The sequence below is a fragment of the Raoultibacter timonensis genome, assembly GCF_900240215.1.
Lineage (GTDB): Bacteria > Actinomycetota > Coriobacteriia > Coriobacteriales > Eggerthellaceae > Raoultibacter > Raoultibacter timonensis.
This window is the reverse complement of sequence record NZ_LT964681.1, coordinates 622,612-665,854: the sequence shown is the minus strand read 5'-3', so window position 1 is coordinate 665,854 and position 43,243 is coordinate 622,612. Positions and strand designations below refer to the sequence as shown.

General features: G+C 59.2%; 36 protein-coding genes. 12 read left to right on the top strand and 24 right to left on the bottom strand.

Going from position 1 to position 43,243, the window contains the following annotated elements:
* The 6 genes from trhA to C1722_RS14885 form a co-directional block, all read left to right on the top strand.
* On the top strand, positions 1–260 hold a 260-nt coding region (gene trhA / locus C1722_RS14910), incomplete at its 5' end, for a PAQR family membrane homeostasis protein TrhA (RefSeq protein ID WP_180995291.1).
* Between the two features lie 26 nt (positions 261–286).
* Positions 287–1,315, top strand: a complete 1,029-nt coding sequence (locus C1722_RS14905; protein WP_244902600.1) for a hemolysin family protein — start codon at positions 287–289, stop codon at positions 1,313–1,315.
* A gap of 215 nt (positions 1,316–1,530) precedes the next feature.
* The gene (locus C1722_RS14900) at positions 1,531–2,724 is read left to right on the top strand and encodes a DMT family transporter (protein WP_102380132.1); all 1,194 of its coding nucleotides are present in this window, start codon (positions 1,531–1,533) and stop codon (positions 2,722–2,724) included.
* 2 nt (positions 2,725–2,726) lie between these two features.
* Positions 2,727–3,500: a creatininase gene (locus C1722_RS14895; protein WP_102380131.1), complete on the top strand. Its 774-nt coding sequence runs from the start codon at positions 2,727–2,729 to the stop codon at positions 3,498–3,500.
* Positions 3,487–5,115, top strand: a complete 1,629-nt coding sequence (locus tag C1722_RS14890; protein ID WP_102380130.1) for a BCCT family transporter — start codon at positions 3,487–3,489, stop codon at positions 5,113–5,115. The genes C1722_RS14895 and C1722_RS14890 overlap by 14 nt, the downstream gene beginning before the upstream one ends.
* Before the next feature lie 336 nt (positions 5,116–5,451).
* A complete protein-coding gene (locus tag C1722_RS14885) occupies positions 5,452–6,045 on the top strand; it encodes a helix-turn-helix transcriptional regulator (protein ID WP_180995290.1) in 594 nt (197 codons plus the stop codon).
* Positions 6,046–6,172: 127 nt separating this feature from the next.
* On the opposite strand, the gene gad is transcribed toward C1722_RS14885, so the two are convergent.
* The 10 genes from gad to C1722_RS14825 all read right to left on the bottom strand — a co-directional run bounded on the left by gad (position 6,173) and on the right by C1722_RS14825 (position 19,163).
* A complete protein-coding gene (gad, locus tag C1722_RS14880) occupies positions 6,173–7,654 on the bottom strand; it encodes a glutamate decarboxylase (RefSeq protein ID WP_102380128.1) in 1,482 nt (493 codons plus the stop codon).
* Positions 7,655–7,689: 35 nt separating this feature from the next.
* Entirely contained in the window at positions 7,690–9,225 is a 1,536-nt protein-coding gene (locus C1722_RS14875) for an amino acid permease (protein WP_180995289.1), read from the bottom strand.
* Positions 9,226–9,501: 276 nt separating this feature from the next.
* Complete coding sequence (locus C1722_RS14865; RefSeq protein ID WP_102380126.1) at positions 9,502–10,437, bottom strand: M15 family metallopeptidase; 936 nt, start codon at positions 10,435–10,437, stop codon at positions 9,502–9,504.
* Between the two features lie 81 nt (positions 10,438–10,518).
* A complete protein-coding gene (locus C1722_RS14860) occupies positions 10,519–11,394 on the bottom strand; it encodes a hypothetical protein (protein WP_102380125.1) in 876 nt (291 codons plus the stop codon).
* Between the two features lie 4 nt (positions 11,395–11,398).
* A complete protein-coding gene (locus C1722_RS14855) occupies positions 11,399–12,808 on the bottom strand; it encodes a sensor histidine kinase (protein ID WP_102380124.1) in 1,410 nt (469 codons plus the stop codon).
* Positions 12,809–12,827: 19 nt separating this feature from the next.
* The gene (locus C1722_RS14850) at positions 12,828–13,484 is read right to left on the bottom strand and encodes a response regulator transcription factor (RefSeq protein WP_102380123.1); all 657 of its coding nucleotides are present in this window, start codon (positions 13,482–13,484) and stop codon (positions 12,828–12,830) included.
* Positions 13,485–13,656: 172 nt separating this feature from the next.
* Positions 13,657–14,250 (bottom strand): TetR/AcrR family transcriptional regulator, encoded by a 594-nt coding sequence (locus C1722_RS14845; protein WP_102380122.1) that lies wholly within the window; start codon positions 14,248–14,250, stop codon positions 13,657–13,659.
* Between the two features lie 188 nt (positions 14,251–14,438).
* Positions 14,439–15,788: an MFS transporter gene (locus C1722_RS14840; RefSeq protein WP_102380121.1), complete on the bottom strand. Its 1,350-nt coding sequence runs from the start codon at positions 15,786–15,788 to the stop codon at positions 14,439–14,441.
* Between the two features lie 190 nt (positions 15,789–15,978).
* Entirely contained in the window at positions 15,979–17,754 is a 1,776-nt protein-coding gene (locus tag C1722_RS17495) for a DMT family transporter (RefSeq protein WP_244387100.1), read from the bottom strand.
* Positions 17,755–18,014: 260 nt separating this feature from the next.
* Positions 18,015–19,163 (bottom strand): serine/threonine protein kinase, encoded by a 1,149-nt coding sequence (locus C1722_RS14825; RefSeq protein ID WP_102380120.1) that lies wholly within the window; start codon positions 19,161–19,163, stop codon positions 18,015–18,017.
* 355 nt (positions 19,164–19,518) lie between these two features.
* On the opposite strand from C1722_RS14825, the gene C1722_RS14820 reads away from it, so the two are divergent.
* Positions 19,519–20,130, top strand: a complete 612-nt coding sequence (locus C1722_RS14820; protein WP_244387086.1) for a TetR/AcrR family transcriptional regulator — start codon at positions 19,519–19,521, stop codon at positions 20,128–20,130.
* Positions 20,131–20,240: 110 nt separating this feature from the next.
* Here the strand turns inward: C1722_RS14820 and C1722_RS14815 are convergent, their stop codons facing one another.
* From C1722_RS14815 to C1722_RS14805, 3 genes are all read right to left on the bottom strand, one after another.
* Positions 20,241–20,807: a helix-turn-helix domain-containing protein gene (locus C1722_RS14815; RefSeq protein WP_102380118.1), complete on the bottom strand. Its 567-nt coding sequence runs from the start codon at positions 20,805–20,807 to the stop codon at positions 20,241–20,243.
* Between the two features lie 199 nt (positions 20,808–21,006).
* Entirely contained in the window at positions 21,007–21,207 is a 201-nt protein-coding gene (locus tag C1722_RS14810; RefSeq protein ID WP_102380117.1) for a DUF6440 family protein, read from the bottom strand.
* 230 nt (positions 21,208–21,437) lie between these two features.
* Positions 21,438–22,688, bottom strand: coding sequence for an Nramp family divalent metal transporter (locus tag C1722_RS14805; protein WP_102380116.1), 1,251 nt, complete (start codon positions 22,686–22,688; stop codon positions 21,438–21,440).
* Positions 22,689–23,006: 318 nt separating this feature from the next.
* On the opposite strand from C1722_RS14805, the gene recQ reads away from it, so the two are divergent.
* Positions 23,007–24,875 carry a DNA helicase RecQ gene (gene recQ, locus C1722_RS14800; protein ID WP_102380425.1) on the top strand — a complete coding sequence of 623 codons (1,869 nt, stop codon included), beginning with the start codon at positions 23,007–23,009 and terminating at the stop codon, positions 24,873–24,875.
* A 99-nt stretch (positions 24,876–24,974) separates the two neighbouring features.
* Here recQ and C1722_RS14795 read toward each other — a convergent pair whose 3' ends face one another.
* From C1722_RS14795 to C1722_RS14765, 7 genes are all read right to left on the bottom strand, one after another.
* Positions 24,975–25,733, bottom strand: a complete 759-nt coding sequence (locus C1722_RS14795; RefSeq protein ID WP_102380115.1) for a LamB/YcsF family protein — start codon at positions 25,731–25,733, stop codon at positions 24,975–24,977.
* Between the two features lie 71 nt (positions 25,734–25,804).
* Positions 25,805–26,638 (bottom strand): putative hydro-lyase, encoded by an 834-nt coding sequence (locus C1722_RS14790; RefSeq protein WP_102380114.1) that lies wholly within the window; start codon positions 26,636–26,638, stop codon positions 25,805–25,807.
* A 59-nt stretch (positions 26,639–26,697) separates the two neighbouring features.
* Entirely contained in the window at positions 26,698–28,047 is a 1,350-nt protein-coding gene (gene accC, locus C1722_RS14785) for an acetyl-CoA carboxylase biotin carboxylase subunit (RefSeq protein WP_102380113.1), read from the bottom strand.
* 22 nt (positions 28,048–28,069) lie between these two features.
* On the bottom strand, positions 28,070–28,543 hold the full coding sequence (gene accB, locus C1722_RS14780) for an acetyl-CoA carboxylase biotin carboxyl carrier protein (protein WP_102380112.1): 474 nt from the start codon (positions 28,541–28,543) through the stop codon (positions 28,070–28,072).
* Between the two features lie 38 nt (positions 28,544–28,581).
* On the bottom strand, positions 28,582–29,649 hold the full coding sequence (locus C1722_RS14775; protein WP_102380111.1) for a 5-oxoprolinase subunit C family protein: 1,068 nt from the start codon (positions 29,647–29,649) through the stop codon (positions 28,582–28,584).
* A gap of 1 nt (position 29,650) precedes the next feature.
* Positions 29,651–30,379 (bottom strand): 5-oxoprolinase subunit PxpB, encoded by a 729-nt coding sequence (gene pxpB / locus C1722_RS14770; RefSeq protein ID WP_102380110.1) that lies wholly within the window; start codon positions 30,377–30,379, stop codon positions 29,651–29,653.
* A gap of 204 nt (positions 30,380–30,583) precedes the next feature.
* Entirely contained in the window at positions 30,584–32,047 is a 1,464-nt protein-coding gene (locus tag C1722_RS14765; RefSeq protein ID WP_102380109.1) for a response regulator transcription factor, read from the bottom strand.
* Positions 32,048–32,259: 212 nt separating this feature from the next.
* On the opposite strand from C1722_RS14765, the gene C1722_RS14760 reads away from it, so the two are divergent.
* Positions 32,260–33,933: an FAD-dependent oxidoreductase gene (locus C1722_RS14760; protein ID WP_102380108.1), complete on the top strand. Its 1,674-nt coding sequence runs from the start codon at positions 32,260–32,262 to the stop codon at positions 33,931–33,933.
* 82 nt (positions 33,934–34,015) lie between these two features.
* On the opposite strand, the gene C1722_RS14755 is transcribed toward C1722_RS14760, so the two are convergent.
* A complete protein-coding gene (locus tag C1722_RS14755) occupies positions 34,016–35,431 on the bottom strand; it encodes a response regulator transcription factor (protein WP_180995288.1) in 1,416 nt (471 codons plus the stop codon).
* A 268-nt stretch (positions 35,432–35,699) separates the two neighbouring features.
* On the opposite strand from C1722_RS14755, the gene C1722_RS14750 reads away from it, so the two are divergent.
* Positions 35,700–37,382, top strand: a complete 1,683-nt coding sequence (locus C1722_RS14750) for an FAD-dependent oxidoreductase (RefSeq protein ID WP_102380106.1) — start codon at positions 35,700–35,702, stop codon at positions 37,380–37,382.
* 197 nt (positions 37,383–37,579) lie between these two features.
* Positions 37,580–38,293 carry a sulfite exporter TauE/SafE family protein gene (locus C1722_RS14745; RefSeq protein ID WP_102380105.1) on the top strand — a complete coding sequence of 238 codons (714 nt, stop codon included), beginning with the start codon at positions 37,580–37,582 and terminating at the stop codon, positions 38,291–38,293.
* A 382-nt stretch (positions 38,294–38,675) separates the two neighbouring features.
* On the opposite strand, the gene C1722_RS14740 is transcribed toward C1722_RS14745, so the two are convergent.
* The gene (locus C1722_RS14740) at positions 38,676–40,448 is read right to left on the bottom strand and encodes an FAD-dependent oxidoreductase (protein WP_102380104.1); all 1,773 of its coding nucleotides are present in this window, start codon (positions 40,446–40,448) and stop codon (positions 38,676–38,678) included.
* 227 nt (positions 40,449–40,675) lie between these two features.
* Here C1722_RS14740 and C1722_RS14735 point away from each other — a divergent pair, with 227 nt between their 5' ends.
* Positions 40,676–42,223, top strand: a complete 1,548-nt coding sequence (locus C1722_RS14735; RefSeq protein ID WP_244902599.1) for a helix-turn-helix transcriptional regulator — start codon at positions 40,676–40,678, stop codon at positions 42,221–42,223.
* Between the two features lie 139 nt (positions 42,224–42,362).
* Here the strand turns inward: C1722_RS14735 and C1722_RS14730 are convergent, their stop codons facing one another.
* Together C1722_RS14730 and C1722_RS14725 are read right to left on the bottom strand one after the other, a co-directional pair.
* Positions 42,363–42,806, bottom strand: coding sequence for a universal stress protein (locus C1722_RS14730; RefSeq protein WP_102380103.1), 444 nt, complete (start codon positions 42,804–42,806; stop codon positions 42,363–42,365).
* 91 nt (positions 42,807–42,897) lie between these two features.
* A partial coding sequence (locus C1722_RS14725) for a response regulator transcription factor (RefSeq protein WP_180995287.1) occupies positions 42,898–43,243 on the bottom strand: 346 nt, incomplete at its 5' end.

Here is a 43,243-nt window from a genome sequence, read left to right as displayed (position 1 = left end):
TCTGGTTGTTTCGCCCCCGCTGGATATCGGCGGTTCTCTATCTGCTGCTCGGATGGTGTGTGATCTGGTTTCTGCCCGCGCTCATCACCGCCATTCCCGCACCGGGCCTCTGGCTGCTCGTCGGCGGCGGGGTGTGCTATTCGGTGGGGTGCATCTTCTACGTGCTCAAGAAGATCCCCTACATGCATTCCATCTTTCATCTGTGGGTGCTGGCTGGCAGCATCCTGCAGTTCTTGGCCATCGCACTGTACGTGCTGTAGTTCTAAGGAGTGAGTCCTAAACCCATATGGACGTTGGCATAAGCATTGTCGTCACTTTCATCCTCGTGCTGGTAAACGGCTATTTCTCCATGTCGGAGATGGCGCTCGTGAACGCGAAGCGCGTGCTTCTCGAAAAAGACGCCGAGGGAGGCGATAAGCGCGCAGAGCTCGCTGCGGGTCTCGCCGCCGATACCAGCCAGTTTCTCGCAACCATACAGGTTGCCATCACGCTCGTGGGCTTCTTCGCGTCGGCTGCGGCGGCAACGAACCTCTCCGACCCCCTGGCCCAATGGCTGAGCGGGTTCGGCATCGATTGGCTGTCGTTTATCGCACCGGGTTTGTCGCCGGTTCTCATCACGCTTCTCGTCTCGTATCTGAGCATCGTGGTGGGCGAGTTGGTCCCCAAACGCATGGCCTTGGCCGATGCCGAAAAGGTCGCCAAGCGCGTGGCGGGTCCGCTCATGGTGTTTCGCACGATCGCCAAACCGCTCGTGTGGCTCACGTCGGCTTCTGCCGACGGGTTGTCGAAGCTCTTGCGCATCAAGAGCGCCGACGAGCGCCAAGATGTGTCGGAAGAAGAGATCAAGTACATGGTCACCGACAACAAAGAGCTGCTCGACGACGAGAAGCGCATGATCCACGAGATCATCGAACTCGGCGATACCACGGTGCGCGAGGTCATGCAACCGCGCGTCGATATGATTCTCGTCGAAGACACCGAAACGGTGAAGCAGGCGCTCGATCGCATGCGCGGTACCGGCTACTCGCGCCTGCCTGTGTACCACGAAGACTACGACAGCATCGTGGGCATCGCTCACTACAAGGATCTCGTGTCTCCGTTGATGGACGGCAAGGCCGACGAAGAAGTGGGCAAGTACGCCTACGAGGCCATGTTCGTTCCCGAAACCAAGGATATCTTGCGCGACGCCTACCCGTTCGGCGGCGGCCTGCACTGCTCCACGGCCGACGTCTACCGCGAGGGCGGCTGCGAGGACTACTTCCCGAACCGCGTCAAGGACGCGACGCTCATCCATCCGGAGATGTGGAACGACTAGGCAATCGGTAAGCCCATTCGATTCCCGGGGTTTGGATTCGGGTTGCCTCACGGCACTCCTTACCCGCAATCCAACCCCGGGCCAGCACGGTACCGCCTCAGAGCACCACAACCCCACCTCAGCATAGATCGATCCCTTCGCGCGTGCGGACCTGGTCTTCTGCACCCATAGGCACACGCGCGAACGGATCCAACCGTCACCATTAAGGGGGATCCATGAACCCGCAAGCCAAGTACAAGCTCAAAGGTTTCATCTTCATGTTCCTGTCGTCATCCGCCATGGGTGGCATCGGGGCGTTCGGCCGCTACATCAATGCTCCAGGCGACTTCATATCGTTCGGCCGCAACTTTATCGGCTTTATCACGCTCACCATCGCTTTTCTCTTCATCAGCGGCAGCTTCAAAAAGATCAAGGAGACGCGCTTTTCGCCCTCGATGCTGCTCTCAGGCATATTCCTCGGGTTGCTCTCGGGTCTCTACGTCATCTCGACGCAGTACACGACGCTCGCCAACGCATCGTTTCTCATCTACACCGGCCCCATCTACTCGACTATCCTCGCAGCTATCTTTCTCAAAGAGAAGCTCGAGATCAAAGGCATCCTCTGCATTGTCGCCGTCGTTGTCGGCATGCTGTTCATCGTCGGCATCATAACCCCCGAGGGCTTGACGCTCGATCTCGATCCGAAGTGGATGTTCGGCAACATGATCGGCCTGCTCTCCGGTGTAGCGTACGGTCTGTACCTGTTCGTCGGAAGATACCGGGAAGACTGCAACTCGAACGTGCGCTCATGGTGGAACTTCCTGTTCGCGTTCATCACCATACTCGGGCTCATGGCGGTCGACAGCCTGCTTTCGGGAGGCCTGAAATACACGGTGAAGGTTGACGGCGTTCAACAGGTCGACGCATCCGGCCAGATCATGACGGCGGACTGGAACATTTTCACCATGGATCCCACTTCGTGGATCGTTTGGATCATCGCCGCCCTCGTAACCGGGTTCATTGCGTTTCATCTCCTTGCCTACGCAACGAAAATGCTGAAAGCCGGCGAGCTTGCGGCAATATCCTATCAAGAGACGATCATGGCATCGCTGCTCGGACTGCTCTTGTTCGGGGAAGTGCTCACCACCTTCCAGCTCATCGGCGGCGGGCTCATCATCCTGGGCGGCGTATCGCAGATATTCTTCTCGACGAACGCCGCCAACAAACAGCCGGCACAGCTCGAAGTCCAGGCGGCGGGCGCAATCGGAGCGGGACCCGTCGACGGCGACCCCTTGTTTGCCAGCACGGATCGCTCCTCGATGCCCGATGCCGTAAGCACCACCGAACAAGGACCGCTGCTCGACGCAGACCGCAAACCCGCTCGCGCCGGCGAAGCCACCGCGCCGAGCGCTGCCGCAAAGGAGGACTAGCCATGCCCGCGAACACCGTTTTCATGGAAGAGATGGATGCGTTCACGTACCGAAGCATCCTCGATCGGAACCCGATCGTATTCGTACCGGTCGGCGCATTCGAACAGCACGGACCGCACATGGCCATGTGCGTGGACGCTGCGCTCACCAAGCAGATGGCCGCAGCAGTCGCCGAGCGCGTCAACGGCATCGTAGCCGCCCCCATAATCTACGGATACAAATCGCAACAACGCTCGGGCGGAGGATTCCACCTTTCGGGTACCACGAGCCTCAGTGCGGCAACGCTCATCGGCATCGTGAAGGAAATCGTCCTCAACCTCGCCGAGGACGGAGCGCGGCGCATCGTGTTCATGAACGGGCACTACGAGAACTACCAGTTCGTCTTCGAGGGCGTCGACCTCGCGCTGCACGACCTCAAGCTTTCGGGCACCGACGACGTCAAGATCATGCTGATGTCGTACTGGGACTTCGTCGACGACGAGACCATTGACCGCTTGTATCCCGAGGGGTTCACCGGATGGGATCTCGAACATGCAGGCGTCATGGAAACATCCCTCATGCTTTTGTTTTACCCCGATTTAGTGAACATGGACAAGGTGGTGATAGAGCCTCCTGCCACCATGCCAAAATATGATATCTTACCAATCAATCCCGATTACACGCCCGCATCGGGGTGCTTGTCCTGCGCTGCGGCGGCATCGGCCGAAAAAGGCCGGATCCTGCGAGACGTTGCAACCGAGCATATGGTGGGAGCTGTTCTTGATGAGTTCGAATAAAGGTGATCCCGCAGATGCCGCGAGCGCGGCGGCGAAAACGCAGCATGACGATACCGTCATTCGGATCGCAACAGCCGCCGTTGTTGCGATCATCGTGGGAGCCGCAGTAGCGAATCCTCAGGCGGCTTACGATATCATTCAGAGCCTCCGTACGTTCATCACGGAGTACTTCGGCTGGTGGATTATCCTCGCAGCCCTGCTTGCCCTGATACTGTGCCTGTGGATCGCGTTCGGCAAATACCGTTCGATTCGATTGGGCGGATCCGACGCAGAGCCCGAGTATAGCCGATTTGCCTGGTATTCCATGCTGTTCGCCTGCGGGCAGGGCATCGGCCTCATCTTCTGGTCGGTAGCCGAGCCCATCCTCGTGCGCGCCGACAATCCCCTGCTCGACATCTTTCCAGTCGGCGCCGACAACGGTGCCATGGCGTGGTCGTACTTCCATTGGGCGATTACCGCATGGGCCATCTACGGAATCGTAGCGGTTTGCATGGCCTACGCGCGATTCAATCGCGGACAAAGCGGCTCGTTTCGCGGCTCGTGCCAGGACATCCTCCCGAAGCAGATACGACGCGGGGGCGGTCTCGTTATCGAGTGGCTTGCCATCATCACGACGATCCTCGGCCTCGCAACTTCGTTTGGGTTCGCTTCGATGCAGTTCAGCTCAGGCGTCAGTTCGCTTTTCGGGATCGAATCGAGCCTGCTGCTGAAGATCGGCGTCATCGTGGTCATCGGGCTCATCACCGCCATTTCGGTGTTCGTCGGCGTGCAGAAGGGAATGCAGCGCATCAGCAAGGCTAACTCGGTTCTGTCGATTGCGTTGCTCGTACTCGTTTTTGTATTCGGGCCGACGCTGTTCCTGCTGCACCTCATCCCCGAAAGCATCGGAACCTACCTTCAAACGTTCGTTCCGATGAGCACGTTCATGGACGCATCATCGGTGGGAAGCTTATCAACCTGGGCCGATAGCTGGAACGGAGCATGGTCGGTATTCATTTTCTGCTGGTGTTTCGCGTTCTCCCCGTTCGTCGCCTCATTCATCGCTTCGATCTCTCGAGGCCGGACGCTGCGCGAGTTCGTCCTGGGCATCATCGGTATTCCCTCGATCGTCGTGATTGTTTGGATCGGCATCATAGGCGGAACCGCGCTGCGGTTCGACGATGCCCTCAGTGGAGCCATAACGGCCGCGGTCATGCAGGACACCTCGTCAGGCCTGTTTGCGATGGGGCAGGCAATACCCTATATCGGCGCGCTCGTCGTAGCGATATCCACGATACTCGTCGGTACGTATTTCATCACATCGATCGATTCGGGCGTCCATGCACTCTCGGGATTCGTCTCGACCGCAGCAAAACCCAGTGCGCCGTTCAAAGCTGTCCTCGTCGTTCTGATTGCCGTCGTAACGCTCGTGCTGCTGCTCCTCGGCGGCGACGGCGTCCTCGACACTATCCAGACGGGAACCATCGTCGGCGCGCTTCCCTTTACGGCCATCGTCGTCATCATGGTCGCGAACTTCATACGCAGCGTGCGGAAAGACCCGCAAATCTGCAGCACCGCCCCTCAAGCGGATGGCGGCGAAGCGGATTCCGTGGGCCGGGAAGCGTCCATCGAGTAGGTTTCGCTTTTCCCCGCCTGAAGAACGCGCCACATCCAACCTTAACGCGGGCCGAACGATGCTTCTTCGGCCCGCACAGCATTGCGCTCGGAAGAAGCCCCGTTTCAACCCGTACCGCTTGCGCGCCCGAACCCGAAGACGCCTCATTTCTGCTCGAACAGGTGCAAAACCCAGGACGTGGTTCGAATACGGCAAAAACCTCTGATCAAATCGCCTGATCATCATCGTTTGCCAAAGAACTTTGGCGATGCCCGGCATCCCGCGCGGCCAGGTGCCCAAGCATTTTGGTGGTACACTTGCCCGCAGCATGGCAGCCTCGAAGGCGAAGGGACGCACGTGGAGCTCAGCAAGCAGATCAAGCGGCATCGGGTAGCGCTCGGCCTGTCCCAGGAAGGCCTTGCCGAAAAGATATACGTCTCGAGGCAAACCATCTCGAATTGGGAAACCGACAACACCTATCCTGATGTGGAAAACCTGCTGCTCCTCAGCTCTCTCTTCGATACGACCATCGATGAGCTGATCAAAGGAGACGTGGAAGCCATGGAAAAGACGATCGCAAACGACACGGCGAAACTGAAGATTTGGACGGGGGCGTTCTTGGCGAGCAGCGCGGCGGCGGTGCTCGCCCTCGTAGGCGGTATATGGGTGTTCGGAATCACGGGACCTGTGATCGCGGTCATCGCCGCTCTGTACGTGCTGGCGATAGCGTGCTGCGTAGCATGCACGCGCATCGCAAAGAGAAACGATGTGATGACCCTCGCAGAAACGCTTGCCTTCGTAAACGGCGCCCCGCTCGGCGAACTACGTGCGAAACGCGATCGCACCCGTGCGCGCCGCTGGGTTCTCATCGCACTCACCTTCGCACTCACCATAGCGCTCGGCTTCGGCCTCGGCTTCGCTATGGCCCCTCATGTTTTCACCATAGCGTAAGACGCCACCGCAGACAGGCGAGGGCCGCGTCCGTATCATACGGACGCGGCCTCGTCATCTTCGCCAACCGGTCTTGCCGGGTTATCGCACGATCAGCACATGCCACCGACCGCCCACAGAGTGGTTTCTACTTCGCTTCCTTCGTCTGGCTCGACTGGACGTCGGCGGCCTTGTCGACTGCGGCACGTCCGCCATGGTTGAAGCCGGTGTTGATGACGCCCTGAGTGTTGCCGGTTACGAATTTGGCGTTCTTCAAGGTGTTGATCTCCTTCTTCATATCCTCGACGAGCTTGATGGCAAGCTGCATCGAGAAGTCCTGGCGGGCTACCACACGCTGCACCGTAGTGTCCTCCATGTCCTTCGGCATCGGGTAGGCGGGCACAAGCCAGCCGCTCATGCGCAGACGGTCGGACAGATCGTACAGCGACCAGGATACATCGGCGTCGTCCTTGAGGCCCCAGCATACAATCGGAATGTTCGAAGCGTCTTCGTAGATCTCGAAGATGCCCATGTCCTTGATCTCAGCGGCAAGGTAGCGCGCGACGTCGAGCGTGCGCTGCTGGATTTCCTTGTATCCGTTGAAGCCGTTGCGCATCAGCACGTAGTACTGGCCGACGATCTGCGAAGCGGAGCGCGAGAAGTTGATGGCCATGGTGGCTTCCTCGCCGCCGAGGTAGCTCACCCAGAAGATCAGATCCTCGGGCAGCGCTTCCTTGCTGCGCCAGATGACCCAGCCGATGCCGGGATACACAAGGCCGTACTTGTGGCCGGAGGTGTTGATGGACCAGACGTTCTTCAAGCGGAAGTCCCACTTGAGATCGGGATCCACAAACGGGGCGACCATAGCGCCCGACGCACCGTCGACGTGAATGCGAATCGGCAGATCGGTGTGCTTTTGGTTGTACGCCTCAACAAGCTCGTCGAGCTTCTCGACATCATCGAACTTGCCGGTGTAGGTGATGCCGAGGATGGCCGTGATGCCGATGGTGTACTCGTCCACGTAGTCCATGACGGTATCCATGTTGAGCGACAGATGGTCCTTCTCAAGCGGCACGAGGCGCATCTCGATATCCCAATAGCGGCAGAACTTCTCCCAGCACACCTGATAGCCCGAGGAGATCACGAGGTTCGGGCGGCGCTCGGAGTAGATGTTGATGCCAGCGGCCTTCGCAAGCTTCTTCCAGCGGAACAGCATGCCCAAGCCGCCGAGCATGCAGGCCTCAGACGAACCGACGGTCGAGGTTCCCATGGGCTCCTCTGACGGATCGGCATTCCACAGATTGCCGATCATGGCGACGCAGCGGTTCTCGAGGTCGGCCGTCATCGGGTACTCGTCCTTGTCGATGGCGTTCTTCTCCATGGTCTCGGCCATGATCTTGGTGGCCATGGGCTCCATGTAGGTCTGGCAGAACGTCGTGAGGTTCTGCGTGGCGTTGCCCTCGATCGAGAGATACTCTTTGATCATCTCGTAGGCGAGGCGCGGCTCGACAGGCTCCTCGTTCATCTTGTCGAGCGGCATCTGCGTATCGCTCGCCTCGGACCCGAAGATCGGGGTGAGGTACTTGGTCTTCTCATCCATGCTCTTCAAGATCTTGCTTTCGGTTTCCATTTTCTTGCCTCCTGTATCTGTAACACGTCGTGTAGTTACCTGGTTGATGGTTGTTCGCTCTCAAGGGACGGTGCAGGCGGCTGCGCCCAGCGATGGCGAAGGCCGTAGATGATGAACGGCAGCGCAACCGAAATTGCGAAGCAGACGAACAGCGTGGTTTGGTACACCGTGTTCGCTTGAGCCGTCAGCTCCGATGACGGGAAGAACGATATGACGAGCGTCGCCACGGTTACGAGCATACCGACGCCTGCGAAGATCGCCTTGAACGGCGTACCTCCGGGCAGCTGGAACTGACGCGGCAGATCCTTCTTCTTGAAGATCAGGACGAAGTAGCCGAGGAAGAACAGTACGTAGCCCACAAGGTAGATGACTACGGTAAGCCCGATGGCGGTCAGGTAGCCGACCGATGAGCTCGAGCCGCCCGAAAGGGCAATCGATCCACAAAGCACCGCATCCCAGATGGTCACGATGATCGCCTGGATGACAACCGTTTTGACGGAAACGCCGTGCTTGTTGACTTTCTTGAACGTCGGAGGAAGAATGCCCTCGTGCGCCGTGTCGAGCAAGGCGCGCGATGGTCCGACGATCCATGCGGATATCTCGGCAAGCACGCCGAGCGCGAGCAGCACGGCTACCACGTACACGAGCCAACCCCATTCGGCACCGAGCTGCGAGACGAAGATCGCCTTGAACGCCTCGATGACGCCGAACGACAGATTGGAATCGAGCGTTTCGGCGGGAAGCGTGGTAGCCACAGCCAATCCGCCAAGCGCGTCGAGCGCAATGGTAAGCACTACAAGCACGATCATGGCAAGCGGGTAATTGCGGGTCGGGTTCTTCAACTCGTTGATATGCGAGGCGCTCGCCTCGACACCCATGTAGGCCAGAATGAACGATGCGAAGATCACGAGCGTATCCACCTTGCTGAAATCGGGGATAAGCGTGTGAAAGTCCATCGTTATCTGAGAAGCGCCGCCGGTGATGAAATACGCAGCCAAGCCGACGAATAGAATGGCGGCTGGAAGCAGAATGCCCCCCACCAGACCGACCTTCGAGATACGGGCGGTAAACTTCGTACCGCCGAGCTGCGTGAACGTGAGCGCCCACACGATGATCGCAACGCCGACGAACATGACGAGCGGGTTCTTGTAGAGAGCATCCCACTTGAACACGTAGGCCAACGCCGCCAGCACGAAGAACGACATCGTTACGAACCCGACGGTGATCTGGAACCACTGGAAGAACAAAGCTGCGAAGCCCCAGCGCTTTCCGAGCGTATTGCCGACCCAGGCGAAGATGCCTCCCGACTCCCACCCCTTGACCGTCGCCATTTCGGCAGCGCATAAGGCAACCGGCAGGAACCAGAGCAGACCGCCGATGATCAGAAAGAACACCAACTGGAATCCCGACGAAGCGAACGACGGGTATTCGTAGACCGTCATAACCATCGAGGCGGTAATGGCGAAGAAGCCGAAGAAGCTCAAAGTGCGTTTGAAGCTCGGCCTGCTCACCGAACCGATGGCAGCGTCGCCCGAAGACGAAGCCGTGGATGGTCCGTTGGGTTTGCTCATGCTCATCATCTCCTTTCTTGAACGGGCGCGCGCCGCCTTCGGCGCGCTTGGAATTTATGTTCTTCCCCGTTCTACCATCTGAAAGATGATGCACAAGAGGCAGCGGCCATCGTTAACCCTTACGTGGCCGACCCGTGGACATCTCGCAAACGCCGTGAAACTTCGCTGTAATCGTTGAGCCTCCCACTTACAGCTTTCTACCGTTTACCGCTCTTTTGATACCGTTTATATAGCATAAACGACCGCTTGCCGTCGTATCCCCGCACCGATCGGGTGCTATATGCCGAGATACTCTTCAAGGCAGATGCCGAGTTCCCGAATTTCCCGTGCCACCGCTTCGCCCACATAGCGATAATGCCACGGCTCGTAGACGATGCCGGTAATCGCGCTCTTGTCGGTGGGATAGCGCAGGATGTATCCGAACTCCCAGCAATGCTCCATGAGCCACCGCTGCGTCGGCGTGGTTTCCTGCGCCTCGGTCAGATCGGGCATGGCCTCGTCGACGATGTCGAGCGCAAGGCCCAGCTGGTGCTCGCTCGTTCCAGGCCGCGCCACTACCGTGGCCGTCTCGACGCGAGCATCCGCCTCCGAATAGCCCTGCTGGATCAGAGAGCGCACATGGTTCTCGAACAAGCCTTCCTGCGTTTCCTGCGTGCGGTATGCCGAGCAGACGAACGGAGCGAACCCCGCCGCGCGACACGCGCCCAAGAGGCGCTCGGTATCGGCAAGGCAGCGTTCGTCGACCAAACGCCCGTCGCTTGTTGTGGCGAGCGGAACCGCGTAGCTCGAATCGATGGCATGTTCGGGGTTCACGAGCGTCAAACGCCAGTCGTCCGGCGATAGGCCGCTTTGGTAGACGGGGGGCTGGTTTTCCGCCTGGCCGCCCGTTTGGTTCTGGTTCGGCTCCTGTCCCCGGCCGCCCTCCCCCAACGCTGCGCCCCCGGATCCGAATGGGGCGGATCCTTCGCCCGCGGACGTTCGGCCGACGCCTCCCGCGCCGTCAGCCTGCGATGCGGCTCCCGTCATCCATGCCACACCGCAGAGACCGGCTCCGAAGATCGCTGCGACGCCGAACACGAATCTGCGGCGCGAGAGGGCGGCGGAAGGCTTCGGCTCTGCGCTTGTGCGAGGACGGCAGGTTTCGCGCGTCTGCATGCGCCGCTGGGCGCCGCTTCGCCTCGTTGGCTGCGCCTTGGAACGATCGATGGTCATGAGCTGCCTTTCTACCGGGGACTTTGCCCAGAGTATCAAGGCGCTTCCACCATACGGCAGCTTCCCGGCATCGAAACGCCATCACCGATCGGAGGAGACCGGGCGCATCGCGCAGGTGAACCACGGCCTCGACACCCGCGTGCCCCCCTCATCCGATTGCCAGTATTCCTCCGATCGCGCACCGTAGCCCGTGCTTTCCGTGAACGTCGTGTACGACACGGAGAGGATCACCTCCGTACCTTCGAGCTTGATCAGCGCGCGGTCCTCAAGCACCGTATCGCCCCCGACGCTCCGCACGGACGAAACGGTAGAGCCTTCGCCGTCAACGTCAACCGCTTCTGCGGCGTCCATGCCGCCTTCGCCCTCTTCGAGAATCGTGCCTCCGAACCCCAGATAATCGGCAGCCGTCTGCGCCCATGCGGCCGCATTGCCGCGAAGGCTCCCCTCGCCTGCGTCAACACCGTCCTGCGGCGCCATGATCGCGAACGACACGAGCTTACCCGTTGCATCGTCGACGCGCGCTGTCAGAATTGCCTCCTCGTTCTCGCCGTAGTATATCGAGCACTCCCACAGTATCGCCGCCCGGCCTTCGGTTTCGGAAAGCGCAAGCACCGTATCCGTCTCGTATGTCGCATCGGCAAGATACGGCCAGGAGCAAAGACCACGCTCTTCGAAGAAGGCGCATGCGTCGAGCACCGCCGCATGCGCCTGGTCGGCGGTCATCTGCGTATCGGCGCTCACATCGAACACCGTGCTGCTTTGCGCGAGCAAGCCGAGCGCATACGCGACATCGCCCGAATCCCCGGTATCGAGCTGAACCTGGCTTGTCTCGAACAGGGAGACGGCGTCGTCGTTGGACCGATCCTGCACGGCGGAAACCATATCGGGCAAAAACAGACCCAGCGCAACGATCGAGGCGGTACCCGCCGCCAAAACGAAGCCCTTTGCCGCCCTCATAGCCTCACCCCCTTCCCGCGCGCAGATCGACCGTCACGCACGTGCCGATGCCGATCTCGCTTCTCACCGATAGCGAGCCCTGATGAAGCTCGGCGATTTTCGCGCACAGAGACAAGCCGAGTCCTGATCCGCCCTGCGCGCGCGAACGCGAGGCGTCGACCCGGTAGAACGCCTCCGAGACGTGATCGAGCGCCTCGGCGGGAATGCCGGCGCCGTCGTCTGCCACGCTCAGGCGGCAACCGTCGGGAAGCATCGTGCAGGTCACCTTGACTGCACCGCGGTCCCCCACGGCCTTGCACGCATTGTCAATAAGGTTGAGCAGGAGCGATTGCACGAGGTCGGGTTCGAGAAGACACGTTCCCCTTTCGCAATCCTCCTCGATGAGGATTGCCCTGCCCCGGCCCGCGACCGCAAGCTTCAGCGACCCGACCGTATCGGCGACGAGATCGGCGGGTGCCGACGCAACCAGCTGCACCTCGTTTTTACCGAGCACGAAAATGTCGAGAAGCTTGAGCGAGAGGTTCTCGAGACGTTTGCCTTCGGAAAAGATATAGCCTGCGGCTTCGATCTGCTCGTACGGGTCAAGCGCTTGGCTGCGAATCAGATCCGCATAGCCGATGATCGCCGTCATGGGGGTTTTCACCTCGTGCGCAAAGCCCCCCATGAAGCGCTCTTGCCGTTCGAGCGACCGTTTCATTTCGGCGACACCGCCCTCTACGCGCTGCGCCATAACATCGAAGCTCGTCGAAAGCTCGCCGATCTCGTCGTCGTTGCGCACATTCGACCTGAACGAGAGGTTCCCCGAAGCGATCTCGCGCGTTGCGCGGGTCAGCTTGGAAAGCGGTCGTGTCAGCAGCCAAGACAAGCCATAGGCAAGCAGCGCGCACAGCACGATGAGCACGGCGAAGACCGCACGGAACGCCGCCTGCTGATGGGAGCGCGTTTGATAAAGCGGAGATATATCGTAGAGCGCATCGAGATAATGGGGCTCGCCGTCGATGGCGCATTCTCCCGAAAGCTGCAGATACCATCTGCCCTCGCCGTCAGAGCGCATGAGCACGGCACCGTGATCGGCGTCGACGCCTGCGCGATCGTTCTCGAAGCCGATCGCCGTCGAACCGCTTTCGTAGAGAACCTCGCCCGGGGTCGAGAAGCGCAGAGCCGACCAGGAGGACCCGCTGCGGTCGTAGAGCTGTTCGAGCATGTGCGGGATATCCCCGCTTTGCGACCAGGCATCCATAGAGCCGACCACCGTGAGGGTGTCGAGCAGCATTCGGTACGATTCACGCGCCGATTCTTCTTCGCGTTCGAGCGAGCTTTCGAACGACAGCGCTATGAGCAGGCTCCCACCGACACCGAACAAAACCGCCAGCAAGCACAGCATGCCGAGCATCATCTTCAGTCTGAACCTCATGCAGCCGCCCGCCTACCCGTCATGGAAGAACCAATCGGTACCCGACCTTGCTGACCGCCTGCAAGCATGCATCGAGCCCTGTTTTCTTACGGAGGCGCTGTACGTGCAGATCGACGGTTTTGCTGCCTGCACCCAGATCGCCGCCCCATACCCGTTCGTAGATAACATCGCGGTACAACGCCACATTGGGGTTTTGCGCAAACAGGACGAACAGGTCGTACTCCTTGCGCGTGAGGGCGAGCTCCTCCTGGCCGCGCATTACCCGCATGGCACGCGTATCGATCATAAGACCGCAAACCTCGATGACGCCGTCGGCCTTTCCGTAGCGCCTGAGCACAACATCGACCCGCGCAAGCAGCTCGTCTATTTCGAAGGGCTTGACGATGTAGTCTTCGGCGCCCATGCGCAACCCCTTGACGCGGTTATCGAGAGCGGCAGCCGCCGTCAGGAAGATGACGGGCACCCCGAAAGGCTTGAGATACTCCATCAGCTCGAACCCGTCGATCTCGGGAATCATGACATCGAGCAGGATCAGATCGTACGGCGTCTCAACGGCCATGTCGGCGGCCCGCGCGCCGTCGAACGCGCAATCGCACCTATGGCCCGCCTTGGTGAGGCTCAACCTGATGAGGTTCGAAATGGGCGGCTCGTCCTCGACGATGAGTATTCTGGGCACAGGCGATCCTTTCCCGTTCGATGCTCGGTGCCGTAACGCGGCGCGCATCGCAGCGTCCGACGGTTCGGCCCATGTGCCATTATTCATCATCCCGGCATCGAAACGGCATACGGAAGCAAGCCCACACAGAGCAAACAGGCTGCCGCAACGCGAGCTTCCGCAGCGGATCGGGCTACGAACGGCCCGTATAGTCCGCCACAACCTCCGCAAGCAGGTTTGCTGCGGTATCGTGCACGTCGTATCCCTCGGAGATAGCGGCGACGGCTGCGCCGTCGACGATGGCGTACACGAGTCGCGACGACATCGGTACATCCGCCCGCTGCAGAATGCGCTCTACGGCGGCATCGAGCGCGCGACGGCCCTTTTGGTAAGCCTGCGTGACCACCGGCGATTCGGCGGCGGCGATCAGCTGCGCATAATGAGCCGCCGGCACGGTGGAATCCTCGGGCAAGCACGCCTTGATGAGCAGATCGACGCAGTTTTCTCGGCACTCTTCGGGCGTGAGCTTTTCGGCGGCATCGGCGGCGCGCTCCGCGCGTTGGGCCCACATCTGGATGTTGTGCTGACCGGCCTCCTGCAAAAGCTCCGTCACCGAATCGAAGTAGTACCCGACCGATGAGGAGGCGGCGTTCGCCCATTTGGCTACTCGGCGGTACGTAACGGCGCCCGGACCCTCCTCCCGCAGAAGCGCAGCGGCAGCCAGCACCAGCGAAGCCCTCGTAATCTGAGCTTTCAGAGATTTCGGCGTTTGAGACGACTCGCCCATAGGTTCCTCCCGCAATACCGCACAATCGATGCGCCGCATCATCGGCGCATACTCCCAACCAGCATTATAGGGCAACGAATCGCTCCGCTAGCCCGAAGGCCTGCGAAGCGATATTCCGGGCGGCCGCGCCGATGGCCGAACCAACGCGGCCACCCGGATCCACCGCATAAGCGGCCGGTGGACAAAACCTACACCTCGGACAAATCTTTGCCCGTGTGCTCGTGTGACATGACCATAGCCACCAAGGCGAGCGCGGCGATGAACACCATGTAGAACGCCGGGGCTATATCGTTGCCCGTTACATCGATCAACCAAAACGAGATAGCCGAAGCCGAACCGCCGAATATGGCGTTCGCCATATTGAAGCTCAAGGCGAAGCCCGAATAACGCACATCGGTGGGGAACGTCTCGGTCAGATAGCTCGACAACGTACCGTCGTTGATCGTCAGCAGCAAGCACATCACCAGCTCCACGATCAGGATCACGACGAAGCTCTTCGTACCCAACAGCAGGAACGCGGGAATCGTGAGCACGATAAATCCAACGCATGCGATGATCAGCATCTTCTTGCGTCCGAAGCGATCGGATATGCGCCCCGAAAGGAAGATGAAGCCGATGTAGAACACGAGCACGATGGTCGTGATGATCGAAGCCAAACTCGGATCGTAGTTCAAAGTCGTTTCGAGGTAGTTCGGCAGGTACGTGAGCACCGCGTAGAACCCGACCGCGTTGAGCACGCAGGCGCCGAACGAGACGATGAGCACGCGCCGATGCTTGGTGAGCAGCGTGCGGATGGGCTTCTTCACGCTCTCGCCGTGCCGCTTGAGATTGCGCTGCATCTCCTCGTAAACCGGGGAATCCTCAAGGTGCGTTCGGATGTAGTGGGTGATGTATCCGAGCGGCAGCGCCAGCAAAAACGGAATGCGCCAGCCCCAGTCGACCACAAACGACGATTCGGCGCCCCATACGTTGAACATGAACGTAGCGAACAGCGACCCCACCAACAACCCCGTGGCCGTCGAAGCGGGCACCATCGAGCAGTAGAATCCGCGATGGTTCTTCGGTGCGTACTCCGCAATGAACGTGGCCGCACCTGCATACTCGCCGGCAGCCGAGAAGCTCTGCACCATGCGCAGGATCAGCAGAAGCAACGGAGCGCCCACGCCGAGGATCGCATAGCCCGGCAAGCAGCCGATAAGAAACGTGGCCCCGCTCATCATGAGGATCGAGATGGACAAGGCCCATTTGCGCCCCTTCTTATCGCCCATGTTCCCCCAGAAGATCGCGCCGATCGGACGCACGAGGAACGATAAGGCGAATAGCCCGAACGTGAGCATGACCGAAACGAACCGGTCTTCGCCCGGGAAGAAAACCAGGGCGATGACCGTTGCCAGATAGGAGTAACTCGCGTAATCGAACCATTCGATGAAGTTTCCGAGAAACGATGAGAACGTCACTTTCTTGAGCGTTCTATGCTTCTCTTCTTCGGAAAACTGCCGCGCCGAAGCGGCATCGATCGTATTGTTTTCAGCATTCATGATAGTCCCCTAAGAAATGTGCGACTTCATTTCGACGGATATGATGTCGCCCTTCGAGCGCTCGCTTCATGCGAAGCCCCCTTTCAAGACGGGAATGCATACCTTGCCTTTCAAGCATGATACCTCGAAAGTGAAGATTCTCGCCATCATGTAACAATCCAACCGTATCGATGAGCGGTTTTGTAACCGATCAGTAATCTTCGAGCAGCTCGACCTGCGCCTTGCTCGCCCGTTCGATGAAGGATCGCTTCGCCTTCTGGCCGCCTTGCGAAAGAGCGTTGAGGATGACCCTCTTCAAGCGCGGGTACTCGTTCATGCCGTACCAGGCGAACGCGGTACCGCCGACATAGGCCTCCACGATGCTGTGCACGGGAAGATCGGGGTTGCGCTTGGCGTCGAGCGCCAGGTACTCCTTGATCTCATCGGCGCACACGTCGCGAATGACGGCTGCATCTATCTCAAGATCGCGGCCGAGCTGCTGCAGCTGGTAATCGACCTCCGCTTCATCGGCATGGGGGAAGTAGGTGACATCGTAGGCGACCGCGCCCGCATCGTTGGCTTTCGCAAACTCGAGGAGTCCGTCGAGCGCCATCATCTGCACGTGGTCTTCGGTACGCTCGGGAATGTCGAGCTTCGCGGGGAACCCGGGCAATCCGTGCTTTGCAAACGCCGCCTTCAACTCTTCTTCGCTCAGTGCCGCTTCGAAATGCGTCTCGGTGGCGATATGGGTCAGATTGGACGTGATCTTCGTATCGTTCGCCATCATTCCCAGCTCGGCACCGCGCCCTGTATCCAGAAGCGCCGCCGCCGAATCGCCGAGCGCACCCTGTTGGCTCTTCTCGTCCAAATGGCCGGCGAGCTTCTCGCCTATCTCGTCTTGCTGTTTGAGCTTGCGCCCGGTGATCATGCCCTTGATCGAAGGCACCGCACCGCCGCCGATGATGAGTACACCGCCGATGATCGTGTTGATGGTGAGCGCCTCGCCGAACACGACAAGCCCGACGAAGATGGCGACGGGCACCTCCCAATACGCGATGGTACCGTAGTCGGCCGCAGGAAGGTTGCGGCCGGCAACCAGCAAGAACCCAAGGGCTATAGGCCCGCAGATAATCCACAGGAGGATCGCGCCCGCCCAGTTGAACGGCGTGAAGTGCACGTTGAGCGCCCAGTTGGCCATATCGGGGGTCGAACCGAGCGAGTTCAGGATGATGGTAACGGCTCCAGCGCCCACGACCGCGAAGATGAAGTTCCATACGCCGCGCGCCGTAGTGTCGGCGTCTTTGCGATAGCCGTTGAAGAACATGGATGCACCGTAGAACACGCCCGAAGCGAGGCCGAACGCATCGCCGACGCCCTTCATGGGAAATTCGGGTGTCGAGGTCTGCAGGTTGAAGTCGACGAAAAATCCGCTTTCGTTGAAGCCGATGAGGTTGTTGCCGAACAACATGCCGATAAACACCGCGAGCAGGCAGATCCACTGCAGTTTCGACATCGGCTCCTTACGGAATATCCTCGCTAAAAGTACGCAGATAACAGGTCCTATGTAGATGAAGAGCACCGCGTTGGATACCGTAGTCAGAAGCGTGGACGTCACATAGCATGCAAGCGACAGGCCGATCATGAGGCCGCCGAGCGCGATAGCGGGCGTGAGCTTGAGCTTCTTGAACACGTGGACTTTATGGGTGGCCAGAAGCAGGATGACAAAGAAGATCACGCCCATCCCCATGCGGCCGACCGCCATGAGCGCCCCGATGCTATCGCCGGCGTTGAAGCCCGCCGCGCCGTCGAACATATCGGTACGCGTAGCCCAACGGCTGAACAGGGGCACGAGCCCCATACCCGTTGCGGATATCAACATGGCGATGGTGCCGAAGCCCACCCTCATCTTGTATCCGCCCGAACCGTCCTTACCGTTTCCGTTTACCGTTTCAGTCCCTGTAGGTTTGAGATCAGTGTTGTCCGCCATTGGTCCTCCTTAAACCAGTAGCAGGGAAATGCGACCGTCGAATCCTGCGAGCATGCGCCGCGCGCGATCGCAGAGCGAAATCGAGCTGGAAGATATGCCGCTTCAGCTCGCCTTCGGCCTGCGAAGGCATAAGGGCATACGACGACCGAGAAGCCGTAAGGCCTCGAACAAAAGGGGGCTTGGTTTCGAGCGAACCAAACCCCCTTTCTTAAGCACCTAGTCTTGAACCTTGTAGTAGTAAGACGAGTGATTCTTATTGCCTAGTCGTTCCACATCTCCGGATGGATGAGCGTCGCGTCCTTGACGCGGTTCGGGAAGTAGTCCTCGCAGCCGCCCTCGCGGTAGACGTCGGCCGTGGAGCAGTGCAGGCCGCCGCCGAACGGGTAGGCGTCGCGCAGGTCGCAGGGGATGACGTTCATGCCGAGCTTGTCCATCTGCTCCTGCTGGTAGACCTCGGAGGCCTCCACGATCACGGTCTTGGGGTCGAGCACGAGGCAGTTCATGGACAGCCACACCGAGCTGTAGCACAGCGCCGGCGGCTCGTCGTGGGCGGGCTGGGCCGCGTCGACGATCTGCCAGTCGTTGGCCTCGAAGATCGCGCGCTGCTCCTCGGGGAGCTGGCGGACCGGGTTGTTGATGATCAGGCCCGGGCGCAGCGGCACGAAGGTCGCGTCGATGTGGATCGGGTAGGGGTCGCCGGGGAAGTTCACGGCGTGCACGCGCAGCTCGGGGTAGTAGCGCTGGAACCACTCCATGGCGGTGCGGTTGGTGGTGAGGCCGTGCTGGATGAACAGGTCCCTGCCCATGCGCATCACGTCGGCGGCGTCCCACATCGGCTCGACCTCGGTGGTGACGAAGTCCTTGTTGGCCGTGCGGACGAGCCTCTCCTCGAGCGAGATCTTCTCGTCGTAGTAGTTGTGCTTGTAGGAGGCGTCGGTGAGGCGCGGGCGGGGGGCCTGGGTCCACTTGAACTCGGGGTCCTCGTCGAAGTACTGCTTCATGAGCGGCCAGTAGGCCAGGTACTCGAAGTAGCGGCAGCGGAAGGAGTTGGCCGAGGCCATGATCTCGTTGCCGACGGTGAGCAGGATGTCGCGCGGGGGCATGCAGGTCATCATGGAGTCGTTGCGGAAGTCCGGCGTTCCGATGGCCTGGTTCCACTGCAAAGGCGTCGGGCGGTCGACCTGGACGCCGCGGGACTCGAGGATCTTCACGAGGTTCTCGAGGCACTCGTTGCCGCGCTCGACGGTCGCGAGCGGGCGCAGGCCCCACATGCCGCGCATCTCGGAGTCGACGGGCACCTTCTCGGAGGTCGCGGGCTCCTCGGGCGGGATCATCGAGTTGTCGCAGCGGCCGACGATGACGCGCTTCAACGGATCCCAGTCGTTCCAAGAGTTGACTATCTTCGCCATGACAGTCTCCTTTCTGGAAGGCGGCGCCTTCCAAAGTGCGGGTGTTTGCGTTTCCGTACGTTCATTCTCTGAATTTCGTACGCGCTCGCCAAGAGGCGCGCAGGCGATTTTGTTCTGTCTTGCCATCCAGGGGGATTGTCTCGTGTTGCACAGCCGTGACAGTGCGGCAAGACCGTCCGAAGCGGGTGACAGATTATACGGTTTTGTCGCACGCAAGGGGAATACGAGATGGTAATGTAGCACTCTTATGACAAATAGAAAGCATCGTTCGTCTGCCGATTCGAATGTCGACAAAACGTATGTGGTATGGTTTTGGCGTCGCAGTGGCTCAAAGGCCTCGCAGCGAACGGGAACGGTGGGTGATTGCATGTTGATGGATCTTGCTCATGGAAACGATATATTCGAATCCCCCGACATCAGAACGAAGATGAAGATACTTCATGGCGTTAATAAGTCGCTCGACCAGATCACGATTTCCGAGATCTGCGCCAATGCGGGCGTTTCCCGACAGACGTTCTACCGGCATTTCGAAAGCAAGTACGACATCCCCTGGTGGCACTCTATCTTCTGCCGTCAGTTCTACCTTAACGAAATCGGGCGAACTATCGATTGGGAAACGGGATACTACCACCACTTGCGCCTTATCGATCAAGAACGGGATTTTTACCGGAAGTCGATTCAGTACAGCATCAACACTCCGTTTGGCCAAACCGTCATGCCCGAGAATCGCAAAACCGTTCTGCTCGAGACGCTTGAAAGGTATCGCCGCGTTTCGGTCGACCACAATATGATGTTTCTTGTAGAGATATTCTCGAAGCTCGAATGCGAGGTGCTTAACGACTGGTTTCGATCGGACCAGCCTACGAACTTGGCACAGTGGACCGACGATCTGGTGAGCCTTGTGCCCGATCGGCTGTTTCGCGCGTTGCAGATCGAGGTTCCCAGTAAGGTGCGTCGAAGCGTGTAGGACGCAGAGAAGCCAGTGATTGAGATGGCGTTGCGACAATGCAGAAAAGCCCGCCGGCGGGCGGGCTTTCGAAGCCAGGGGGACTTGAGTGGGGTGCTTCGGCGCGAAACTTACGCGAACAGCATCATGCTGACATACGTGATGATTCCGGCTACCGCTCCGACCCCGATGACGAGGAGCGTCTTGCGCAGCAGATGATGCTTGCGCTCGTTGGCTGCCTTCTCGCGGTCGACGGGCTCGTTCTCCATGAATGCGAGGATCTCGGAATACGTTTTTATATCGTGCTGTTTCTTCATCCGGTCGACGATGATCGAGCTCACCATTGCGACCGCCCAGATCGCAAGAGGAATGAGGAGCCCCGTCCACCCCCATAGCTTAAAGCACGGGCCGACTAACACCACGCTCAGGACCATGCCCGCCAGCATGACGTAACTGAGCTTCTTCATCTTGTTCGCATCGACGGCTTCTTTCATCATTTCGACATCTCCTTTGACCAGTTCGTCTATCGTTACGTCGAAAAGAGCGCTCAGCAGAAGCAGGCTTTGCACGTCCGGGTAGGTGCGGTCGGTTTCCCAGTTGGATATCGTCTGCCGCGAGACGTATATCCTCTCTGCGAGATCCTCTTGCGATAACCCGCGGGCCGTACGGTGGTTCCTAATCTGATTGCCGAGTTCCACTGCGTTCCTTTCGCGTTTCGGAGCATGCCATGATGGGAACCACGATACCACCAAACGGCTTTGACACTTGCACTTTGGTGCTGTCGAAAGTGTTTGACAATCGTTTGAACTGGGTATTTGGATGCTCAAGGTCGTATGGTCTTCTCAAGAAATGCAAAGGCGGCCGGATGAGCACCCGACCGCCTCCGATGAACTGCGGTTATTGGTAGATGGATACGATGGCATCTTCGGGGGTGATGACCGGCTTTCCGTTTTCGTCTACCAGGACTGCCAATCCGCAACCGCTTGTCATGTTCGATGACATCAGAAGATAATTGACGCCCGTTTCGCTGTCGACGATTATCTTTCGTACGTTGGTCACCCCTTGCGAATAGGTTTCTACAAAACGATCGTTAGCCATGGTTTGATGCTCCTTTGCTTGGTTGCCGGACTTGCGTAATTGCGGTTATCGCTTGCCGCCGAGCGCGGCTGCGAGAACAATGTAAACGATATGATGACCAAAGCTCTTCGACAACGGCGTTTTAGTGCTGTCAAAAGTCTTTGACATGCGTTTGAACTGGGAAAATAGAGTATAAAAGAAGCGCACCCTCGGGTGCGCTCCAAAAATCAGACGGCTTTCAGCGTGCTTGACTATCCGCCGATGAGGGCGGTGAGCGAACTGATGAAGCTCGACATGTTGCGCCAGCACATGAACAGCGTGATTACGATGATTACCACGCCGGCGATATTGGCGAGCAGGTGGTTCCTCCATTTGCCGAGGTCCTTGCCGTTTGCGCAGTACAGAACGAAGAACGCGATGAACGGCAGCAGAATGGCGTTTGCTGCCTGAGCAACCAGGATAAGCTCGGTCGGGCTGTGCCCCAGCACGCAAGCCATGATGCAGCCCGCCAGAAGCACGATCATCCAGATGACCTTGAACTTGATGTCTTTGAGCGTTTTCTTCCAGCCGAGCACGCCGTTGACGGCATAGGCGGCGGAAAGCGACGCGGTGATGGCCGAAGAGAAACCGGCGGCCAGAAGGCCGAGGCCGATCATCCACGTTGCCCACGAGCCGAGCAGCGGTTGCAGTGCAAGCGCCATATCCTTGCCGTTGGTCACGGTGACGCCCGTGCCGTAAATATTGGCTGCGGCGCAGATGAGAATGGCCATCGAGATGATGCCGCCGAGGCCGATGGAGATCACGGCGTCGAGGCGCGCATCGGAAACCTTCTCGGGATCCTTCCAGCGCTCGCCGGCACCGGAAGCGTGCAAGAACAGGTTGTAAGGCACAATGGTCGTGCCGATGAGGCCGACGGCAGTCAGGATGCCGGCAGATCCCTCGGCTGGCAATGCGGGTACAAACAGGCCGTGGGCGACCGCGCCCCAGTCGGGATTCGACGCGAATGCCGTGACGGCGAATACAACGCCCATGAACACGACGATGGCAGTAAGGATGACCTCGACGACCTTATAGCTGCCGATCCACATGGCGGCAAATGCGGCAATGCCGAGCACGATAACGATGGGAATCATCGGGATGTCGGGCGCGAACGCCTGAATGCCCAGAATGCCGCCTGTGATGTTGCCCGTTTCGTAGGCGATGTTGCCAACGAAGATGGCGATGAGAACAACCACTATAGCAATCCACATCAACGCTTTGTTGGGAATGCGATCGCGGATGTTTTCACCGAGGCCCTTTTGGCTGACGATGCCGATGCGTGCCGCCATCTCCTGGAAGATGATGGTCGCGACCGTTGCGAACAGCAGCGCCCACAGCATTGTGTAGCCGTAGTTAGCGCCGGATACGGTGCAGGTTGTGACGGTGCCGGGTCCGATGAAGCCGGCGGCCACGAGCGCGCCGGGGCCGATGCTCTTCAGGCGCTGAACCAATGATGAGCTCATGTAACCTCCTTTTCGAGTGATGCGTTTGGTAGATCCCCTATGCATTGTCTCCATGCCAAGCGCTTCGATGTCCGCTCTTTTCGAGAATTAACCAAGGCGAAACGCATGGGCAACGCGTTACGAATTGATTTTACCCGAAAATGCAAGATAGTATGTTCACGTAACGGACGAGGGGAGAGACGGGTTCGGATAAACGTTGGTTTTGGGCTAAAAAGGTTCTTCCGAATGCATTACTGCGTGTCGTTTCGGATCATGCCATAATGAAATCGATCGATACGGGGCCCGAGGGCCAGACGGATGACGGAAAGCTGCGACTCTATGCTCGAACAGGCGACCAAGGCACTCAAAGACTATTTCGGCCATGCGGATTTCAGGGCGAATCAACGCGAGCTTATCGAGCAGGTGCTCGACGACCGCGACGTTTTGGCCGTTATGCCGACGGGTGCCGGCAAATCGCTCGTATACCAGGTGCCGGCGATTGTTTCCGAGGGGCTCGCCATCGTCGTGTCCCCGCTCATTTCGCTCATGAAAGATCAGGTGAACGCTCTGACCCAAGCGGGGGTTCGGGCGGCGTTCCTCAATAGCTCGATCTCTCCGGCCGAACAGGCGGAGGTGCTCGAATACGCCGCTTCGGGATCGTGCAAGCTTCTCTATGTGGCACCTGAGCGTCTCGACGCCCCGCGGTTTCTTTCGTTGTGCAAAACGACGAGAATATCGCTGGTGGCGGTAGACGAGGCCCATTGCGTATCGCAGTGGGGGCAGGATTTCCGGCCGAGCTATTTGGGGATAGCCGCGTTCATCGGGAGCTTGCCGAACCGCCCGCCCGTCTGCGCGCTCACGGCAACGGCGACACCCGAGGTGCAGAAGGATATCGCCCACGCGCTCGGGCTCATCGACCCCTTCTCGCTCGTTTCGGGCTTCGATCGCCCGAACCTCTACTTCGGAGTCGAACGCCCCGATCCGAAAGCAAAGCGCGCGTGCTTGCTGCGCCTTGTGCGCGAGCGCTCGGGGCAGGCGGGTATCGTGTACTGCTCGACGAGGCAGGCGGTCGAAGATGTCTGCGATCTGTTGTGCGAGGGCGGATTCGAGGCGACGCGCTACCATGCGGGGCTCTCCGCCGCCGAGAGGCATGCGAACCAAGAGGATTTCCTGTTTGATCGCAAATCCCTCATGGTGGCCACCAACGCGTTCGGTATGGGCATCGACAAATCGAACGTGAGCTTCGTCATCCACTACAACATGCCGTCCGACGTGGAGAGTTATTATCAGGAGGCGGGCCGCGCGGGCCGTGACGGAAGCCCTGCCGATTGCATCCTCATCTATAACAAGAAAGACGTGCAGACCTGCCAGTTCCTTATCGACAAGGGATACGAGCAGCGCCAAAGCGAAGGCGATGAGGAACGGTCGCACACCCTGTACGAACGAGATTGCGAGCGCCTGCGCCAGATGGTGTTCTACAGCACATCGACCGACTGCCTTCGCTCGTTCATCCTGCGCTATTTCGGGCAGACCGAAGCACCGTTTCGCTGCGAGCACTGTTCGAACTGCTCAACCGATTATGCTGTCGAGGACGTGACGGTTGAGGCGCAGAAGATCCTCTCATGCGTGCTTCGCCTGGGGCAACGCAATCGCCAAGCGGGCAAAGCGCTCATCGTCGACATCCTGCGCGGTTCGAAAGCCGAAAAGATCTTCGCACAGGGCTACGATAGCCTGACCACGTACGGCATCATGGACGAGGTTCCCTCGAAGCGCATCCGCTACGTGCTCGATGCGCTTGTGGCCGAGGGGCTGCTCGCTCAAACAGACGGCAGCTATCCGGTTATCGAGGCAACCGAGCGGGGTGCGGCGTTTTTGCGGGATCGCAAAGCGTTCGAGATCAAGGTGCCGAAGCGGCTACCGAAGGAGGAACTCCCCGATACGGGCGCACGCTCAAGGCGCCGTTCGCCGGGTTCTGGCTCGGCCGATTCGGAGCTTTTCGAAAAACTCAAAACCGTGCGGTTCGAACTTGCGTCGGAGGCGGGCGTTCCCGCATACATCGTGTTCTCGAACGCAACGCTCTCCGATATGTGCGAGAAGATGCCCGCGAGCATCGAGGAGCTGCTTGCCGTTTCCGGTGTCGGCCAGGTGAAGGCCGAGCGCTACGGAAGCGCGTTTCTGGATGCCATTCGAGCGCATCGGGCGGGGTAGGGCGGCGAAGTACGCTTGAGCGTACCGCGCTTTTCGAGCGAAGCGGCCGCAGCGCACGTATGGCGATCCGTCCGCTTCGTCGCCGCTCGGCGAGCTTTCTTACGCTACCGGTTCGATGGCGATCCCCTCGGCAACGAGTGCGGTTCTGATGCGCCGCACGAACTCGAGGGCGTGGGAGTTGTCGCCGTGCACGCAGATGGTGTCTGCTTGGATTTCGATGGTTTTGCCGCTTACGCTTTCGATCGTACCCTCTTTCACCACGCGCACGACGCGCGTAACGGCGAATTCCTCGTCGGTGATGAGCGCGTCGGGCCGCGTGCGCGAGACGAGCAGGCCCTCGTCGGTGTAGTTGCGATCGGTGAAGAACTCCTGCGCAACAGCGAGGCCGGCTTGTCCGCCGGCGGCGATAAGCTCGCTGTTCGCGAGGCCGACGAGTACGAGTTCGGGATCGACATCGCGCACTGCGCGGGCGATCGCCGCCGCAAGCTCGGGATCGACGGCTGCTCGGTTGTACAGCTGGCCGTGGGGCTTCACGTGGTTGAGTTCGACGTTGCGGGCGGCGCAGAACCCCGCGAGCGCGCCGATCTGGTAGACCGTGAAGGCGTATGCCTCCTCGGGCGAGAGATTGAGGTCGCGCCGTCCGAAGCCCTGTAGGTCGGGGTATCCCGGATGCGCGCCGATAGCGATGCCCGCTTCTGCTGCCAGCGCGACGGTTTTTTCCATCACGGCCGGATCGCCTGCATGCATGCCGCATGCGATATTGCAGCTCGAGACGAGCGGAATGACCTCCGCATCGAGGCCGAGCGTGTATCGGCCGAAGCTTTCTCCCAGATCGCAGTTGAGATCGACGGTGTTCATCCTGGTTCCTCTCGGTGGTTCGTCGGTCGAATAGGCGGCTCATGCATACGCTGAGCCGCACGCCGTGGCCGCTATTCCTTCAGATCGATGTTCTTCGTGTCGGTGATGAGCATGCAGCCCGGTGCGTGGGTGATGGCGAATTCGGGCTTCGAGTTCATGACGATCGATTGCGGCGTGACGCCGCACGCCCAGAACACGGGCACTTCGCCCTCGCGGATGTCGACGGGATCGCCGAACTCGGGATGCGCGATGTCCTTCACGCCGATGGCCGCGGGATCGCCGATGTGCAGGGGCGCGCCGTGCACCTTGGGGATCGCACCGGAGAGTTGGACGGCCTTCACGATTCGATCGTGGGGGATGGGTCGCATCGACATGACCATCTTGCCGCTCATGGAGCCGGCCGGTACGCAGTCGACGCCGGTGAGGTACATCGAAACGTTGCGGCCCATCGTGTTGTGCCGCATTTCGATGCCCGCTTCGACCAGCTCCGATTCGAACGAGAACGAACAGCCGATCACGAACGAGACGAGGTCGTCGCGCCAGTAGGCGGAAACGTCTGCAACCTCTTCGACCAGTTCGCCGTGGCGGTAGATGCGGTATTTCGGGAAGTCGGTTGCGATGTCGCAGTCGGTCGCGCAGATCGTGGCTTCGCGTGCGCCCACCTCGGTTACCTCGAGCAGCGGGCACGGCTTGGGGTTGCGCTGGGCGAATAGGAGAAAGTCGTACGCTTGCTCTTTGGGCAGGATGATGAGGTTCGCTTGAGCGTATCCGGGGCAAAGTCCGCTTGTCGGAGCGTCGTAGGCGCCCGAGCGGATGAGGCGGCGCGCTTCGACGGGCGTTGCGGAAAGCATGCGCTCCCATACGTCGGTGCTCACGCCTTCTGGTTTGGCTAAAGCAGTGCTCATGAATGCCTCCTTCGTTGCATGTTCGAATCCTGCGCTGTGCGCGGTTGCGGGCTTCGCGTTTACACTTCGCCTTTCAGAAACCGTTCGATGAAACTCGTATCGGCGTTGCCTGCGGCGAACGTTTCGTTCTCCATGATGGCGTACTGGAAATCGAGGTTGGTCTTCACGCCGACCACCACCATCTCCTCAAGCGCGGTGCGCATCTTCGCGATTGCCTCGGTGCGGTTGCGTCCGTGCACGATGATCTTGGCAATCATCGAGTCGTAATACGGGGTGATTTGGAACCCGTCGTACGCTGCCGTGTCGACACGCACCCCGTTGCCGCCGGGCAGATGCATCTGCGAGATGGTGCCGGGCGAGGGAAGGAAGCCTCGAGCGGGCTCTTCGGCGTTGACCCGGCACTCGATGGCGTGCCCCCTCGGATCGATGTCGTCCTGCGTAAAGCTCAAGGGCTCGCCTGCAGCGACGGCTATCATCTCTTCGATGAGGTCGGTTCGCGTGACCATTTCGGTTACGGGGTGCTCCACCTGAATGCGCGTATTCATTTCCATGAAGTAGAAGTTGCGATCCCCGTCGAGCAGGAATTCGACCGTTCCGGCAGACGTATAGCCGACCGCCTGAGCCGCACGGGCGGCCGCTTCGTTCATGGCGGCGCGAAGCTCGTCATCGACGAACGGCGACGGACTCTCCTCGACCATCTTCTGGTGGTTGCGCTGCACCGAGCAATCGCGCTCGCCAAGTGAAACGATGTTGCCGAACGTGTCGCCGATGATCTGTACCTCGACGTGACGCGGGTTTATAATGCATCGCTCGAGGTACATGCTGTTGTCGCCGAACGCGTTCATGCTTTCGCGCTGCGCGATGCTGAACATCTCGACGAAATCGTCTTCGCAGGTGCTCACGCGCATGCCTTTGCCGCCGCCCCCCGCGCTTGCCTTGATCATGATGGGCCAACCGATATCCCGGCCGAGCCGCAGGCCGTCTTCGGGGGAATGGATGGGATTGCGCGTGCCCGGCACGACGGGGATGCCCGCGTCCATCATGGTCTTGCGGGCCTGGCTCTTGTTGCCCATGCGGTCGATGACCTCAGGCGAGGGGCCTATGAACACGATGCCGTTGTCGCGGCAGAGTTTGGCGAAGGTCGAGTTCTCGGAAAGAAAACCGTAGCCGGGATGGATCGCTTCGGCGTGGGTGCCCTTGGCGGCCGCGATAATCGAAGCGATGTTGAGATAGCTGTCGCGGGCAAGCGGCGGCCCGATGCAGATGCTCTCGTCGGCAAGATAGGTGTGCAGCGCATGGTTGTCGGCAGTCGAGTACACCGCAACGGTTTTGATGCCCATGGCGCGGCAGGCGCGGATGATGCGAACGGCTATCTCGCCGCGGTTCGCTATGAGGATCTTCTCGAACATGTGCCCTCGCAATCCGACGCGTCTACTGCGCCATGTCGCTGGTGGCGATGCGGAACAGCGGTTGGTCGTATTCGACTTGGGCTCCGTTGCCCGCGAGCACCTCGATCACGATGCCCGGAACGGGTGCGGTGATCTCGTTCATCATCTTCATTGCCTCCACGACGGCAAGCGTCTGGCCCGAAAGCACCTCTTGACCTGTTTTGACGAACGGGTCCTCGTCGGGACTCGGGGCAACGTAGAACATGCCGACGGTGGGGCTGCGTACGAGAACCGACGAATCGTCTTCGGTTTGGTCTGCGGCCGCGGCGTCGTTGCTCTCGTCCTTGCCCGCCAAAAGCGCGCTGACCCGCTCGGCCATGAGGGGAAGCGCGGTCGGAGAAAACGAGCTGTGGCTGCGCTCGAGTTCGATTTTCGTTTCGCCGTCGTCGACGCGCAGAGCGGTGAGCTCGGCTTTGTCCATAATGGCGATCAATTCTTCGATGGTTTTGGTATCCACGCTGGTCTCCTTATGTAGTGCTTCTCGTCCTGCGGTTGCTAAGAGCGATCTATCCAAAGCTTTTCAGCCTGATTGCGGCGCGCCTGCTCTTCGAGGATGGGTCTGAGCCTGCGCGCGGTGCGCCGTGGCGAGATGCCGTCGGCGCAGGGTCTTCTCACGATTTTCGCGAGTCCCTTGAAATACTGGTACTCCTTGCGGTACAGGGTTTGCGCCTCCTGCACCGTGATGGGCGTAAAGCGTATTCTGCTTCCTGGGCGACACTGCACGAGTTTGGGGATGTCGACCGAGGCGATGGTGCCGATTTTGGCATAGCCTCCCGTAGTTTGGCGATCGGCGAGCATGATGATGGGTCGTCCGTGCGAGGGAACCTGAATCGCACCGAATGCAATGCCGTCGGATATGATATCCGAGCCGTGTTTCGTCTCTATTTCAGGCCCGTCGAGCCGGTATCCCATCCGGTCGCACTTCGCGGTAGCCTCGTACACCTGGTTGTAAAACGTTTCGATGCCCCGTTCGGTGAACATGTCCTCTTGCGGCCCCGGAACCACGCGTACGACGGTTTCTTCGCTGCCGAAACCGTAGGTTGTATCGTATTCGATACGGTGCGATCCGAGATTGGGAAGGAAGTCGAGGTTCTTGGTCATGAACGGCAGGTAGTCGCCGAGTTGGAGGCTGCGACCGTGCCATCCGCCGATGCCGAGCTTGAGGCTCGTTGACCTGCTGCCCATCACTTCGGGAACGCGCACCGACCCGCCTGCGACGGCCACGTAGCCGTAAGCCCCGGTGCGCGGGGCGCCGGAGCGCAGAATCGATCCGCGCTTGACCATGAGGGCGGAATACATCGGCACGGGCTTGCCGGCGAGCGTAGGCGAAAAATCACCCCCGGTGATGGCGATGAACGTGCTTGTGGTGAAACGCAACGTAGGGCCGGCGAGCGCAAACTCGATGGCGCAGGTGTTGGGATCGTTTTCGACGAGCAGATTCGCGATGATGAACGCGCGACGGTCCATGACGCCGCTCGGTGCGAAACCGCTTCCCATGTATCCGATACGGCCTGCATCCTGAATGGTCGTGAGGACGCCCGGTTTTTTAACGACGATGCCCATCCTACATCCCCTCAAGTATGATCTGGTATTCGTAGGCGTTCGCCGAAAGCTGCGTTTCTATGGCGCTGTACTCGTCGGGCGTGATCGGCACGAAGCGAAGGTACTCGCCTGCGGCATAGAGGATCGGCTCCTCGCGATCGGGATCGTACGGACGGATCGGCGTGCGGCCGATGATCTGCCAGCCGCCCGGGGAGGGCAGGGGGTAGATGCCCGTTTGCGCACCGCCGATGCCGACCGATCCCGCTTCGATGAGCGTGCGCGGAGTGGCGAGGCGCGGGGTATGGATGCGCTTGTCGAGCCCGCCCAGATAGGCGAATCCCGGCAGGAACCCGAGCATGTCGATGAGGTAGTCCTTCGAGGAATGAATGTCGATGACCTCCTCGACGCTCAGATGCGCATGGTCGGCCACCGTTTTGATGTCGGGGCCGTACTCGCCGCCGTAGCATACCGGTATCTGCACGATCTTCTTCACGAATACATCGGCCGAATCGAGTCCGCGCAGCTTCCCGCGCAGCCGATACGACAGTTCGTCGAACGTGATTACGAGCGGATTGTAGTACACCATGAGCGAGCAGAACGTCGGCACCAGCTCGATGATCCCCTCGATGGGGTCTTCGGTAAGGCTCTGGGCTGCGATACGGATCATAGTGCTGGTTTCGGGCGTGATGGTATCGGCGAACTCGAGATTGAGCGCCGAATCTCCTGCTATGGTTATGCTGAAACCAGCCATGTATGTGCTCCCAGTAAGTCTCCTTGCATGAAAAACGGTTGTTTTCCCAGAAAAACCGCATACCAGAAATACTGTACCACCGTCTCGCTGCCGAAACGAGGTCCGTACTATAATGGTAACCTTCATGCGTCGAACGGTCGAGATGCGCCGATGCGGCGTCCGATTCCGAATGGTTCCGTGAGGGGATTTTATCATATACGTTTTCTACAGGGGTTGTTCCTTGGCCCGAGCGGCTTCGACGATGTCTATCAGCTCCTGTTTCGAATGGATATCCAGTTTCGAATAAATTCGCTTAAGGTGCCCTTTGACCGTGTTGCGCGACAGATAGAGGTTTTCGCACATGTAGTTGATGTCGCGCCCCTTGGAGTAAAGGCCCAGTATTTCGGTTTCCCGTCGGGTAAGGCCGTATTGCTGAGCGATCGAAAAGAGCGCCTCGGATTTGTCGGCGGGCGATCCCTTCGCTTCGCCGCTCGTATTTTCCGCTGCAATGTCGGCATCGGGTATGTCGGTGGACGCAGATTGGTCCACCTTCCGATCTCTCCAGGTCAGAATAAGGGCAACAGCGAACACCAGGTAGATCAGAAACATAAGAAGAGAAGTCGATTCGAAGTATCTGCTATACGAAGGAACGCCGAACATCCCGGGAACGTACAAACCGACGAGGAAGAGCATCCGCATGCATGCGTAGCCGAGCGATACGAGCACCATGGCCACCCGTCGTTGGCTTAACAGTTCGTCGAGGAGCAGCGAGCAGAGCAGGAGAAGACTCAGCTGAAACCCAGCGCTTAGCACTAAGACGATGGTGTCGAACGCGGGAATCCAGAATACGGTGAGCAGAATTAGGAATATGGACTTGATGGTCAGCCCGTAGTTTCTGCTTTTGCTCCCGTAGGTCCATACGAGGAACACCGCCGAGCCGATGGGCGCTCCAAGGTAGGAGACGACCTCCCCGTAAGGGGAACCGTCGTGGCCCATGGCAATCGCTTCGGCTATCCCGTATATGAACACTATGAGACAGAATCCGACGGCGGGACCGAAGAGAACGCGGGAGAGCACTTTCCGATGGCGCAGCACCTCGATACCCGAGTGAAACGAGGCGAGCGTCACGTTCGCATTCGATTGCGAAGGCGCTGCGCGGAGAGCCAGGTAAAGCACTGCTGAAACGAGGCACAGGGCCAAGGCGGCTTCATTGGTGAATGCCTTGTTCAGAAGGGCGACGATTGCGAAAACTGATGATCCGAGGAAGGCCTGCCATCCGAAGATCAGCGCGCCCTTTCTTTCTTGAAAGCTGCTTATCGTTTCGAACCACGATACGAGCGAAAGGGAGAGGCCGGCTCCGCATCCGATACCTGCGCATATCGTAAGCGGCTCGGCGTGCGTTCCCAGCTGCATCCCCGTTGCGGCCAATCCCGCAGATAAAGCCGCGTAGCCAAACAGGGCGATTCCCGAAGTCGTCCTTTCGCTGCATCGTGCCGCGGCGCCCGCGTAGGCGAAGGCGGCGATTGCCGACGATAGGTACAGTGCTTGATTGAAGAGACGGTAGGTCGACTGATCGGCGTCGGGCATGAGGGTGAGGGGGAAGAAACATGCAACGAATATGACGTACAGGCATCCGAATCCGATGACGGAGCAAGCAGATGCGTATGTTCGAGATCGAACGATGTCCATGGTCCCTCTTGTGTGCGCCTGATCGTGCAAGGTTTTTCACCATAGCACACAAGACAACGGCAATGAAATGGCAAAACCGCAATACCACCCTTCGTGGGTCTATCCGAAAACCAGCATGTTTTGAACAATGGGCTCAAGCGGCGCCGTCGAATCGACGCTGCTAAGGGATGCGTGCGGAAACGGATCGCATGCAGGAAGAGAGAGGATGAGCTATGAAAAACGGAAGGATATCCCGTCGTGCGTTTCTCGCAGGATCCGCAACGATGGGAGCTGCAACGGTTTTGGGCTTGAGCGGCTGCGCTGCGCAAGGCACCTCTGCTGGGAAAGCCGAACCGGAAAGCGAGGGCGTGCAGGATTGGACCCGGTCCCTCAACGTCGACATTGCTTCGACGCTGCCGGGCAACACGTCTGAAGACATTGCAGTCGAAGAGACGAAGGAGTGCGATATCCTCGTAATCGGAGGTGGATGTTCGGGTGCCAATACCGCGATCAGGGCGGGCGAGCTCGGCAAGCGCGTCATTCTGGTCGAAAAGACGCAGACGATCGGCGGCGCAAGCAACAAATCGTCGGGGCCGGTTGCCTACAACAGCAAGTACGCCAAGGAGGCTGGCGTCGAAACCGACATCCTTCCCATCGTCAACGAGTGGGTGAAGGATTCTCATTGGCGTGTCGACGCGGCTTCGATTCAGCAACTCTTGGGTACGGTAGGCGAAGCCATCGACTGGATGAGCGGCAACGGCTGGGAGTTCCAGCCGTGGATGGGGCCGACTATGGTGAAGCTTCCCGACTACGATGCTCGCGAGGGCCTGTTCCTTGCGGCGCTTGAGAAGTTCGTGGCGCCGAGCGGAGAGGTTTTGACCGAGGCGACTGGCAAGCAGCTCGTCGTTGACGAGAACGGAACCGTCACCGGCGCCATCGTCGTAGACAAGGATGGCAAGGGCATCCAGATCAATGCTGGATCCGTCGTAATCGCCACGGGCGGATACGCGGGCAATCGGGAGATGGTGAAGACGGTCTTTCGTTTCGACGGCGTGCTCGGGGGGCTTCCCCAAAATATCGGCGAGGGGCTCGAAATGGCCTGGAAGGCGGGTGCCCAGAAACCGCAGAACTTCGGCGGCCAGATGCTGCACCAAACGCTCGCCCGCGCAACGGACGAGATCAAAGACGATTTCGATGACTTCCCTGCGAAGTACCCCATGATTCTCTGCTATGTTGCACAGGTGCTTAACGTTGGGGCGACGGGCGCACGGTTTCGCAACGAGGAACTGGTTTTGAGCGCCTGCGACTCGGCAAACTCGAGCGCATACCAAGGGTCTTTCCATTATGTGGTCGTTTCGAAGTCAATCATGGACACCCTCGAGAGCCAGGGTCTTGCGGGGCTTGGTGTGGAAAAGAGCCCTGGACTTCCTCCGGCGTACAAGCCCAAGTTCGAGCTCGACACCCCCTGGGAGGGCATCGCCGATGTGCTGGACAAGATGGTTGAGAAGGGAGCCGGCTACAAGGGCGACACTCCGCAAGAGCTGGCCGAGGCCGCTGGCATGGACCCCGATATCTTCCTGGATCAGATGGCCCGCTACGATGAGTACTGCGAAACCGGCATCGATTCGCAGTTTGGAAAATCGGCTGCGAACCTCATCGCTTACGGGGAGGGTCCGTACTACATCATCATTTCGGAAGAGAACAGCCTTGGTTCGTGGGGAGGCTTGCTGACCAACACCGACTATCAGGTGCTGGACTACGATCGCTTGCCCGTGAAGGGTCTGTACGCCGTCGGAAACGAAGCGGGTTCTTGCCTGTACAACGACACGTACGTCGGATCGGGCGTTGCCATGGCCAATACGATCACCTCTGGCTATATCTGCGGCACGAAGCTCGGAGAAGATTAAACATCCATTGCGGATGGGCCGCTGCGATCCTTTGCCGGTTCGCAGCGGCCGAAATTCGCATACGCACGTTTTGGCAGAGCCTTCACGAGAGGGATTCCACAAGGTCGATGAGCTCTTGATGGGTGTGCACATCGAGTTTTGTATAAATATGTTTGACATGGGCTTTGATGGTGTTGTAAGAAACGCACAGTTCTGATTGTATGAAAACACCCGTTCGTCCGCGCGCCAGCAGTTTGAGAACCTCCTCTTCCCGCTTTGTAAGCGAGTATTCACGAGCTAGCGTTTCGCATCGTTCGTAGATGGTGCTTTCGGTGACGCTGTCGGCTTCAAGCGTTGTTTTCGGTGCAACGTTTTCGTGTACTTCAGAAATTGCCTTGTCAAAGCTAAAATCTCTGAGTACAACAATAACGTAGGCAACGAGTGCAAACGTTATTACGGCAACGACGATAATGACGATTTGGGAATCGTTGTGCCAATACTGGTTCGTGAATCTCCCCGCATTGGCTCCGATAATCACGCCAATGGCATTAAGCGCGAAACCCCAAGCGAATACCGATACCGCTCCGTGGGTGTTTCGTCGGGCGAGGGAGCAAAGGACTATCCAGTTAAAAACTTCGAACACCGCTATGCCGGAACTGATGAGGCCATTGGGTACCGAGAAGCGGACGAGCTGCGAGGCGGGAACCAGGAGAAACCCTGCGATGGAAAGCAGCAGAGCGATGCGGAAGAGGCGATCGGCGGTAATCCATCCCGCCTTTCCCACGATAAACGCGAAGGCTACGGCGAATATGACAAGGCTCCACAGCGAGTTCGCGGGTATGCCGCCTATTTCGCCGAATGTGAGCATGAAGCCGTATACGATCCTAAAGAGAAGAAAGCACATGAATATCTGGTGATTGAACGGCACGTACGAAGATGGTTGCGTAATAGCCTCGTCATGCGGGGATGGCTTCTCTCCGAGCTTGACGAGTACGTGCTGGGCTGCGGGATACGAAAGACCCATGATGGCGATAAGGCATGCCACGTGCATCACGAGCATGATCGTGGAATAACCCGTAGGAAAAACTAGACTCGCCGCCGTGGCTCCGAGTTCCGCTAAAACGATGCACGCGAGGGCTCTTTTGTCGTTCAGCTTGCAGAGCAGCAGCCCGACGAAGATCGTGCAGATGCCTCTTGCGATAGACGTGGCGCATGCCCCGGCGGTCAAAACGGGCAGCGATCCGAGCATGTTTCCAGCATAGATCGCTATCGGCCCGAGCGTCGATCCTGCTATAGCCGCAAACAGGAAAAAGCGGGCCTTCAGTATGCGGGGCCGCCATACCGAGGTGATGGCGATGAAAACAAGCGCGATGCCATTTACCGAGGTGCATAACTCCCGAATCGACGAGAGATGGACATCGTAGAGGGGGAAGAGGTGGTTGTTGAGCGACCAGTTGCTGAACACGAGCAGGCCGAGGGCGCAGAAGCATTGAGCAAAAGTCCGCGTCTCTTCGGTCAAGTCTCTCTTAAGGGCGTGTGCTATGTTCGACGGTAGTTTCCCCATAGCAACAGTGTACTTGATTACTTGGTGGCGCAAAAGGACGGCAGTCTCGCACGATATAGGCATTGAGCTGGTGGTTTCTAAAAATTACCCACTGAGGGTGATGAAGGCGATCCGCTTCATCCGTAGTATCCGCTGCGTTCGGCACCTGCATCGAGCCTGGTTTCGGGCCTGCGATGGCTGGTTGCCGTTTTGGATGGAGCCATAGCAGAGGAAGGGATGGGATATGGAATCATTGGGTAAAACGCCGTTCTCGCGGCGAGGGTTTTTAGCAGGCGTTGCGCTTGCCGGCGTTGGGGGAGCGCTGGGGTTGTCCGGGTGCGCCCCGCAGGAGCAGACGGGCCAAGGCGAGACGGCTTCGACTGAATCAGCGGCGAGCTCGGCGAGCGATTGGCTTGGGTCAGAACCCGAAATCCAAGAAGCCGACGTTGTCGAGACGCTTGATGCAGAGATTCTCATCATCGGAGCGGGGACAGGTGGCTTGTTCGCTGCTTGTGCGGCTGGCGAGCTTGGTGCCGATACCGTTGTTTTAGAAAAATTCGAGGGGGGAGTTGTTCGCGACGATGTCGGGGGAGTCAATTCTCGCTTACAGCAGGAAAACGGGTACAGCATCGATAAGCAGGCGTTCATGCGGGACATGTATCGATATGCGGCGGGCCAGTGCGATCTCTCGCTGTTCGACATCTGGTTCGAGAATTCGGGAAGCGTTGTCGATTGGTATGAAGAGGTTCTCGGCCAATACGGCGTGACGCTATGGCACGAGATGGCCGAAGAGAAGAACATCCCCAATTACCCTCATTGGGCAACGGGACATTCCCCCGCATGGCCGCAGGATGGGTCGCTCAGCGGTTTTTCCGTGCTGAGCGATTATGCCGAGAAAACCGGTCACGTTGCGTTTCGGTATAACACCCCCATGGTCAAGCTGATCGTGGAGGATGGCAAGGTTGTCGGCGCCTACGGCAAAGGCGAGCAAGGGTACGTGCGCGTCAACGCTTCGAAGGGAACGCTGGTGTGCACGGGCGGATACGGGGCGAACGTCGCAATGCAGAAGGTATTGCAGCCCCACACCACCACCATCTACGGAAGAAACACCTCGCAGCCCGGATGCGACGGCGACGGAATCAAGGCATGTCTTTGGGCTGGGGCGAAGATGGACGAGACGCACACGAGCATGCTGTTCGATCGAACGGTGGTCCCCGTTGGGGTGCAAGGCGGCTGCGACTGCACCGAGGGAACGCTGTTCTGGATGGGAAGCCAGCCATGGCTCAAGGTCAACCTGAACGGCGAGCGGTTCTGCAACGAGTCGGGAACGTACGACTACATCTTGCATGCGGACGCGTACCAGCCTTCCCACATGCACGTGACCTTGTGGGATTCCGATTACGAGCGCTATGCGGAGCAGTTCGATATGCATGGCTGCTCTCGCCTGTTTCCCTTCGACAACGGAGCGGCTCCCAATATTCCGCTCAAAGTCGTTCAGGGGATGAATGCCGATTTGCTCGAGAAGGGCTATATCCAGCAGGCGGATACGATCGAAGAGCTTGCCGAGAAACTCAAGCTTCCCGTAGACACGTTGGTGGCGACCGTCGAGCGGAACAACGAGAACTACGATAACCAATCGGACCCCGACTTCGGCAAAGAGCCGTTCAGACTCTCCGCGCTCCGGAATCCCCCGTTCTACGGGGTCTACAACACGGGTACGTTGCTCTGCACCCTCGATGGCATCGTCATCAACTCCGAAGGACAGGCGTTGCGCGACGATGGAAGCGCCATCGAGGGGCTCTATGTTGCAGGAAATGATTCGGGTGGCTTTTATTCCATGACGTATCCCAACCTTACAACGGGGAATGCCTGTGGGCGGACGGTGACATTTGCGCGCATGATCGCACAAAAGCTTGCCTCATCGTAAAGGCGTCTCAGTTTTCATACTGCCTTCAGAGGTTGGACGTCGAGATGGTTTGGACGTCCAACCTCTTTTCGTTAGGCGCTAAAAGAAAAGGATTTTGTCTTGGGCGAACCCTATCTGCTCGCCTACCGAGAGAACGTAAAACAAGGTGGTCTCGATGGTACACTGGATAAATTCGATTTCAGTGGAACATGGAGACAATGGAAAAAGCCCTCTTTATAGCTGCGTTCTTTTTCGCATATACCGTGCAGGCGATCACCGGATTCGCCGGCAACGTTTTTGCTATGCCCGTCGGCACGCAGCTGTTGGGGCTTTCGAGCTCGGTCGCCATTCTCAACGCGATGGGCTTTTTCGCCTGCGGCCTCCTGACCATTATGAACTTCAAAAGCGTCAACTGGCGAGAACTGGCAAAAATCGTCCTCACGATGCTTCCGTTCGTGCTCATTGGCATCTGGCTCGATACGGTGCTGCCCCTCCATATCCTGCTGCGCATCTACGGGGTGATCATCGTTGCGATCGGCTTGAAGAACCTGCTGCAGAAAAGGCAGAAGTTCCTTCCTGAATGGGCCTTGTGGGTTATTCTCGCTTTGGCGGGGCTTGTCCAGGGGATGTTCGTGTCGGGGGGCGCGTTGCTCGTGATCTATACCGTACAGAAGCTCCAGGATAAGCAGCAGTTTCGCATGACGCTTTCGGCTACGTGGGCGATCCTCAATCTCATCTACGCCGTTATCGCGTATCAGCAGGGCAGCTTTACGGGCGATGTCATCCAGATCGTGCTCATGTGCATTCCCGTGGCCGTAATCGCCACGTGGCTCGGCAATCGTCTGCAGAAGAAAATTAGCCAGGAGAAGTTCCTCAAGCTGACATATGTGCTGCTGTTATTCGTGGGCGTGATGCTGCTCGTGAGCGCATAGAACCTGGTTGCCAAGGCAGTAGAGCTACCGTTTTGCCTGTTCGTTGTCTATGCGGGTCGTTGTGGCATCCACTGCGCTGTCGACGAGGATGCAAAGGTCGTTCGGGTTCGCTTCATCGAAGGTCAACGGCGAGACCCTATGAACCGGTCCGACTTCTGAGGGCTTTGCCGCGCATCGGCTTCTGCCTAGCTGTTCTGCGGCGTCTCGAATCCTGGATCGATGTCGCGCATGAACATGGTTTAAGAGACGTATGCGGCCCCGACTCGAGGGAGGCGGGGCCGCTGGGTGCCGTTTCGGCGAGTGCGAGCTTGGGGAGGCGGCCCGCACGGAGTTGGCTGTTCGCGGATCGGACGCTTGCGCGAACCGTACCTTGGGATCGAGCTTACAATCCCGCGAGCACGCGGCCGACGAGCATGCCGTGGGTGATCGCCATGCCGTGGCTAATGCCGGGGGCGGGCAGGGGGTAGTCCACGAGGAAACGGCCGCCCTGCGCGTTGCCAACAGCGTAGAGGCCCTCGATCGGTTCGTCCTCGGTGTCGAGCACGTTGAAGTCGACGTCGGTCTCGAGGCCGCCCATGTTCACGAGAATCACGGTGTCGGTCAGGGGGAAGGCGTAGAACGGGCCTTCTTCGATGGGGAACAGGCGGTCGGCGCGCTTGCCGAAATCATCGTCATGACCCTTGGCAGCCAGTTCGTTGTAGCGATCGATGGTCGCCTGCAGCGCGGTCGCATCGACACCCATCTGCTCGGCGAGCTCGGCAATGCTGTCGGCGGTTTTACCGAGTGCGTTCGGGCCTTCGAAGTAGCTGGTGAAGCCAGGGGTATTGCCGTCTTTGTTGCCTTCGAGCGAGATGTAGGCGTTCTTGCCGTACGAGCCGTTGGGCACGTCCGATCCGCTTTCGACAAACCAGTTCACGTTGCCGTGGCCGGTGTCCATGTAACCGATCTGCTCGGTCCATTTCGAGTCGAAGATCTGCCACAGCTGCTTTTTGGGTGCGCGCGAGATCTGGTTCTGAAGCGGCTGGCCGCCCACATCTTCGTTCATGATGCGGTTGCCGTAGATGTCGGTGAGCAGAAACGCGTCCACGCCGAGGGGCCCGCCCAGATGGTGGGTCATCGGCGCGTGCGGGCCGTCTTCCATCTTGGCGCCGACCCACATGCCCATCTGCTGGCCGTCGCCGGTGTTGGTCTTCTCGCCTTTGGCGTCGGTGTTGGGGAAGATGCTCATGAACCGCGATGACCACGGCACGTAGTGCTCCATCATCTCGGCGTTCGAGGCGTAATCGCCCGTTGCGAGGAGCACCGCCTTCGACGCATTGATCTGCTTGCAGGTACCATCCATGTCCTCGACGATAACGCCTTCGACGCGGCCCGCGTTGTCCGGGCGAACGAGCTGGCGCGCGAAGGTGGAGTACATAAACGTAACGCCTGCGTCTTCGCAGATCTTGACCATCGCTTCGATGTAGGGGCCGTTATCGGGCAGGCAGATCTGGCAATCGTCGAAGATCGGGTAGTAGTCGGCGGCGATGTTGGCGGTATCGGGGTGCGGCCAATGCATCTTGCGAACGCTCATGCTCTCGCCGTCGTACGGATCGGATTCTGCTTCGACGACGTACTTTCCCTCGCTAGGGGCGAGGAACCAGTCGAATGCCTCGCCGGAATTCTCGGCCCAGAGGTTTAGGATGCGCTGGTTCGGACGGTAGCCGCATTCTTTCATGAGCTGGGCGACAACGGCGTTCTTGTCGATTTCGATACCGAGGTCTTCCTGGATCTTGCCGCCGATGCAGCCGACTTGATTCGAGCGGTACTGCCACGTCGTGCCTTTCTCGACCACCACGATATCCTTCGCACCGTTCTCGACGGCGGAGCGTACGGCGCTGATGCCCGAAATGCCCGCGCCGATAACGACGATCTCGGCGTCAATGGTTTCGGCGATATCGCTATCGGCTATTGCGTCGGGGGCAACGAGGAAGCTTGCGGTCGACGTACTTGCTGCGGCGCTGCCAGAAGAGGCGCTACCCGCCTCCCCGCTCGCTTCCTTGGTTGCGGGCGAGCAGCCCGCAAGGCCTGCGCCGGCGATCACTGCGGCCGTGGCGCCGAGGCCGAGAAACGAGCGACGGCTCAAACCGTGCTTGTTCAGATGGGTTTCTTTCATTGGTCTCCTCTTTCTCTTGAACTTCCCTCACAAAGACGAGTACACGGTACGCGGGCAATGCGTGCGCCCGCACCGACTAAAAGGGTTGATTCGCTCGCCTGCCGGTAACATCAACTGAAAGGGTTGATGCTCGATCTGGGAAAACGCAGCCGCCTGTTGCAAAGAGGTTTCCGGAAAGCGTTGCGAAATCCAGTACAATAAGCCAATCGGCGCTGAAAGGGAGATAGGTGCACAGCTTCTTCGAAACAAGTCGCACGTTTACGATGCGGTATGCGGGCTTGAGCTTTTACTGGGCGTGGGTGTTTCTATCCTTCAACTCGTCCGATTTGACGGCGCCGGGCGGGGCGCACGAAATCCTTTCCGTCGTGCACATCGTCTCGTCGGCGGCCGCTATGGTGACGTTCGCTCTGGCGATTGTGTTTCACCGCAGGGTCATGGCGTGCGGCTCGCGGCGCGTGGGCATCGCTCTTTTCGTCGGTTCTCTGGTGGCGTGCGCGGGCACGCTGCTCTATACGTTTCCGGGGTTGGTGGGCAACAACACGTTTTCGGTTGTCGGTGCTGCCGTATCGGGCCTCACCTGCTCGGCGATCGTGCTCGCTTGGGGTGTCGTGTACCGGGATCTGGCTGCGCGGGAAGCTGTTCTGTTCACCTCGATGACGTTCTTCGGTGCTGCGGTGCTCTACCTGATCGTATCGTATCTCGGTGCTGTGGCTTCGTCGATCGTCGTCTCGCTGTTCCCCGTGCTGGCTGCAGCGCTTGCGGCATACAGTCTCGGCGACCGCGCAAACGGGCGGACTCCCGCGCCCTCGCCGAGCGCTTCCGCTGCATGGACGGGCGAGCTTGGACAGCTGTTGCGCACGGGGCTTTCGTGGCGAATCATCGTCGGGCTGCTTGCCGCGCTGTTCGTCTGCGGCGGCATGCGCGTGTATTTCGGAGATATAGCCCCGGTGGTGTACCGCGATCCGATTCTTATGACGTTGCCGCTTGCGTTCGGAGCGGTCGTGTTCTTCATCTACGGCATTTTCGTATCGCGCACGAGCCTCAATCTCGGCATTCTGTACCGGGTGGCCATGCCGCTGTTTGCTTTGGCGCTCGTGCTGATCGCTTTGTTCGGCGGCGACAATGCGGCGTTGGCTTTCTTCATGATGTCGACCGCTTCGGTGCTGTTCGAGGTTCTCACCTGGGCGCTGCTCGTCGAAATAACGCGAACCACGCACTACCCGCCGTTGCTCATCTTCGCGGTCGGTCGCCTTGCGGTGCATGTGGGCATTGTGGCGGGCGAGCTTGTGGCGTTCGCGATGATCGGAAACCTCATGGTGTTCGCGATCCTTGCCATCGGCATTCTCTTCGTGTCGGCGGGATTCACGTTCACCGACCGCGATACGACGTTTCTCTTCGAACCCCCGACGCCCGAAGAACTCGAGCGCCTCGGTGCCGTGGGCGATGGGCGGGCTATCGAGGCTTCGGCGATGCGCGGAGCGGGGGCGGCAGGTTCGGCTGACGGCGCACAGCCCGAGAGCGTCGTTGACGAAGACCTGCTCATCCGCAGCAACCTGTGGGGGCGCATCGACGCGATGGCGAAGGAGTACGGCTTCTCGCCGCGTGAGAAAGAGGTGTTCGCGCTCTGGGTTACCGGACGCGGTTCGAAGTACATCCAGGAGACGTTCGTCATTTCCGAGGCGACCGTCAAAACGCATGTGCGCCACATCTACGAGAAGTGCGACGTGCACAACCGCGCCGAGCTTATGAATAAGCTTGAAGAAATTACCTGCTGAGGGCTCGCGACAACGGGATTTTGCGAAAAACCGCTTTGGAATTTCCCCGCCAGCATTGCGCGCCGATTACGCGCTGCGCACGGCGTCTTCGCGGCGGCGGATCTGATTGTGCTGATTGCGCAATCAGGCGAACCGATTGTCAGTTCTGTTTCACCACGAGTACGTCGCAGCGGACGTTTCTGATAAGGAACGTCGAGATGCTCCCCACGAATGCGTACTTGATGTTCGAGAGGCCTCGCTCGCCGCAAACGACGAGGTCGGGACCGAACGGCTCGATCATCTGCTCGGCTAGCGTATCGGTGATGCGCCCCGCCCGCACGATGAGTTCGAACGAGGGGATATCGGGGTTGTTGCGCGCTTCGGCGAGAATGTCGGCGATGTCGTGTTCGATGCGTTCGGCAACGTCTTCGCAAAGCGCCTTGAAATCGGTGCCCGACGCTTCGTAGGGGACCGAATCGATTACGTGTCCGAACGCAAGATGGGCGTGGTTGTCGGCGGCGAGCGCGATGGCTCGTGCGGTCACGGCTTCCTGGGTTGATCCGCCGTCGAGTGCTGCGAAGATGCGCGTGTAATGTTGAGCCATGGGTCATCCTTCCTCGGGCGTTCGTACGTGTCGTGCGTTTCGCTTCGCATCGATCCTGTGCCGATAAGAAACGGTCGAGCTTATTGTACCGCTAGCTTTTGCGCGTCTCCATCTCGCGGCACATTTCGATGATATCCTGTTTCGAATGGACGCCGAGCTTGCGGTACACGTTCTTGATATGGGTCTTTGCCGTGTTCTCGGAAACGCCGAGTTCGGAGGAGATGTCGGCGACCGATTGCCCTCTCGACAGCTTGACGAGCACGTCGAACTCGCGTTCGGTCAGATCGTGCTTTGCGGCGAGCGCTTTGCACGTGGCAGAGCGATTGGGGGCCGTTGCAGAGGTGTGTGCGGCTGCGTCCCCGAGCGGTGCCGCATTGTCGCTGCGCGCTGCGGGGGCGATGTCGGCGGTTGGGGGGGGTGAGGGGGGTGTGGCGTTT

Excerpts from the sequence above, each read along its gene's own strand:
- C1722_RS14860 (WP_102380125.1), bottom strand. The coding sequence starts at position 11,394 with ATGAGGGCGGCAAAGGGCTTCGTTTTGGCGGCGGGTACCGCCTCGATC.
- gad (WP_102380128.1), bottom strand. The coding sequence starts at position 7,654 with ATGGAAACCGAAAGCAAGATCTTGAAGAGCATGGATGAGAAGACCAAG.
- C1722_RS14775 (WP_102380111.1), bottom strand. The coding sequence starts at position 29,649 with ATGGGCATCGTCGTTAAAAAACCGGGCGTCCTCACGACCATTCAGGAT.
- C1722_RS14840 (WP_102380121.1), bottom strand. The coding sequence starts at position 15,788 with ATGAATGCTGAAAACAATACGATCGATGCCGCTTCGGCGCGGCAGTTT.
- C1722_RS14865 (WP_102380126.1), bottom strand. The coding sequence starts at position 10,437 with ATGACCATCGATCGTTCCAAGGCGCAGCCAACGAGGCGAAGCGGCGCC.
- C1722_RS14890 (WP_102380130.1), top strand. The coding sequence starts at position 3,487 with ATGAGTTCGAATAAAGGTGATCCCGCAGATGCCGCGAGCGCGGCGGCG.
- C1722_RS14750 (WP_102380106.1), top strand. The coding sequence starts at position 35,700 with ATGGAATCATTGGGTAAAACGCCGTTCTCGCGGCGAGGGTTTTTAGCA.
- C1722_RS14895 (WP_102380131.1), top strand. The coding sequence starts at position 2,727 with ATGCCCGCGAACACCGTTTTCATGGAAGAGATGGATGCGTTCACGTAC.
- C1722_RS14900 (WP_102380132.1), top strand. The coding sequence starts at position 1,531 with ATGAACCCGCAAGCCAAGTACAAGCTCAAAGGTTTCATCTTCATGTTC.
- C1722_RS14825 (WP_102380120.1), bottom strand. The coding sequence starts at position 19,163 with ATGGCGAAGATAGTCAACTCTTGGAACGACTGGGATCCGTTGAAGCGC.
- C1722_RS14805 (WP_102380116.1), bottom strand. The coding sequence starts at position 22,688 with ATGAGCTCATCATTGGTTCAGCGCCTGAAGAGCATCGGCCCCGGCGCG.
- C1722_RS14790 (WP_102380114.1), bottom strand. The coding sequence starts at position 26,638 with ATGAGCACTGCTTTAGCCAAACCAGAAGGCGTGAGCACCGACGTATGG.
- C1722_RS14845 (WP_102380122.1), bottom strand. The coding sequence starts at position 14,250 with ATGGGCGAGTCGTCTCAAACGCCGAAATCTCTGAAAGCTCAGATTACG.
- C1722_RS14795 (WP_102380115.1), bottom strand. The coding sequence starts at position 25,733 with ATGAACACCGTCGATCTCAACTGCGATCTGGGAGAAAGCTTCGGCCGA.
- C1722_RS14740 (WP_102380104.1), bottom strand. The coding sequence starts at position 40,448 with ATGAAAGAAACCCATCTGAACAAGCACGGTTTGAGCCGTCGCTCGTTT.
- recQ (WP_102380425.1), top strand. The coding sequence starts at position 23,007 with ATGCTCGAACAGGCGACCAAGGCACTCAAAGACTATTTCGGCCATGCG.
- C1722_RS14745 (WP_102380105.1), top strand. The coding sequence starts at position 37,580 with ATGGAAAAAGCCCTCTTTATAGCTGCGTTCTTTTTCGCATATACCGTG.
- C1722_RS17495 (WP_244387100.1), bottom strand. The coding sequence starts at position 17,754 with ATGGCGGACAACACTGATCTCAAACCTACAGGGACTGAAACGGTAAAC.
- C1722_RS14810 (WP_102380117.1), bottom strand. The coding sequence starts at position 21,207 with ATGGCTAACGATCGTTTTGTAGAAACCTATTCGCAAGGGGTGACCAAC.
- C1722_RS14905 (WP_244902600.1), top strand. The coding sequence starts at position 287 with ATGGACGTTGGCATAAGCATTGTCGTCACTTTCATCCTCGTGCTGGTA.
- pxpB (WP_102380110.1), bottom strand. The coding sequence starts at position 30,379 with ATGGCTGGTTTCAGCATAACCATAGCAGGAGATTCGGCGCTCAATCTC.
- C1722_RS14765 (WP_102380109.1), bottom strand. The coding sequence starts at position 32,047 with ATGGACATCGTTCGATCTCGAACATACGCATCTGCTTGCTCCGTCATC.
- C1722_RS14875 (WP_180995289.1), bottom strand. The coding sequence starts at position 9,225 with ATGAGCAAACCCAACGGACCATCCACGGCTTCGTCTTCGGGCGACGCT.
- C1722_RS14730 (WP_102380103.1), bottom strand. The coding sequence starts at position 42,806 with ATGGCTCAACATTACACGCGCATCTTCGCAGCACTCGACGGCGGATCA.
- C1722_RS14760 (WP_102380108.1), top strand. The coding sequence starts at position 32,260 with ATGAAAAACGGAAGGATATCCCGTCGTGCGTTTCTCGCAGGATCCGCA.
- C1722_RS14855 (WP_102380124.1), bottom strand. The coding sequence starts at position 12,808 with ATGAGGTTCAGACTGAAGATGATGCTCGGCATGCTGTGCTTGCTGGCG.
- accC (WP_102380113.1), bottom strand. The coding sequence starts at position 28,047 with ATGTTCGAGAAGATCCTCATAGCGAACCGCGGCGAGATAGCCGTTCGC.